This window comes from Ochrobactrum sp. MYb379, from assembly GCF_037479515.1.
Lineage (GTDB): Bacteria > Pseudomonadota > Alphaproteobacteria > Rhizobiales > Rhizobiaceae > Brucella.
Genome location: NZ_JBBGYW010000002.1, coordinates 343,473 through 401,143, shown reverse-complemented (window position 1 = coordinate 401,143; position 57,671 = coordinate 343,473). Strand labels below are relative to the sequence as shown.

Here is a 57,671-nt window from a genome sequence, read left to right as displayed (position 1 = left end):
GGCTACTGTGGAAGATGCCCATGGGACTGTTATAGGGCCTGTCGCAACAGTTAAGAAAGCCATTGAACTTATCGAGAAACAAGATGTTGATGCAGCAATTCTCGACGTCAATTTAGCGGATGGCGACCTTGAACCCATTCTCGAGCGATTGAGGAGCCGCAATATTTTCGTCGTAGTGCATACAGGCGGAGGAATGCCTGCACATGTTGCGGCGCGCTATCCAGAGGTTCCGGTATTTCGCAAGCCAGTGCCGCCCTATGTACTTACGCGGACGCTTGCTCACGCGTTTTCCTCTGAAATGGCAGAGCAGCGCTGATGCGGCATGGTTTTCCGGACTTTGCTACCATCTTGAAGGAAGCTGAAACCGAAAGCGAGCGCGCTGAATATGCACGTCCTTCGCATGTTCACCTCGCTTCGGCAGTCTTCACCGCAGGCTTGAATTCGGCTTCAGCTGACACAGAACAAGCCAGAAGAATATTGCCTCAGTTCGACCTAGAAGAATTTGAAAGCGAAGCAGATACGTTCAATCGCGAAATGCGCGAACTTGCAAAGCGTATGGAAAGCCAGTCACCTTCATCTATTCGCGTTGAGCTCGGTTTACACGCTGGCATGAAACGAAGTGAGCTTCAGCGTCTTCGACGTAGTTTTGCAGCCGAGAACCACCCCGACCGCTTGCCACAAGAGTTTCGTCTGGCTGCAGAACAGCGCATGAAAACAGCCAACGCTCTGCTCGACAGCGCCATGACCTCTGCGCCAAACGAGCCTTAAGAAATTTCATTACGTTTAATTGGCAAAATCTTTTGCATTATATCAATAATGTGTTAGATTATCCGTGTCGGTGCCTGCAATTGCTATTGCACGCCTGAACCTTCCGTGGAATGCAAAGTGCCTTAAAAATAGTGCGCCAGTGCAGTCTCTGGGGCAATTTGCGCTTTGCTCTGCGGAAATGATTCTGGCATACCGGCATCAGCGCATCGGCCTGAAATCGATTTCGATTTCAGAAAAGCACGATGCGCCGATTCAAAGAGTTAGAGCGTCCTTAGTGCGTCCAAAAGGACGCACGGCGCTCTAAAGTTAGAACAGTTCCTAAAAGGTTTGAAAATGCCTCCTTATCGTTCGCGTACTACCACTCACGGCCGCAACATGGCTGGCGCGCGCGGCCTATGGCGCGCCACCGGCATGAAAGATGAGGATTTTGGCAAGCCGATTATTGCTGTGGTGAACTCGTTCACGCAGTTCGTTCCCGGCCATGTACATCTCAAAGACCTCGGCCAGCTCGTCGCGCGTGAAATCGAAAAAGCAGGCGGCGTTGCCAAGGAATTTAACACCATTGCAGTCGATGACGGCATCGCCATGGGCCATGACGGCATGCTTTATTCGCTGCCTTCGCGCGAATTAATCGCCGACTCCGTCGAATATATGGTCAATGCCCATTGCGCCGATGCGATGGTCTGCATTTCCAATTGCGACAAGATCACCCCCGGCATGTTGATGGCATCGCTGCGTCTTAATATTCCAGTCGTGTTTGTCTCCGGCGGCCCGATGGAAGCCGGCAAGGTTATCTGGGACGATCAGGTGAAGAAGCTCGATCTCGTCGATGCTATGGTTGCAGCAGCTGATGACAGCTACACCGACGATCAGGTCAAGGCGATTGAACGCTCCGCCTGCCCGACCTGTGGCTCGTGCTCTGGCATGTTCACAGCCAACTCGATGAACTGCCTGACCGAAGCGCTTGGTCTGTCGTTGCCGGGCAACGGCTCGACGCTCGCGACCCACGCTGACCGTAAGCGCCTTTTTGTCGAAGCTGGCCATCTGATTGTTGATCTTGCCCGCCGTTATTATGAGCAGGACGACGCAAGCGTTTTGCCACGCTCGATTGCGAGCTTTGAAGCGTTTGAAAATGCGATGACGCTCGACATTTCAATGGGCGGCTCGACCAACACGGTTCTACACCTCCTTGCCGCCGCACAGGAAGCTGAAATCGACTTCACCATGGCGGATATTGATCGTCTGTCGCGCGGTGTTCCTGTGCTTTGTAAAGTGGCACCTGCCAACAACACGGTTCACATGGAAGATGTGCATCGCGCAGGTGGCATCATGGGCATTCTCGGCCAGCTCGATAAAGCGGGCCTCATCAACACCGATCTGCCGACCGTGCACAGCGAAACCATGGGCAAGGCGCTCGATACTTGGGACGTGACCCGTACCAAGAGCGAAATGGTACATAAGTTCTTCTCAGCTGCTCCCGGTGGTGTACCGACACAGGTTGCTTTTTCTCAGGAACGCCGCTTTGACAGCGTCGATTCTGACCGCGAAAAGGGCGTTATCCGCTCGAAAGAACACGCTTTCAGTCAAGATGGCGGTCTGGCCGTGCTTTACGGCAATTTGGCCGAAGATGGTTGCATCGTGAAAACGGCAGGCGTGGATGATTCCATCCTTAAATTCTCCGGCCCGGCCCGTATCTTTGAAAGCCAGGACTCGTCGGTTCTTGCTATTCTCAACGGCAAGATCAAAGCTGGCGACATCGTGCTGATCCGCTATGAAGGTCCGCGTGGCGGTCCGGGCATGCAGGAAATGCTCTATCCGACCAGCTATTTGAAATCGAAGGGCTTGGGTAAGGCCTGCGCGCTAATCACGGACGGACGTTTTTCGGGCGGCTCATCGGGTCTTTCGATTGGTCACGTTTCGCCGGAAGCAGCCGAAGGCGGCACAATTGGTCTGGTGCGCGAAGGCGATATTATCGACATCGATATTCCAAACCGCACGATCCATCTCGCTGTTGACGATGCAACGCTGGCACAACGCCGCGCAGAGCAGAATGAAACAGGCTGGAAGCCACTGGAACAGCGTAAGCGCAAGGTTTCAACCGCGCTTAAAGCCTACGCCTCCATGGCAACCAGTGCCGCCAAGGGCGCGGTGCGAAAGCTGCCTGATTGATAGTATGAAAAAAGCAAAAGCCCCGCACATGCGGGGCTTTTTCCATTTTATAGAGTTTATTGCTGAAGCGCCTTCTGTACCGCTGGCATCAGATCATTCTTGACGGATTCTGGCGTAAACGGCCCAACATGCTTGTAGACGATCTTTCCATCGGCATCGACGAGGAAGGTCTCAGGCACGCCGTAGACGCCCCATTCTATGGCTGAGCGGCCGGCACGGTCGGCACCGACTGCGGCAAATGGATTGCCAAGATCGCCCAAGAAACGGCGGGCGTTTTCGGGCTGGTCCTTATAATTAAGGCCAACTACCCGGATGCGCTCATCTTTGGCGATCTCCATCAGCAGCGGATGCTCCTGACGGCATGGGACGCACCATGATCCCCACACATTAACCAGTGTGAGCTTGCCTTTGAAATCTTCGCTGTTGAGGCCCGGGACAGGTGCGCCTTCATGCACAAGACCTTCCACCGGCGCGAGATTGGTTTGTGGAGCATCCTTGCCGATCAGGGCAGACGGAATAGTCGTGTTGTCTTTGCCGGATAAGAGCTGCACAGCAAAGATTGCGGCAAGGCCAACGAAAATCATCAACGGCAGCAGCGCAACCCAGGTTGCGCGTTTCTTTGTAGCTTCAGTCATCGTGCGGAACCAGATGCTTTGTCAGAACGGCGGCGCACGCCCTGCGCATCAAGCCGCTTCAGCTCATTTTTCTGAATGCGCTGATCAATTAAAAGCCAGCCAATGGTGACGGCAAGCGCTGCTGCTGCAATCCCGTAAGACGTCATCACATAAGCAAAGTGACTCATTGTGCGGCCTCCTCTTGCGCGTTAGCACGCTCTCTTTTCAGACGGCTGCGATCTGCGTTACGGGCGGCAAGCTTCTTCATCATTGCCACGCGACGACGCCAGATTTCATTGCGCATCGCCATCATATGTAATGTGAGAAACAACAGCGTGAAGCCAATCGCCATAACAAAAAGCGGGCGCAGCATGGAGCCGTCAATCGTCGGGCCGTCCATGCGGAACACCGAAGCGGGCTGATGTAGCGTGTTCCACCAGTCGACCGAGAATTTGATAATCGGGATGTTGATGAAGCCAACCAGTGTAAGCACTGCCACTGGCTTGGCGCTTTTTGCCGGGTCATCCATGGCGCGCGACAGCGCTATAATGCCAAGATACATCAGGAAAAGCACGAAAACGGATGTCAGGCGCGCGTCCCACACCCACCATGTGCCCCACATCGGCTTGCCCCAGAGCGAGCCGGTTGCAAGTGCCAATGCTGTGAAAACAGCACCCAAAGGTGCAGCTGCACGAATGGAGACATCGGCCAGCGGATGACGCCAGACCAATGTGCCAAGCGCCGAGATTGCCATGATCGAATAACACATCATCGAAAGCCATGCGAAAGGCACATGGATATACATGATGCGGACCGTCAACCCCTGCTGATAATCATCCGGTGACAGGAAAACCATATAAAGCCCTGCGGCCAGAAATAACGCAGAGAGGATTGCCAGCCACGGCAAAACCCGGCCCGCAAAGCCAAGAAAGCGCGTGGGGTTTGCCAGATCAAGCCAGCTTGTGGTTTTCACAATGTCATTCGTCATGGGCTATACTTATACCTGACGCGTTATGGCGTTCAATTGACCGTAATCAACTGCGACACTCTGCCGAACATGATCTGATCCGAAAACCGGTTCCCACTTTTCGGGATCATGCTCAATCCGCCGAGCTTTTCAACGATGCCGCAGCAGCCAATGGCCCCAAAATTGCGAAAAACAAAGTCAGGGCGCAGAGAATAAGAAACGGAGCAAAGAATGGTGCCACCATATCGGTCGCGCCATAAGATGCCGAGACGCCGAAAATGAGCACCGGAATGGTGAGCGGCAGCACAATCACCGAAACAAGCAAACCGCCGCGTGGAAGCGCAACCGCAAGGGCAGCGCCCACAGCGCCGATAAAGGTAATCGCTGGCGTTCCAACCAGAAGTGTGAGTGTGGTAGCAGCCGTTGCCGTCGCATCCATATTCATGAACAGCCCCAACAAAGGTGATGCAATCACCAGCGGCAAAACGCTTGCGACCCAGTGCGCAAAACATTTCACAAAGACTGTGAAAGCCAGCATATGCCGGTCTGCGCCGATCAGCAGCAGATCGAGCGAACCATCATCGCGGTCTGCCTGAAACAGCCGGTCGAGGCCAAGCAGTGTCGCCAGCAAAGCGCCGATCCACAACATGGCCGGACCAATCCGCGACAGCAGGTTAAGATCAGGGCCGACGCCGAACGGCATCACGGAAATGACCGCCAGAAAAAACAAGATGCCGATCAGCGCGCCACCACCGGCACGAAAACTCAGGCGTAAATCTCGCAAAAACAGCGCCAGCATCACACGGCCTCGTGCGAATATTGCGCCATATCGAGCGTTTTGACACCTTCGAGGCCGAGCGGAATATGTGTTGCGGCAATCACCATACCGCCGTCGCGCATATGATCGCGCATCAGTTCTGCAAAGCGCTCTTCCGATGCTTTGTCGAGACCCGCAGTCGGCTCATCGACAATCCAGAGCGGGCGATGACTGATCAACAGTTTTGCGATGGAAACGCGGCGCTTCTGCCCGGTTGAAAGATAGCCGAAAGGCAAATGCTCAACACCCGGCAGATCGACGGCTTCCAGCGCCTCATCAAGTTCAAGCGCTGCTGCGCCATTAAACTTTTGCCAGAACAGTAGATTTTCACGCACGCTCAAAGCAGGCTTCATTGCATTCTGGTGACCGAGATAATGACATGCTGCTTGAACAGGCAGGGTAGTCTCGTCTTCAACCAGCGTAATTTTGCCTTCTTCGGGAGCAAGCAATCCGCAGAGGATGCGCAGCAAAGTGGATTTCCCAGAACCATTCGGGCCCGTGACAATCAGCGCTTCGCCAGATGATAATTCAAATGAGAGGCTTGCGAAGATCGTCTCGCCACCGCGTTCGCCCGCCAGATTTTCGGCCCCAAGCCGCATATTCTCTCCTAGGGTCAAGCTGATCAAGCCGACCGGGATAACGTAACATTTTGCCGCAAGGGATGACGTTCACGATAATCTGTCTGGAATCGTTATAAGAAACTCCCTATATCTGAGTTACCATGCCAGCGGTCGGTGTGGAAACAAATTTTGGCCGATCTCAAACACTTGGCGCTTGCAAGAGCACAGGTTTCGGGACGGACAGCGGAAATGACTGCACCCGCACCTTGGCGCGTCCTTGAAACGCAAGCCTAGGCGTTCGTCCTGGTTTTCCGGCCAGTAGCATGAGGACGAACTAACGTGTCAAACATTGATAGTTTCAAAAGCCGCAAAACGCTTACCGTCAACGGTAAGGATTATATCTATTACAGCCTGACCGAAGCCGAAAAGAACGGTTTGACAGGCATTTCCAAGCTTCCATTTTCCATGAAGGTTCTGCTCGAGAACCTGCTGCGCTTTGAAGACGACCGCTCGGTTAAGAAGTCGGACATTGAAGCAGTTGCTGCGTGGCTTACAGACCGCGGTTCTGCCGGTGCAGAAATCGCTTACCGCCCTGCCCGCGTATTGATGCAGGACTTCACCGGCGTTCCAGCCGTTGTCGATCTTGCAGCCATGCGTGACGGCCTCAAGGCACTTGGTGGCGATCCGGAAAAGATCAATCCGCTGGTTCCTGTCGATCTTGTCATTGACCACTCGGTCATCGTGGATGAATTTGGCAATCCAAATGCGTTCAAGGCCAATGTTGATCTCGAATATGAGCGCAATGGCGAGCGTTACCGCTTTCTTAAGTGGGGCCAGCAGGCATTCAAAAACTTCCGCGTTGTTCCTCCGGGCACAGGCATCTGTCATCAGGTAAACCTTGAATATCTGGCGCAAGCCGTTTGGACCAAGGAAGAAGACGGCGTGACCGTCGCCTATCCTGACACATGCGTCGGCACAGACAGCCACACAACCATGGTCAATGGCCTTGGTGTTCTTGGCTGGGGTGTTGGTGGCATTGAAGCGGAAGCTTCGATGTTGGGTCAGCCTGTTTCCATGTTGTTGCCGGAAGTTATCGGCTTCCGCCTGACCGGGAAGGTTAAGGAAGGCGTGACCGCAACCGATCTGGTGCTTACGGTTACACAGATGCTGCGCAAGAAGGGCGTAGTCGGCAAGTTTGTTGAGTTCTTCGGCGAAGGCCTCGAAAACATGACGCTGGCTGATCGCGCCACTATTGCGAATATGGGCCCGGAATATGGCGCGACTTGCGGCTTCTTCCCGATCGACAAAGAAACGCTCAACTACATGAACACGACCGGTCGCGCAGAAGATCGTCTCGCGCTCGTGGAGGCTTATTCCCGCGCACAGGGCATGTGGCGTGAAGCCGGTTCGGAAGACCCTGTCTTCACCGATATTCTTGAGCTGGACATGAGCGAAGTTGTTCCGTCGATGGCTGGTCCAAAGCGTCCTGAAGGCCGTATTGCGCTAGAAAATATTGGCTCAGGCTTCGCGACCTCGCTTGAAACTGAATATAAAAAGACCACCGGCCAGACCACACGTTATCCGGTTGAAGGTGAAGACTATGATCTTGGTCATGGCGATGTGGCCATTGCCGCTATTACCTCCTGCACCAACACCTCTAACCCAAGCGTGCTGATTGCTGCTGGTCTTCTGGCCCGCAATGCCGTTGCCAAAGGTCTTAAAACCAAGCCTTGGGTTAAGACTTCACTTGCTCCCGGCTCTCAGGTTGTTGCCGCTTATCTTGAATCGGCTGGCCTTCAGAAAGACCTCGATGCGCTCGGTTTCAACCTCGTTGGCTTCGGCTGCACGACCTGTATCGGCAACTCCGGTCCATTGCCTGCACCAATCTCCAAGACCATCAACGAGAAGGGCCTGATCGCTGCTGCCGTACTTTCCGGCAACCGTAACTTTGAAGGCCGCGTCTCGCCGGACGTTCAGGCAAACTATCTGGCCTCGCCTCCGCTCGTTGTGGCTCATGCGCTTGCTGGTACGGTCACCATGGATCTGACCAAAGAGCCGCTTGGCGAAGATCAGAATGGCAATCCGGTATTCCTGCGTGACATCTGGCCTTCATCGGCTGAGATTCAGGATTTCATCGCAAAGAACGTAACCCGCAAAGTCTTCTCCGAAAAATATGCGGACGTGTTCAAGGGCGACGAAAACTGGCAGGCTGTGCAGGTGCCAGCGGGTCAGACCTATGCATGGGACGACAATTCGACCTATGTGCAGAACCCGCCTTACTTCGTGGGCATGGGCAAGTCGGCTGGCACGATTGCAGACGTGAAGGGCGCGCGCGTTCTTGGCCTGTTTGGCGACAAGATCACGACCGACCATATTTCGCCTGCCGGTTCCATCAAGGCACAGTCGCCTGCTGGTAAATATCTCATCGATCATGGCGTCGGCATTGCCGACTTCAACCAGTACGGCACGCGCCGTGGCAATCATGAAGTGATGATGCGTGGCACTTTCGCAAATATCCGTATTCGCAACCACATGCTGGGCGAAAATGGTCGCGAGGGTGGTTACACCATTCACTATCCGTCAAAGGAAGAAACTTCGATCTATGATGCTGCCATGCAGTATAAGGCCGAAGGCGTTCCGCTGGTCATCTTTGCGGGTGTGGAGTATGGCAACGGCTCGTCGCGTGACTGGGCTGCAAAGGGCACCAATCTGCTTGGCGTCAAGGCCGTGATTGCGCAGTCGTTCGAGCGTATTCACCGCTCCAACCTCGTTGGCATGGGCATTGTGCCATTTGTGTTTGAGGAAGGTACAAGCTGGCAGACACTGGGTCTGAAGGGCGACGAAATCGTCTCCATTGAAGGCCTTGCCGATGTACGCCCGCGTCAGAAGGTTGAAGCTTCGATCACCTTTGCAGATGGGACAGTGAAGAAGGTTCCACTGATCTGCCGTATCGATACGCTGGACGAACTCGACTACATGAAGAACGGCGGCATTTTGCAGACCGTTCTGCGCGATCTCGCTGCTTAATCAGCGCGTTCATAAAACAAAAAGGCCGCTGGAGGAATCCGGCGGTTTTTTTCATTTTATAGCCCCGAACGAATCATTTCCCTGATTTTCAAAGCCTTCTCAAAGTGATCCAGCTTATGGGTTTTGATCCACCATTCTGCTGCTTCCATAAGCAGGTCTGGGTCTGAGTTTTTATTGGCAAAGAATGCATAAAAGGAAATGCCGACCGTCTCGCCCTTTTTCGCGATTTTCTCATCGCAAATAGCGATGGCCTTTTCTCTTAAACTCGACCTCATATTCACTCAGTCCCTTACTTATATAAGTGCGCGTGGGCCACACTTATCGCAAGCAAGCTCAAACGTGGGATAAAAGAAACACCCATATGACAAAAACTGCGACAAATCTCACTGCAACGTGACTTCCTATTGATCGTCGCAATTCCTACATAATAGATGTCAGCGTCAATTATAGCAGGATGAAACCAAAGTGACCTTCCACTCCCCTTTTAATGGGACATATACATGGCTTTCCGACGAGTGCGCTCCCGGTCTGCGTTGTGTTTGTGCTGCCTTGGGGATGGCGTTCACTGGTTGCCTGTCAATGAGTGGCGCTGCAAAGGCACAGGACAACAGCACACGCACATCGGTGCTTGAGCTTTATACCAGCCAGGGCTGCAAATCCTGCCCGCAGGCTGATAAGAATTTAGCATCCTATGCGGATGATCCAAACGTTCTGGCGCTGTCGTTTCATGTTAATTACTGGGATTATATGGGATGGCGCGATACGCTTGCCTCTCAGGATAATACCGACCGACAGAATGCCTATCGCAATTCATTCAATGCGAAGATGGTTTATACACCGCAGGCTATCGTCAATGGTGCTGCTGAGATGAACGGCAACGACGCTCAGGTCGTGAAAACGCATCTGACAGACAACAAGCTCAATGTGCCGGTTTCAATCACCAAACTGGATGACGGACGTCTTTCGATTGAGATTGCAGCCGGTGAAAAGCCGGAAAAGCCCGTGCATGTTGTGATGTTTTATCTGCGCGATTCGGTGACGATACCAATCGAAAAAGGCGAAAACGCCGGTCAATCCGTGACTTATCGCAATACGGTAACAGACATCAACACAATCGGCATGTGGGACGGCAAAGCGCTTAAGATTGAACTGCCGGCGTCAGAACTCACGCGCAAAGATGTGAGCGGCTGCGCAGTCGTTTTGCAGGAAAGCAACAGCGAAAAGGCTCTCGGCCCTATTCACGGCGCAGCGATCTTTAAGCAGAAAAATCCGCTGGCTCTTTGAGCCCAAAAGGCGACGTTTCAAGCGTATAAAATTACTTTGTCATTTCGGGAAATCTTGCCGCTGTCTCAACAGCTAACCATCAGAGGTTGGTTCGGTTCGGGCAGTCCTTTGGGCGGGGGGCTTGGGGTCGGACATACCCGGACCGAACCGTCTCAGGCAACGAGCTAATATATGCCACAGAATCGGGCCGGAATGGGGATTTGACAAGGCCAAAATGTGGCCAGCGATCACCATTGAGAACAGCTATTCTCTTTTCGTGATCAGCTAATATACAACTAATTGGGAGTAGTTTTGTATAGACCAATCAGAGAGTGAGCGCTAGCCCTCAAACACAACCTTGCAAAGATTTAATAAAAGCATCACCATAGCACTATGAAGCAAGATATTGCCGCTTGCTCATTCCCTTCACGACCAATTCTGCGATGAAAGGAACACAATGGATATTCCAAGCGCTGCGAATGAAGATCAATCATCGCAACCCATTTCCCCTATATCGGCAACGCCAAAAGTAGTCCCTCTTGGCACATCACGTCCGCAACCCCCAACGGTCAGTTTTGACAGGCACGAGCTGGGAAAAATCCTCAATATTTATGGACGCATGGTCGCAACAGGCGCGTGGCGCGATTACGCCATCGATCATCTTGCCGACAGAGCAGTATTTTCCATCTTTCGGCGCGCCAGCGAGGTGCCGTTGTTTCGGGTTGAGAAAAACCCCAAGCTTGCGAACAAGCAAGGTGCGTATTCGGTTATTGCCGCAAGCGGACTGATAATGAAACGCGGGCATGAGCTTGAACGCGTGCTGCGCGTTTTCGATAAAAGCCTTAAGCTCGTAGACAATTAAAACGCGCATCTTATCCGAAAACCGCTTCGCACTTTTCGGGATGCTGCTCTTTTTGACGCGCATCTTATCCGAAAACCGCTTCGCACTTTTCGGGATGCTGCTCTTTTTGACGCGCATCTTATCCGAAAACCGCTTCGCACTTTTCGGGATGCGCTTTATTAAATCAGCGGCATTGGCCCTGGATCAACCGTACAGCCACCATTGAGCGGCAACTGCATCAACACCGTATCAAGCCAACGCCCATGCTTGAAACCCGATCCCTGAATACGCCCACAATGGACGTAGCCAAGGCTCTCATGCAGCTTTACTGAGCCAATATTGTGCTCGCCGTCACCAACCACTGCCAGCAACTGCCGGAAGCCGAGCGCTGTTGCGCGTTTGATGAGTTCGCCAAGCAGAAGCTTACCGACACCCTTCCCCTTCGCATCGGGTGCGATATAGATCGAATCCTCAGCAAGCCAGCGATAGGCCGGGCGGGTGCGGAAATAGCTGATATAGGCATAGCCAAGAACCAGCCCGTTTTCTTCGGCAACCAGAATTGGAAAGCCCTGTTCGACAAAGTTATCGAAGCGCCGTGCCATGTCTTCAAGCGTCGGCGGCTCGAGATCATAGGAACCTGAGCCGTTTAACACGGCTTCGGTATAGATGGTTGTGATAGCTTCAATGTCGGTGGGATGAAAGTCGCGAATATGGGGCATGTGGGCCGGGACTCAGTTTGAAATTACCCGCTGAGCATGACTCCAGGCATCTCTTTTGAAAAGCAAAAAGGGCAGCGTTTCCGCTGCCCTTTCGCAATAACTCTATTCCAACTTGATTAGTCACGGTTGCCCATGAACTGAAGCAGGAACATGAACATGTTGATGAAGTCGAGGTACAGACGCAGCGCGCCCATAACAACCTTGCGGCCCTGCGATTCAGCAGAATCACCTTCGAAGTACATTTCCTTGATCGACTGTGTGTCGTAAGCGGTCAAACCTGCGAAGATCAGAACGCCAATCACCGAGATTGCAAACTGCAGCGCGGTGGAGCCGAGGAAAATGTTAACAACCGAAGCGATGATCAGGCCGAACAGACCCATCATCAGGAACGAGCCCATCGCCGACAGATCACGCTTAGTGGTGTAGCCGTAAAGCGACAGGGCGCCGAACGAGGCAGCGGTTACGAAGAAGGTGCGAACGATGCTCTGTCCGGTATAAACCAGAAAGATCGACGACAGCGAGAGACCAACGAGCGCTGCATAGCCCCAGAAAACGGCGCTAGCCGTGCCAACCGAAAGGCGCTCGATACGGAAGCTCAGGAAGAATACGGCAGCCAACGGCGCGAGCATAACAACCCAGCGCAGTGGCGATGTGTAGAGTGCTGCACCAAGTGCAGTGAGCATTTTGCCGTTTGCCATCTGTGCAACCGCAGCCGACGGATCGGTTGTGACAGCCAGTGACGAAACAGCCAAAGCAGCAAGGCCGGTAACAACCAGACCAATTGCCATCATATTGTAGACGCCGAGCATATAGCTGCGGAGGCCCTGATCGATGTCGGCTCCAACACGAGCGCCACCTACCGGCCTCTGCTGTGCCTGAATATTGCGAAAGTCAGCCATGACTTAAATCCCTTTGCGTTGTCCCGTCCGGTGTCGAGGTCAGGCTCTTTTCGAGCCGCTCCCAGGCGCCGCTGGCGAGACCCCAGCATGCCTGCGTTTTATTATGGGGATTTTGCCGCTCTCACACAAGTACTACTTGAAAAAAATCGTGATGAGTCTGGTTGAAATACGGATCGCATTATCCATGCGATCCAAAGGCTTAAGCGATTTTAAGCTCTCACATTACAAATGCTTCATAAGGTACGAAGCACATTTGCGGGCTTCTGACCCAGCACCCGCCATGTTCCGGCAAGACCAAAACCGACAGTCAGCACCAGAGCTACACCAACCGTCATCAGTGCAACATCCGGTAGAAACTGTGCTTTGAGCTTCATCACTTCCACAACCACATACCAGCCCGCGACACCGCCAGCGACCAGCGCAAACACGGCGGTTGCCAGACCCAACAGCATATATTCAATGATATAAGCGCTAATCAGCGTGCCACGCGTGGCACCCAGTGTTTTCAGCACCACTGCATCGTGAACACGGGCGCGATTGCCCGCAGCCAGAGCGCCGCCGAGCACCAGAACAGACGCCGCAAGCGCAATAGATGCTGCTGCACGAATTGCTGTTGCAAGCTGGCTGATCAGATCGTTCGCCACATCCAGCGCATCTGTCACGCTGACAGTGGTAACCGCTGGCCATGTTTTTGTAACCTGTCGCAAAACATCGGGTGCGAGATTTTTCTGGCCATCAGGAATGGTCAGCGTCGCAAGCCATGTGGCAGGTGCTCCGGCAAATGTATTGGGCGAGAACACCATGACGAAATTCATCGCCAGCGTTTCCCATTGCAACTGCCGGAAGCTTGCGATTTTGGCATTGATATTGCGGCCAAGCACGTTGACCGTAACCATATCGCCAACTTTCAGACCCAGCTCTTTGCCTTCGCGTTCAGCAAAAGACACAAGCGGTTCGCCGGTGTAATTTTCCGGCCACCATTCGCCTTCAGTTAGGGTCGAGTTTTCAGGAACCTTGTCGGCAAAGGTAATGCCGCGGTCGCCGCGCAGCACCCATGCAGCCTCCGGAGGAATGGTCATGTCACGCACATTGGTGCCGTTGAAAGCAACGATGCGTCCCCGCAGCATTGGTCCGGAAGTCAGTTTGCCATCCGGCACAATGCCGGTGACAAGCTTTGTGAAGTCGCCAATGTCGTTGTTCTGGATATCAACAAAGAAGAAGTCCGGGGCCTGCGCCGGAATATTCTCCGTCACCTGACGACGAAGATTGCCGTCGATCAGCGCTATCGCCACCATCAGCGTGAGACCAAGGCCGAGCGAAAGCACAACGGATGGTGTCAGAGCGCCGGGGCGATAAATATTGCCAATTGCAAGACGAAAGGCGGTCGAGCGTGTACGCGGCGCACGGCGCGCCAGCCAGCGGATACCATCCGCCACAAGGCGCAGAATACCAAAGGCTGCGATCGAGGCCACGATGAATATCGCCGCAATCCGCCTGTCATAAGCGACGTAAAGTGCCAACCCTGCCAGTGCAGCAATCAGCAGAACCGCAAGCGACAGGTATAAAAACGGTGGTAATCCGCGTTGCTCAAAGCCCTGTTCGCGAAACAGTGCAGTCGCCGGAATATTGCGCGCGCGACCAAGTGGTATAATCGCAAATGCAAGGGTTGTGATGAGGCCGAACACGGCTGCCAAAGCGAGTGCATCGGGGAAGAAACCACCACCACCCGCAACTGGCAGATAATTGGCAAGCGCCAAAGCAGCTGCAAATGGGATGATAGCCGCAAGAACCAGTCCGATCGCAATGCCCATCAAACCGATGACCATGATCTGGACCAGATAGACCAGCACGGCAAACCGCGCAGGCGCGCCCAGTGATTTGAAGGTAGCAATCACACCGCGCTTGCCATCAAGATAAGCGCGCACGGCATTGGCCACACCAACACCGCCGACGATCAACGCGGTCAGGCCAACCAGCGTGAGAAACTGCGAAAAACGTTCAATATTGGCGGTTAGTGCTGGCGCGGCATTGTTGCGCGAACGGATATTCCAACCCGCGTCGGAGAAGTCGGCAGTTGCGCGTTCGCGCAATTGCGCGATTGCAGTATCAGGCGCGCCATCAGGCAATGCGACCTTATAAATATGATCGACAAGGCTTCCGGGTTGGATCAGGCCAGATGCGCGAAGACCATCTATTGAGACAAGAAATCGCGGTGCAAAATTAAAGCCAGACGACAGGAGGTCAGGTTCGCTTTCGATCAGCGCGCGCAGTTCAAAAGTCTCGGAACCGAGCAGAACTTTCGTACCGAGCTTCACACCCATCCGGTTGAGGAAATCCTGACTGACAGCAGCACCGTAAGCGCCGTCCTGCTGTTTCGTCATGTCCTCGAACGAAAACTCTGGTGCGACTTTCAATTCGCCATAAAGCGGATAGACAGCATCGACCGCCTTCACTTCGACCAGCGACTGATCAGAGCCATCCGGCAGACGCGCCATCGAGCGCATTGTCGCACTTTCAGCGACCTTGCCTTGGCTGTCTATGAAAGCGCGCTCTTCTACGCTTGCTTCGCGCTGGTTAAGCGCAAAGCTGACATCGCCACCTAGAATGCTCTGCCCTTCTGCGGCAATGCCAGTGCTGACCGAACGGGCAACCGAATTAACGCCGCCAATGGCTGCGACACCCAAAGCGATACAGGCCAGAAAAATATAGAAGCCGGAAAGCCCGCCGCGCATTTCGCGCAGCGCAAAGCGAAGAGCAAGAGAGAAAGAAGCGAGCCTGCTCATGCGCTAGCCGCCGCTGTTTCAAGCGCTGGCTCTTTTCGGGCTGGTTCTTCAATGCGGCCTGAACGAACCGGAATTTCCTGATCACAACGCGCTGCAAGCGATGGATCATGCGTGACAAGCACCATGGTCAGGCCGTTTTCACGCTGTTTGGAAAACAAAAGATCAGCGATTTGTCGACCTGTCGCCGTATCAAGATTGCCTGTCGGCTCATCAGCAATCAGGATTTTCGGGCTTGGCGCAAGCGCACGGGCAATTGCCACACGCTGCTGCTCGCCACCGGAAAGTTCTGAGGGATAATGCGTGAGCCGCTCGCCAAGGCCGACTGCACGCAATTCGCGTTCGGCAACTTCAAACGCATCTCTGCGGCCTGCAAGCTCAAGCGGCACGGCAACATTTTCCAGTGCCGTCATGTTCGGAATGAGATGAAATGACTGGAAGACGATCCCGATATTCGCGCCACGAAATGCGGCAGCCTGATCCTCGGTCATTTGGCTGATGGTTTCGCCTGCGATTTTCACCGTGCCCTGATCGATATGTTCAAGACCAGCCAGCACCATCAACAGTGTGGACTTGCCCGAGCCTGATGGACCGACAATACCCACAGAGCGCCCCTGCGCAATGGAAAGCGAGACGCCTTTAAGCACATGCACGGATGATGCCGCATGTCCCAGAGTCAGATGAACATTATCAAGTTGAATGATCGGCTCTAGCTCGATGATCGGAGCATGATTTAGCGAAGTCACCTGTTCCGTCACGCGTTTTTCTTCCTATATGAATATTAAGAGCCGAAGCGCGTCACAAAAATGATCTTGTTTTGCGCAAGAAGGAATCATGTAGGTGGATCCACCACCAATTAGCTAGATATGGGTTGCTAACGATGCGTTTCAAACACTCGATCACGGTTTGGTTATCGATTTTTGTCGTAGCTGCGTCTTTTATTGCTACCGCTGCGCGTGCGCAGGAAGACCCTACGGGGCTTGAGGACGCATTGCCAACCGAGCAACTGGCACCCGTCAAAATTGTTGGCTTCGGCGATAGTCTGATGGCGGGCTATCTTCTGCCTTCAAATGCCGCCTTCCCGCAGCAACTCGAAAAAGCGCTTGATGATAAGGGTTATGAAGTCAGCATCGAGAATGCTGGCGTGTCGGGCGACACCACCACGGGTGGTCTTGCGCGCATCGACTGGTCTATACCCGATGGCACGGATCTGGTGATCCTAGAACTCGGAGCAAATGATGCGCTACGTGGGATTGCGCCTGATATTACTGAGAAGAACCTTGATGAAATGCTCTCGCGGCTGAAAACACGCGGCATCTCGGTTATTCTCGCAGGTATGATGGCGCCGCCTAACATGGGCAAAGACTATGCCGACAAGTTCAATCCAATTTTTCCGAAGCTAGCGCAAAAATATGGCGTGCCGCTGTATCCATTTTTCCTTGATGGCGTTGCTGCACAAAAGCAGTTGCAACTTGAAGACGGCATGCACCCGAATGAAAAGGGCGTGGAAACGATGGTGAGCAATTTTATGCCAACAATCGAGAAAGCGTTGAAAGCTGAACAAAAGACGGGGACATCAGGCGGCTGACACAAACCGCAGGCATAAACAGCTTGCCCAAGAAGGCGAAGAATGATTCGCTAAGAAATACATCGATTAGGAAAAAGAGATTCGTTTTTCCGATAGTCGATGCACAGGCACTCTAAGTCAGAGCGTCCTCCCGTGGCTAAGCCACACGACGCTCTGGATCAGAACCGTTCGAGGAGGATGCTTAATGCCGCGTCTCTTTACTGCCCTCGAAATCCCGCGCGACGCCGCGCTTTCGCTTTCGTTATTACGGGGCGGACTCCCAGGCGCACGCTGGATTGATGTCGAAAACTACCATATAACTCTGCGTTTTATTGGGGATGTGGAAGGCCATGTGGCCGACGAAGTTGCCAATGCACTGGATCGCGTAAGGCGTCCCGAATTCATGCTCAACCTGTCCGGTGTAGATGCTTTCGGTTCCAAGAAACCGCACAGCATCTATGCGGGTGTATCACCCTCCCCCGAACTCAATGCGTTGCAGAGCGAAATAGAACGCATCTGCCAGCGGCTTCATATTCCGGCTGATCCACGCAAATTCACGCCCCATGTGACTTTGGCACGGCTGAGAAATCCACATATTGCGGATGTCGTGCATTATCTTTCATCACGCGGAAACTTCTCAACAATGCCATTCAAACTGGGCCGCTTCGTGCTGATGTCGTCACGTGATTCTGTTGGCGGTGGACCTTATATTGTCGAAGAAGCCTGGCCTTTGATGGCAGCCTCCCGCCAGAACTGGTCGGCAAGCGCTTTAGAGGATGCGAGCACCATCCGGTAAACCTGCTCGAAATCCCCGATGTTTCCATAATAAGGATCGGGGATTTCAACTGCTTTACCCTCTGCTATTTCGGTGAAAAGCCCGATACGCGCAGTCGTGTTCGCAGGCTGGCGCTGCGCGATCATACGCATATTGTAGCGGTCCATTCCAAGAATGAGATCAAAGCGGGTGAAATCTGTCGCGGTCAACTGGCGGCAAGATTGTTCTGAAATATCAAGGCCATGCTTTGCCGCAACCCGGACTGAGCGCTCATCAGGCTCTTCGCCCGTATGATAGCCGTTTGTTCCTGCCGAATCGATCTTCACATGTTTGATGCCACGCTTGGCCAAAACATATTCCATCACGCCTTCTGCGAGCGGAGAACGGCAGATATTGCCTGCACAGACAAACAGAATACTGGTTGGGGCTTGTTGGGTCACGGAACTCTCGCGGCTATGATAAGTTATCATCAGAACCGCAACATAGGCGAAATGTGATGGCACGCAACAGGCTGACAGAAGAAGAACTCAAACAAGCACTCAGCGACCTTGAAGGCTGGCAGAAGGTCGATGGCCGCGAGGCGATCAGCAAAAGCTTCAAGTTCAAGGACTTCAATGCAGCTTTTGGATTTATGACGCGGGCAGCGCTTTATGCGGAGAAATTCGACCATCACCCGGAATGGTTCAATGTTTATAATCGCGTCGATGTTACGCTTTCAACGCATAGCGAGAACGGCATTACGGAACTAGATATTAAGCTTGCACGCAAAATGAATGCGATTATGTGATTGGTTCAAACTTTTGAAATATAAACGAAAATCGTCTTTTTCTGAAAATTGAAACTGCCGTCACGGTTTCTCGCGATGTATGGCAGTGCTTTGGTCAGATCAACGCGATCACTCCACTGTTGGCCGAGTGCGCCGCCATTAATACTGCGAATAAACACATCTCCTATCGAAACGGCAGAATGGAAAATGTGGCCAGCTCTCACATCGTAAAAGCCGATAGCGCGTCCGTATGGCAGTGAAGAATAACCGTTCCACAATTCCCCAGCCCGGAAGTTTAGCAGCGGTATCCAGTTTTGGCCGGATGTACCACGTAAGGTATGCTCTGAAATACCCGCACCAAGCAGAAAGCGCATATAGGCCGTGATGTCATAGCAAATGCCGTCTTTCACATCGATATTGACCTGATCGCCAACATCCTGCGCGGCTGCGAGTTGATGGCCGCGATAGAACTGGCTCGACCGGTCACTGCGCACAAAGTTTTCGCCATAACCAGTTAAATGCATTGAATAGCTCCACTCCCTCAGATCTTGTTCAGCCCTAAAAAGGCAAAATCCATAATCCGGTGATTTGGGATGCGCGGTGAAGCTGATGGTTCTGGCAGGGTCTGCCAGTGTCTCATCGGGTAGAAAACTTGAAAATGACGAAAAATAATCCCATCTTCTTTTGGTGCAGCCCTCTATCTGGCTGACAGGAGTTAAACTGACTATGGATCGCACCAAGATTGATGACATCCTCGAACCCGGAAGCGAGCGCGACCACGAGAAGCGCAGCGAACGGGTGAAACAGGGCTTCTGGAAGACTGCACGTCGTGCTGGTCGTATGGTCCCGTTCATGGACGAAGTCGTAGCGGCTTATTATTGCGCGCTCGATGAAAAGACCCCGACCCGCGTGCGCATGACACTGATGGCGGCCCTCGCCTATTTCGTGCTTCCGTTCGACATTATTCCCGACATGCTGGTGGGCATTGGCTTTACCGACGATATTGCCGTACTGATGGCTGCATTGACCGCTGTACGCACACATATAACGCCAGCGCACAGAATCGCAGCGCGTGAGGCTATGCGCGATGAGGGCGAAGCCGCTTAAGCTCTGTTTCACAGATTTGTGACGGTGGAATACATCGCTCATAGCGAATTGACGCGATATGACAAACTCTTGCCGCTTTCTTTTCATTGAAGTTGGCAACGGGATCGTGGTGGGCTTTTCCCACTCGTTCAAGTTTTCTTTCAAAACTTCACCGTTTGGTAACCCAGATTAAGGCACATTAAGGGTCATCAAACGGGGCGGCGTGTTGAACGGCGACATCCCGATATTCGACTTTGAAGCAAACGAAAGAGAACCGGTAAAAAATCATGCTTGGAAAATCGATCGTCGCGGCTTCGGTGTTCACGATTGCAATGGCAGGCTCAGCACTCGCCCAGACACCGACCCAGATTAAGCAGTTCGACGCCTGGGGCGCATATAGCTACCAGTCTGCCAATGGCAAGGTTTGCTATGTCCTGTCCGTTCCGACGGTTAAAGCGCCCGCCAATGTTGATCATGGCGATAACTTTTTCCTCGTGAGCAAGAAGCCAGGACAGAACGTTAACCTCGAGCCGCAGTTTATGGCTGGCTACGAGCTGAACGCCAATGCGAATGCCAAGGTTATTGTCACCGTGGGAGCTCGCAATTTTACGATGTTCGTGAATGGTAAGTCGGGCTGGATGGAAAATGCAGCCGAAGAGCCGCAGCTGATTGCAGCGATGCGCGGCGGTGCGGACATGAAGGTGCAGGCACAGTCCAAGCGCGGCACAAAGACCAATTATACCTATTCGCTCAAGGGCATTTCGGCAGCGCTCGCAGCCATTCAGAATTGCAAATAGTTCATTTGGTCCAAGCTAAAACTATAAGCCGGGGCTTCGCTCCGGCTTTTCTTTTCGACACTGCATCCTCACTTATGCATGTCTGCCGCGACAGACTGCGGGATGACGGATGCAATATTGTGTGCTAAGAGCGCGCGCAACAGGCTCGCATTTCAGATGAACGAGCCCATATATCCATGCAATCGACAAAATTACCGGCGCGCTTTATGCGGTCGCCCCCAACAGTTGAAAAAAGATGTCCATTTCGTTCGACCTGACCATTGATGATACGCGTGACCAGCTTGCCCGCCATGTGCGCGCAAATATGGAGCAAAAGCCGTCGCTCATCGGCATGTCGCGTGAGGAAATGGCTGATGAGCTGATTAAGATTGGCGTGTTGCCAAAGCAGGTCAAGATGCGCATTGCGCAGCTCTGGCACTGGCTTTATGTCCGCGGCGTTTCCGATTTTGCCGATATGCGCAATATCTCGAAGGATCTGCGCGCCCTTCTGGCGCAGCATTTCACCATTGCGCGCCCGGAAGTGGTTGAAGAACAGATTTCGCAGGATGGCACGCGCAAATGGCTGTTCCGCTTTCCGCCACGCGGTGCTGGACGTCCGGTTGAAATCGAATGCGTCTATATTCCTGAAGAAGGTCGCGGCACGCTGTGTATTTCCTCTCAGGTTGGCTGCACACTGACGTGCACTTTCTGCCATACCGGCACGCAGAAGCTGGTGCGCAATCTGACCTCTGAAGAAATTCTGGCTCAGTTGATGACCGCGCGTGATCGTCTGGGCGACTTCCCGGAAACGGACACACCAGACGGTGCGATCGTGCCAGCTGAAGGCCGCAAGGTCACCAACATCGTTATGATGGGCATGGGCGAACCGCTTTATAACTTCGATGAAGTGAAAAAAGCTCTGCTGATTGCGTCTGATGGCGATGGTCTGGCACTTTCCAAGCGCCGCATCACGCTTTCGACCTCTGGCGTCGTGCCTGAAATCTATCGCACCGGCGAAGAAATCGGCGTGATGCTGGCGATTTCGCTGCATGCCGTGCGCGATGAATTGCGCGATCTTCTGGTGCCAATCAATAAGAAATATCCACTGGAACAGCTTCTCAAAGCGTGCCGCGAATATCCGGGCCTGTCGAACGCCAAGCGCATTACATTTGAATATGTGATGCTCAAGGACGTCAATGACAGCATGGAAGACGCCAAACTGCTCGTAAAGCTTTTGCGCGGCATTCCAGCCAAGATCAATCTGATCCCGTTCAACCCATGGCCCGGCACGAATTATCAGTGCTCGGACTGGGAGCATATTGAACGCTTTGCCGATTATGTGAACGCTGCCGGTTATGCTTCGCCGATCCGTACACCACGCGGTCGCGATATTCTGGCTGCCTGCGGTCAGTTGAAGTCGGAATCAGAACGTATGCGCAAAAGCGAGCGTCTGGCGCTTGAAGCTATGATGATTGCCGGGCACGGTGAATAATTCAGGGGGACTAAGCGCCTTTGACCGATACGTTTGATTATATCACGCGCTTTGTCGTTATCGTTTTCGGCTATTGCTTAGCCGTTCTGGCCGCTGGGTTTTTTCTGGCGGCTATTTTGTATAGCCAGATCGATGTGCTGGGCTATGCAATGTCAGACCCATTCTTTGAGGATGTTTTCAGGGAAATCCGCAACAGCTGGGATACGACCGGCTTTTATGCTGCGGTTCTCGTTGGTGGCCCGGTTCTGGCATTCATGGCAGGCGGTTTCAGCTTCTTCCCAGCGCTGCTGCTGATTGTCATCAGTGAAGCGCGCGGATGGAAGTCATCCCTGCCTTATTGCATCGGTGGCATGGTCATTGGCCTGCTTGGAATGGGTACGGGGTCGCTTTTCGCGGTGACGGATCAGAATATCGCCGCAGGTCTTGCGCTTATGACAGGCGCTTTCGCCGGTTCAGGTGTCGTCGGCGGCTTCGTCTATTGGCTGATAGCTGGCCGCAATGCCGGGCGGTTTTTGGGCCACCCGGCTAAATAACTTTACTTCGCCTGCGCAGTGATAATTTTCAGCGCGAAAGCTGAGAAAATACCTGCAAAAAGCCAGTCCACAATCCGCGTCACTGTCGGATTCTTCTTGAGAAGACCCGCGAACTTGTCGGCTGCAACCACCATTGGAATGGTGAAAGGCAGTGCCAGTGGAATGAAGGACAGGCCGAGGAAGAACAGTTTTCCCATCGCATGCGGATCACTGGCTGAGACGAATTGCGGCAGGAAGGTCATATTGAACAGGATGATCTTCGGATTGAGCAAATTGATGCCGAGGCCCGTTGCCCAATTCTGAAACAATGTATGCTTTTTGCCGCCATTCTTTTCCGGCGAGAATGCAGACCCCTTGCGGATTGCTTGCACTGCGAGCCAGACAAGATAGATCGCACCAACAGCTTTGAGTGCTGTGAAAGCGGCGGGAGACGCGAGGATCAGCGCGGACAAGCCAAGCGCCACCATGCTCGTGTGAATGACGATGCCAGTGCTGGCACCCGCCATACAGGCAAAGCCCGCAGCCTTGCCCTCAGACAACGCACGACCAACGAACAGCGTCATATCCGGGCCGGGGGTGATCGACAGGATTGCAGTAGCAATCACGAACTGGACGAAGATGGTCCATTCGGGGATGAAGGTCAGGTTTGTCAGAAAAGACATTGAAAAGCACTCCGGGAATTCGCGGCAAGCTAACGCGAATCCATGTCCTCCGCCATCGAATTTTTTAGCCGTCTTAGCGACCCGTGATTACGCGTAGGCAACCCATCCGCGATAGGTGAAAGACGCATAAAAAAGGCTCAGATTCTTAAAGCCCGCACCGCGTATCAGTGCTTCATCCTGATGCGGCGTAAAGATATGCAAACGCTCATTGATCGCTGTGCTGGCTTTGATTGCATTTGCCAGATCAACGCCAGAATCATTCAAAAAGGCAGCATAGCGCGACAACCACAAAGCCCGCTCATCGGCGTTGCTCTGCTCAAAGCTAAAATGCGCCATGATGAACGGCGCACCGGGTTTCAATCGGCGATGTACATCTGCAAGCGTTTGTCTGCGCGTTTCCGTATCCAGAAAATGCATGGTCAATAAGCAGACAGCGCCATCGAACGGTCCCATTGCTGCAGTGTCGATATAACCATTATGGAAATTCACACGCTCCCCATTGGTGCCTAGATTTTGCCGCGCCAGTTGCAGCATTTCGGTGGAGGGATCAACTGCTTCAAAAGTCCAACGCGGGTGTTTTTCAGCAAAGAGGGTGAGTTCAAGCCCACCACCCGCGCCAAGCACGAGAATGCGCGCATCATCAGCAACCTGTTCAGCAAGCAGCAAACGCGTCATGCGCTGCATGTCTCGAAAGCCCGGCACAGCTTTCGGCGGCCCCTCACAATAACGAGCAACCAACTGCGGATCAGAAAATGGATTGGGTTGATTATTCACGTAACTTTTATAGTTACAAATCAAGATGACAGTCAACACTGTCCAAAATGGAAGATAAAGCTTTCTTTTCGACCACAACGCACCATCCGGCTTGCACGCTGCTTAGCAACTGATAAAAGAGCTGCAACATCCTGTTCTACGGCCCTTCAGGCCACCATCGCATCTCAGACGGAAGTGAACTATGAGCAAGCTGAAAGACGTCAAAAAAGTCGTTCTGGCCTATTCGGGCGGTCTCGACACCTCGATTATCCTGAAATGGTTGCAGACTGAGCTTAACGCAGAAGTCGTTACCTTTACCGCCGATCTCGGCCAGGGCGAAGAACTTGAACCAGCACGCAAAAAGGCGGAAATGCTGGGCATCAAGGAAATCTTCGTTGAGGATGTGCGCGAAGAATTCGTGCGCGATTTCGTCTTCCCGATGTTCCGCGCCAATGCCGTCTATGAAGGCGTCTATCTGCTCGGCACCTCGATTGCCCGTCCGCTGATTTCCAAGCACCTCATCGAAATCGCCAAGAAGACCGGCGCTGACGCGATTGCGCATGGCGCGACCGGCAAGGGCAATGATCAGGTTCGCTTTGAGCTTTCCGCTTATGCGCTGAACCCGGACATCAAGATCATCGCTCCATGGCGCGACTGGACCTTCAAGAGCCGTACGCATCTGCTTGAATTTGCTGAACAGCACCAGATCCCTGTTGCGAAAGACAAGAAGGGCGAAGCGCCGTTCTCGGTTGACGCAAACCTGCTGCACTCCTCGTCCGAAGGCAAGGTTCTGGAAGATCCGGCAATCGAAGCGCCTGAATATGTGCATATGCGCACGATTTCGCCAGAATCAGCACCAGACACACCGACCATCATCAAGGTTGGCTTTGAAAAGGGTGATGCCGTTTCGATCAATGGCGAACGTCTGTCGCCTGCAACACTGCTTGCCAAGCTCAATGATTATGGCCGCGACAACGGTATTGGTCGTCTTGACCTCGTTGAAAACCGCTTCGTTGGCATGAAGTCCCGCGGCGTTTATGAAACACCGGGCGGCACGATCCTGTTGGCTGCACACCGCGCTATCGAATCGATCACGCTCGACCGTGGTGCAGCACATCTCAAGGATGAGCTGATGCCACGCTATGCAGAACTCATTTACTATGGCTTCTGGTTCTCGCCAGAACGTGAAATGTTGCAGGCTGCAATCGACCTCAGCCAGCGTCATGTTGAAGGTGAAGTCACACTCAAGCTCTATAAGGGCAATGTGATCGTCACTGGCCGCGAATCGGACAAGTCACTCTATTCCGACAAGCTCGTGACGTTTGAAGATGATCAGGGCGCTTATGACCAGAAGGACGCAGCAGGCTTCATCAAGCTCAATGCGCTTCGTCTTCGCACCCTGGCTGCTCGCGACCGTCGATAAGCGGTTCACATCAATAAAAAAGCCCGCCTCCCGGCGGGCTTTTTCTTTTCAGGAACTAAACGGAGCGTGAGCCGTGTTTCTCTATCTTGCGATGCCTCTTTGCATTCTGCTCGGCATTTATCTGCTGGTCCGGTGCATTTCCATTCTGTGGGGCATCATCATGCCAGCGGTCCGTCATCGCTTTAAAGCAGACAGCCAGCCACACGTGTTTTACTTGCCAAACACCGGACGATATACTGTGAGCATCGTGTTTCCGCCGCTAACGATTGTTACAGGAACCGCTTATTTCTCAACGCAATTTGCAATCAAGTCGCTGCCAAGCGGCGCAACTGTCGCCTATCGCTCAACAAGCCGTTCGCTGCTCGGCGTCAGACGCACAGATATGAGCGGCTACGCTTCGCATGCTTTAGGAAACTTTGAATGCTCAGCAGCGGGCGAATACGAGATAACCTGTCTTACGCCAGAGAAAATCCGGTCAAATTTTCAGCTGGAAATATCGCCCTATGTTTCATTCCTAAAACTCGTGCCTGTCATTTTGGGAACCATTCTGGCAAGCGGAATGAGCATCGCCGGAACGATAATATTCATCCTATTACTGGCTGGTAAAATCGGGTGATCATCATACCGCGTGACTGATAGAGCCAAGCATCTTTTCTTCGCCGGGACGTAAGGTCAGCACCCGAACGCCATTCGACGTAACAGCCACCGTATGCTCAAATTGGGCTGACAATTTTCCGTCACGCGTCACCACCGTCCAGCCATCTTTTTCGGTCTTTACCTTGGCTGTGCCCTGATTGAGCATAGGCTCAATGGTGAACACCATGCCTTCGCGCAATCGAGCACCAGTGCCCGGCTTTCCGAAATGCAGAACCTGCGGCTCTTCATGCATTTCACGGCCAATACCATGACCGCAATATTCACGCACGACGCTGTAATCATGACGCTTTGCGTGACGCTCGATGGCATAGCCAATGTCGCCCAGCGTTGCACCGGGGCGCACGGCAGCAATGCCCTTCCATAGCGCTTCATAGGTTACACGCACCAGACGTGAGGCGAAGGGAGCAACTTCACCAATCATATAGGTCTTGCTGGAATCAGCGATATAGTCGTCTTTTTCAAGGGTAATGTCGAAATTAATGATCTCACCATTTGCGATGATTTCATCATGAGACGGCATACCGTGACAAACGACTTCATTCCTTGAGGCATTGAGCACATAAGGAAAATCATATTGCCCCTTGCTGGCCGGACGCGCCTGCAATTCGCGGGTGATATAATCCTCGACCAGATCATTGACCTGCATTGTACTCATGCCAACAAGCGACGTGTTGTCGAGAAGCGTGAAGACAGAAGCCAACAGCGCGCCCGAAGCCGCCATCTTTTCCACTTCAGCCGGTGTCTTGATCATGATGACTGAACCGCCAGAACCGGAATTTCGACATGGGCGGCGCGTAACTGCATCTGCACAATTTCATTGAACGACAGTTCGGGGTGAGCCTGTGCCAGCATGCCGATCTTCATCCAATATTCTGCCTGCGCATTGATTGAGCGGCACATAACATCGCTTGCCTTGCGCAGTTCTTCATGCAGTTCGTCGCTAATTTTTACGATACCCATAATTGCGATCCATCGTTTAATATATAAAACATATATAAATCGTATATTACACTCAATCAAGGCCAGCTAGTCGCCATCTATCTTTAATCCTCTTGCATTTAGTACGGCACCTTACTATACGTCGCCGTATGGAAATTATAGAGCAGAAGCATCACGCCCTTTTGGGCGAACTGGAACGCCGCAACACTCCCTCAACCGGCGCGTTGAAGGCCTGTTTTGAAATCCTGTCGCTGGCAGCAGCGATTGATCGAGACTGCGCGAACAGGCTTAGCCCTCACAAGCTTTCCGAAGGCAAGTTTGTGCTGCTGTTTTTGTTGCAAAATGCAGCTGACGGCCTGTCGCCGCATGAGCTGTCGGAACGCGCTGGCGTCACACGCGCCACCATTACCGGCCTTCTCGACGGGCTGGAACGTGACGGCTTTCTGACGCGCCATGCAGATACGCAGGATCGCCGCAAGCTCACAGTAAGGCTAACACCCGAAGGCGCACGTTTGGCACAAGAGCTTTTCGATCAGCATACGGCCTGGATCGCGGGCCTGATGAGCGATCTTTCAACCGGCGAGCAACAACTGCTGAGTACCCTATTGCGCCGCATCTGGAGCCGAACTGATGCGGGCCATTCCTTCAAAATTAGTGAAACCCTAAGGGACTTATAATGACCTATTACCTCGCCGAGCTTTACTCACCCAAAGCAAGCTGGCTTGAACTTGATGCACAAGGCAGACAGGCTTTCTTTGAAAAAGTAGGCGCTGGCATGGGCGGTCTGGCAGCACTCGGAGTTGAAGCTTTGGCTTTGGGTCCGGTCGATTCCACAAAGCCTTATGCACCAGAGCAGAGCTTCTTTGCCATCTGGCGTTTCCCGGATGAAGCCGCTCTCGACATGCTAATTGCCGGAATCACTTCAACCGGCTGGCATGATTATTTTGACACCATCAATGCATCAGGTGCTGGCACTGACCTTGGTGGTCATCTCGCACAACTGGCAGGCGTATCTTTTAAAGAAGCCGCCTGAACTGAAAGAAAAATGCTCCCTATCGAGGAGCATTTTTCTTATCCACACCAACCCACAGATGATCTTGCTTGACTCTTCGCTGACTCGATTCAATACTAGAACATAAAGTGAACAACAATAGGTTTCAAACGTGAGCGGCATCGACATCGCGGCGTTGCGGCGCATGGTTACGGCCATTGAAGGCAACGACGCACAAGGCAGTTTTAGCAGTGAAGCGGTCGCGGGTTTCGGGCGTGCGCGTAGTTTCACGCTGGGTCTTGCTCACGCTGATGATGCTTTCCCGCATGGTTTGGCAGGCGATGCTTTGCATGAGGTTTTTGCAGAAAATCCGGGTGCGCATATGGCAGCAACAGGCTTTGCACTGGCGCTTGCCTTGCGGGCATCGCCTGCAAAAAAGCCGATTATCTGGATTGAGGAGGAAAGCACTTCAACTGAATATGGCGGGCTGTATCCACCGGGACTTCATGCCTTTGGTATTGATCCGGCGCGGCTGCTGATCGTGCGCTGCCCCACCGCGCAGGATGTGCTCAAAGCATCTAATGATGCGCTTGAGGCGGGAAGTGGTGGCAAGGCTTCGCATCTTATCTCCGGCGTGGTTGCTTCAATGACTGGCCAGCCAAAGTGCCTCGACCTGACAGCGTCGCGTCGTCTGCTGCTGGCAACGGAGACTGCGCAACTACCAGTTTTCCTGCTCAGGAGCCACCGAACGGGCATTCAGAGTGCAGCCGTCAGCCGCTGGCGGGTAGCCCCTGCGCCCTCGCGCTCCAGCGGAGCGAATGCCCCCGGAAAGCCTGCCTTTTCTGCTGTACTTGAACGCAACCGGCACGGCACATGTGGGCAATGGATCATGGAATGGAACAATGAAAGCCTTGAATTTGGAGCAGCAAAACGGAGCGCCAGAACGGGTGTTCCTCGCCCTGTGGTTTCCGTTTCTGCCGACCGACCGGCTTCGCCGCTCCGCTCCGCATGAGGGCAAACAGCAACTGCCACTTGTTGTCACCGAGCGCACGGCCAATGCACTGCGACTGACGGCAGTGGATATTGAGGCCGCAAAGCTGGGCCTTTTTCCCGGCATGGCCCTGACCGATGCGCGTGCGCGGGTAGAAAAGCTGGACGTGGCAACCGCAGCACCTCAGCGCGACGCAGCGCTGCTCAGACGGCTTGCGCATTGGTGCGAGCGCTATACGCCGCTTGTCGCTCTCGATCAGCCCTATGGGCTGATGCTCGACATCACCGGATGCGCGCATCTTTTTGGCGGGCTTTCTGCCCTGCGAGAGGACGCGATCATGCGGATTGAACGGGCTGGGCTCAGCATACAGGCAGCGATTGCCGATGGCAGCTTTGCCGCACGGCTTCTGGCGCGTGGCACCAGAGGCGGCGTTTTCAGCAAGGCTGGTGCCGACCATTTTTTGCCGCGTCTGCCGATCAGCTCTCTTGAACTGAATGAAGCTGCTGAGACGGGTCTTAAACGTGCCGGGCTGAAGCATATCGGCGATGTGATGGCACTCCCACGTGCAACGCTGACCGCACGTTTCGGAACTGACCTTGCCACGAAGCTTGAACGACTGGCGCGGCAGGAACGGGCACCGATTTCACCCTTGCGCATCGTGCCGCTCAGCATAGCTGAACGCCGTCTTTCAGAGCCGGTCACGGTGATGGCGCTTGTTGAGCAAATTTTGCAGGAACTGGCGCAGGAATTATTCGCCCTGCTTGAGACCGAAGGCAAAGGCGCACTGCTGATCGAAGCTTCGTTTTTCCGGGTCGATGGCGAGGTGCGTCATATCCGCATTGAAACCGGCCAGCCTTTGCGTGAAGACCGGGTTTTTCTGAGGCTTGCGCGTGAGCGGCTCAATGCGCTGACCGATCCGCTTGATGCCGGTTTTGGCTTTGACATGATACGGCTTGCGGCACTGCGCTCTGCTGCCATTGCCCAGCGCCAGACCGGACTGGACCAGAACGAGGAAGATCAGGCCGGTTTCAGCCAGCTGATTGACCGGCTTGCAGCCCGGCTTGGTGCAAACCGGGTGCTCATCCCGTTTGCGCGCAACACGCATATGCCAGAGCGGGCTTTCAGCCTACATTCAGCAATGCAGACAGGTCGTAAGAATGACGCGGATTATGAAAGCAGTCGGACGCTTCCCGGCGACCCGCCCGCGCGACCGATAAAACTGTTTCATCCGCCGCAGCCAATCGAATCGATTGCTGAAGTGCCTGACAGTCCGCCATCGTTTTTCCTATGGCGGCGCGTACGCCATCATGTGCGCCTTGCCGAAGGGCCGGAGCGGATCGAACCGGAATGGTGGCTTTCTATCGGCCATAATGTGCCGCAGCTGCGCGACTATTACCGGGTGGAGGATGATAACGGCCAGCGTTTCTGGATTTTTCGTGAGGGGCTTTATGACGGCTCTAATCATCCGCGCTGGTTCTTGCATGGGTTGTTCGCGTGATGGACCGCTATTTTGAAATGGCTGTGGCCAGCAATTTTTCCTTCCTGAGTGGCGCATCGCACCCGCATGAGCTTGTCTTGCAAGCCCATGCCTTGGGGCTTTCCGGCATTGGTATTGCTGATCGTAACACGCTCGCAGGTGTGGTGCGTGCGCATGCGGCATGGAAGGATATTCGCGAGACATGCGATTTCCGGCTTTTCATCGGTTGCCGTCTTTCCTTCATTGATGGCACGCCGGATATGGTCGTCTATCCGCGTGATCGTGCTGCCTATGGGCAATTGTGTCGCCTGCTGACAGAGGGAAAACAACGCGCTGCCACCAAAGGCAAATGCCATCTTGAATGGGGCGATCTGCTATTCCGTGCACGACAGTTCCAGATTGCCGTCTTTGCCCCCGACGAAGACCAACCTTATTTTATTGACCGTCTGACAGAGATTGCAAAAGCCGCACCGGGCTCTGTCTGGCTGGCGCTGACCATGCCACATCAGGGCCATGATGGACGCCGTGCAGAACGCATAGCACATTTTTCGGCAGAGGCGAATGTGCCGCTACTCGCCACCAATGACGTGCTTTATCATCATACAGACCGGCGCGCTTTGCAGGACGTGCTTACAGCAACGTGCCATTACACAACAGTTTTTGCCGCCGGGCGAATACTTGAAAAGAACGCCGAGCGTCATCTCAAGCCGCCGCATGAAATGGTGCGTCTGTTTCGCAATTATCCCAGCGCAATTGAAGCGACTGCCGATTTCGTGGCGCCTATCAATTTCCAGCTTGATGAGCTGAAATATGACTATCCCGACGAGCCAGTGCCGCCCGGCAAGACACCACAGCAGCATCTGCATGATCTCGCATGGGACGGCGCTGCCCGGTATTATGGTGCAGATACAGTTCCGCTTAAGGTTCAAAAGCTGATCAACAAGGAACTAGCGCTGATCGAACAGCTGCAATATGCGGCCTATTTTCTCACTGTTCATGACATTGTGAGCTATGCGCGCAGGAAAGACATTCTGTGTCAGGGGCGCGGTTCAGCCGCCAATTCCGTTGTCTGTTTCTGCCTTGGCATAACGGGCGTCGATCCGACAGAAGTGGATCTTCTGTTTGAGCGCTTCCTATCCGTCGAGCGCAAAGAGCCGCCAGACATCGACGTCGATTTCGAGCATGAGCGGCGCGAAGAGGTGATGCAATATGTCTATGAGCGCTACACGAGAGACCGTGCGGCGATTGTTGCGACCGTCATCAGCTATCGTTCCCGCAGCGCTATCCGCGATGTTGGTAAGGCGCTTGGGCTAACAGAAGATGTGACTGCAGCACTCGCCAACACCGTCTGGGGCATATCAGGCGGCGGCATCGACAAAGAGCATATCAGACAGGCGGGGCTTGATCCTGATAATCCCATCATTCGGCGAGCGGTTGAACTGGCGCTGGAGCTGATCGGCTTTCCAAGGCATCTATCGCAGCATGTCGGAGGCTTTGTGCTGACCCGAGATCGTCTGGATGAGACAGTACCAATTGGTCCGGCGGCGATGGACAAACGCTCTTTCATCGAATGGGACAAGGACGACATTGACGAAGTAGGCCTGATGAAAGTGGACGTGCTGTCTCTCGGCATGCTCACCTGTATCCGCAAGGCGTTCGACCTCATTCACGCTCATAAACCGCAGCTTTATCACGGCAAAAAACTAACGCTCGCCACTTTGGAGCGTGAGGACAAAACCGTTTACGATATGCTTTGCAAAGGCGATTCAGTCGGTGTGTTTCAGGTTGAAAGCCGTGCGCAGATGAACATGCTGCCGCGTTTGCGCCCTCAAAAGTATTATGATCTTGTCATTCAGGTGGCCATCGTCCGCCCAGGTCCTATTCAGGGCGATATGGTGCATCCATATCTGAGGAACAGGAAAAATCCGGAGAATGTAATCTATCCCGCTCCCTCACCTGAGCATGGTGAGCCGGATGAGTTGAAAAACATTCTGGAAAAGACCAAAGGCGTGCCGCTGTTTCAGGAGCAAGCCATGCGCATTGCCATTGAAGCTGCACATTTTTCGCCTGATGAAGCCAATCTACTGCGTCGCGCCATGGCGACATTCCGGAAAATGGGCACCATCCACACCATGGAAACCAAGATGATCGATGGCATGGTCAACCGTGGCTATGACCGGACTTTTGCAGAAAACTGCTTCAACCAGATCAGAGGCTTTGGTGAATATGGCTTTCCGGAAAGCCATGCGGCGAGCTTTGCACATCTCGTTTATATTTCCGCATGGATCAAATGCCACCACCCGGAAGTGTTTGCAGCGGCTCTGCTCAACTCACAGCCGATGGGGTTTTATGCGCCAGCACAGATCGTGCGTGATGCGCATGAACATGGTGTGTGCGTGCTGCCAATCGATGTGAACTTCAGCCATTGGGACAATACTCTGGAAAACAGATCCAATATGCAACCAGCGCTTCGACTTGGTTTTCGCCAGATTGATGGATTTTCAAAGGATGCTGCAAAGCTGCTGATTGCCGGTCAGCATGAACCCTATCGCAGCATTGAGGATATGCATCGCCGCCTGCGGCTCGACCGGCGTGCTTTCACGCTTCTTGCCGATGCCGATGCTTTTGGCTCGCTTAACATTGACCGGCGTGCTGCTTTATGGGCTGTGCGCCGCCTGCCCAATGATGAAACCCTGCCGCTGTTCATGGCTGCCCAAACCAGCGAACTCGCGGAAGAGCCACACACAAAACTGCCTGAAATGGCGGCTTCTGAGCATGTCATTGCTGACTATGAGACAACCCGGCTCTCGCTCAAAGGTCATCCAGTGGAATACCTGCGTGAAAGGCTCGCGGCAGAAGGTGTTTCCACCTGCAAATCCGTACAGCAAGCAACACAGAGCCGCCGCATGAAAGTGGCGGGTGTTGTCACTGTTCGTCAGCGCCCCGGTAGTGCCAAAGGCGTGGTGTTTCTCACGATTGAAGATGAAACCGGCATCGCCAATATTGTTGTGTGGCCGAAAATCATGAAAATATTTCGCCGCGAGGTGATGGGCGCACGGCTCATTCTCATTGATGGGCAGGTTCAGCGCAGCCCGGAGGGCGTCGTGCATCTGGTTGCATCAAAGCTGGAAGATCGTTCAGCCGCGCTCATTGAAATGAGTGGGCGCGAGCCAAACCGCCTTATCGCGCCATCACAGACCACAGCGCGCCATCCGCGCAATGTGAAGATCATGCCGAACTCACGTGACTTTCATTAGGATTAGACTTCTAGCGGCCTGCAAATGGCGTTTTTTCTCCGCTTCCGGTGCTCATGTACCTTAAAGTACACTTCGCTCTGGTTCTCGCAAACCCCATTTTCGGCACGCCATAAGCCCAATCCGGCGCATCGCAATTATCCTCAACTTCACGTTCCGACGACGAAAACTGCGCAATAATGCAGTGCTGCGCCAACCACGACAAAGCCGTGCCAGATTGCATTCTGAAATCGCAACCGCTCCCAGACATGGAAAATTACGCCGAGCGAGTAAACCATGCCACCCGCGGCAATCAGCCAGAACACAGCCGGCGGCAGCGATTGCACCATGGTGTCATAGACCATCACGCCACTCCAGCCGAGCGCCAGATAAAGCAGGATCGACAACCGGTCGAAACGACCCGGCATGAAGAGTTTGAGCATAATGCCGACAAAAGCCACGCTCCAGACAAAGAGAAGCAGCGGCAAAGCCCGATCACCCATATGGACTGCGAAAGGCGTGTAGGTGCCAGCAATCAGCAGGTAAATCGCTGAGTGATCGAAGCGGCGCAAAAACCATTTGGTCGGCGAAACTGGCCAGATATTATAGACGGCAGAAATTCCAAGCGCTGCCAGCAGGCTTGCAAGATAGACACCCGAAGCGATGGACGTCGTTACCGTCATATTGGGTAGAAAATAGAAAAGCATGGCAATCGCGCCGCCAAGTGCCAGCGAAACACCCAATATATGGATGACGCCATCTGCCCAAAGTTCGGCACGATCATACTTCCATTTAATAGGATATGGGAGTTTTATATCCATCACGCTTTTCCATATTCACAAACGAAGCTTGTGATGACATTGGATTGCAGCGTCAAGATGACAGAGTGTCGTTTGGCTTCTTACTGCGCAGCAGGTGCGAAAGACGCCTGAATGGGTGCAACGCCCGGCAATGGAACAGCGTCACCTTGCGGAAGAACTGCTGGCTCAACTGAAGTTGCGGCTGCTTCAACAGTCGGACCATTGCGCTTAAGGCTTCCGTCGAGACCAGTTTCCTGCAACAGACCCTTACGCTTGGCATCGTAATAATAGCCACGCGCATAAAAACGGACTGCCTGACTTTCATCACCGCCTGCGACCTTATAGGCACCCGACAAATAACGAACGGCATATTTCAGGTTCGTCTCGGCATCGAGCAGACCCTTGGGGTTGCCCTTATAACCCATGCCGCGCGCGGTCGGATGGCTGATCTGCATCAGACCCCAGTAAGGGCCGTTGCGCGCACCGGGATTAAAGCGGCTTTCGCGATGCACGACGCGACGCACCAGACGTTCCGGCACATCATAGGCAACTGAATATTTGGTGATCAGGTCGTCGAGACCTTCCGGTGCATGGTCCGGCGTTTCAAACGCCATATTGGTGGCAAGAGACGCGGGCGAAGCTGCGGCCTGTGCGCCAGCAAAGGCAAGCATCGGCTCGGACTGTCCGCGCACACCCGGAATTGGCACAACCGATGGAAGCACAGGATTTTCAAGAGATGCAACAGTCTCCGTGCCCGGAGCGGCATTTGCATCCGCAACAGCGGTAGTACCCGCGGCTGGCGTTATAGCGTCGCCGGTTGCGGTTGTTGCAGCAACAGTCGTAGCCGTAGCGGAATTTTCAGTTGGTGTGATCAGTGCAGTTTTTGCAGGCTTACCATCGCTCGTCGTGTTGCAGGCACTCAATGCAAAAGCGCAACCAAACAGCAGCGCGCCTTTAAATAGTGGAAGAACGAATGGCTTTGAAAAAGACTGAAATCGCATGATCAACCGATCCTATGAATCGAAATCTTGTTCGATGCGTTTTTCGAGTTCAACCAGATCTTCTGGCAGAGGCATACCTGTTGCTTTAAGCGTATTGAGCTTTTCGCGAACGATTTCACGAACTTCGTGAACGTCCTGCGGCTGGTTTACCATCTGCTCAAACAGCAGAGCGATCTCTGCCTTGATGTCCTCGAATGCCATAAGATCCTCTTGGCTTAACAGGCGCAAATGCGGCCCGGTTCAGTCAATATTCTTTCAATCGATGACAGTGATGTACCACGCTAAATGAGCAAAGCGGAAGCCCTGAAAATCATAGAGGCGTCAAAATGAATATTTCAACGCGTAACAGAGCCGTTTTCCGGATCATAAAATCCGGGGCAACATTGTGTCTATCGCATTGAATTCATGCGCAAAAATTCCAAGATCCTCGAAGTCAATGCTGCCATCGGGATTGAACAGATAAATGCTCATCCAGATCAGTGCTACAGTCAGCACAATCGCCAGAATCGTCAGAAGTAACAGGCGGCGACCGAGAGCGGCCTTATGGCGCGCTCCCTCAGGTGGAATCTTATTCATCATCAATCGTCATTTGTGGCGTTCAATTCTTCAGGCGGTGTACCATGTTCTGGCTCAGCTGCAAGATAACCTTGATGCACAAGTGCTTTTCGCAGAATCAGAATAATTGCCTCGGTCTGATTGATGCCCGGATGCGTCTCGTTGATGAAGCGCTCAAGGGCATCATGAACGTCAGTCGGAAGATATGTGCTCATTGTTCCTCCAGAGTTTAAGCGTCTTTCAAATAAATCAGACGACCTTGACGGAAATGGAGCCGACACCGTCCACATTACCCTCCAGCACATCACCACGCTGAACCGCGCCAACACCGGCTGGTGTGCCAGTGTAGATAAGATCACCGGGTTGCAGCGCAAACAGCGACGAAAGATAGGAAACCGTCTCGGCAATCTTCCAGATCATCTGATTGAGATTACCCGACTGGCGGGTCTCACCGTTGATTTTGAGCGAAATCTCAGCCGATTCGGGATGGCCGATTTCCGATACCAGCACGATGGCCGAGCATGGTGCGGAGTGTTCAAACGCTTTTGCCACTTCCCACGGACGACCGGCTTTTTTGGCCACGGCCTGCAAATCGCGACGCGTCATGTCGATGCCAACTGCATAGCCAAAGACATGATCGAGCGCTGTTTCAACCGCAATATCCTTGCCGCCCGTTTTCAATGCGACCACCAGTTCAATCTCGTGATGCACATCTTCGGTCTTGGGCGGATAAGGAAAATCACCACTATCAATCACCAGATTATCCGGGTTTTTCTGGAAGAAAAATGGCGGATTGCGAGTAGGATCACCACCCATTTCAATAGCGTGATCAGCATAGTTTTGACCGACACAGTAAATGCGGTGCACAGGAAAACGCGCTTCTGTTCCCTTAACCGGCACGTAAGGCTGCGGCGAAGGCTGAAAAACATAATTTGTCATAAAAAGCTGATCCCGTGAGATATGTATGAGGTTTTTATCATGCAGGCAGGAATCACCACCTGCAAGTCTTGCCCGTGCAATTTTCCGTCATGCACTATGCCGTTTTGACAACGTAATTAGCATCGCGTGAAGATGAGACTACAAGTTCGGCGTTAGGAATATCGTTGGAAAGTGCGCGTTCGCGTGCGGCATCGGGCGTATGCCCATGCTCAAGCCAGCGCTGAATAAGCCGACGTTCAAGCTCGTCCAAAGGAACATCGAGAAAGATCGTCATATCGAAAAATGGCGCGAGCCTTGTCCATGGCTCCTGATTGAGAAGCAGATAATTGCCCTCGACCAGCAATATGCGATGATCGTCATGCACGACAGACGCACCGGCACGTGCAAGATCAAGCGTGCGGTCGAAAACCGGAATAACTACATCCTCCGATGTATTTTTGAGACGCTCAAGAAGTGTGGCAAAGCCTGCGCAATCAAACGTCGGTGGAGATCCTTTGCGGCTACGTAGGCCGCGCTCATCAAGAATCGCATTATCGAGATGAAAGCCATCCATCGGCACGATGACAGCTGGTCCTGACTCGCCCTGATTGATCGCATCGCGGAGATATTCCGAGATGGTGGATTTGCCAGCACCGGGCGGACCCGCAATTGCAACGATCAATCGACCATCCATATGAGAAAGCTTTGAAAGAATTTCGGCGGGCAGGCTTTCCGCTTGGAAAGGCTTCATATGAGGTCATCCGGAATGAAAAACAGAACTGTTTCTGCACAACAGCACACAGTTTGTTATTTTCAAACAATAAGTTTGATCTATCTTGTCTTGCAATGAGCGCAAAGACTGATCACTGCTACACCAAATCATTGAATCGAACGGGAAAAATATGACCGTCAAGACAGTTGCCACCACGCCCTTTCAGGATCAGCAGCCCGGCACATCAGGCTTGCGCAAGAAAGTGCCGGTTTTCCAGCAGCCCAATTATGCCGAAAACTTCATCCAGTCGGTTTTCGATGTGCTGGACGGTTTCGGGGGTAAGACCCTCGTGGTGGGCGGCGACGGACGTTTCTATAATCGCGAAGTAATCCAGAAGGTCATCAAGATCGCAGCCGCCAATGGCTTTGGTCGCATCATGGTTGGTCAGGGTGGCATTCTGTCCACGCCTGCCGCTTCCAACATGATCCGGAAGTACAAAGCTTTCGGTGGCCTCATCCTGTCAGCAAGCCACAATCCTGGTGGTCCGACCGAAGATTTTGGCATCAAGTATAATATCGGGAATGGTGGCCCGGCACCTGAAAAGATTACCGAGGCAATCTATGCGCGCTCCAAGGTGATTGATCAGTACAAGATTATTGAGGCTGCGGATGTTGACCTCAACACGCTCGGAACCGCCAAGATTGACGACACCGAAATTGTGATTTTTGATCCGGTAGCAGACTATACTGAGTTGATGGAAAGCCTGTTCGATTTCGAAGCGATCCGCGCCATGATCAGCCAAGGCTTTGCGCTAAAATTTGATGCTATGCATGCCGTTACCGGCCCTTATGCCAAAGAAATTTTTGAACGCCGTCTGGGTGCGCCGGAAGGCAGCGTGATGAATTTTGTGCCGCTGCCAGATTTTGGCGGGCATCATCCCGACCCGAACCTCGTTTATGCCAAAGAGCTCTATGATCTGCTGATGTCAGATAATGCGCCAGATTTTGGAGCGGCGTCAGACGGTGATGGCGACCGAAATCTCATTATCGGACGCGGCATTTTCGTAACTCCATCCGATTCGCTCGCCATGCTTGCCGCCAATGCGCATCTGGCACCCGGCTATAAGGACGGCATTAAGGGCATCGCCCGCTCCATGCCAACCAGTGCCGCAGCCGACCGCGTCGCAGAGAAGCTTGGCATCGGCATGTATGAGACGCCGACCGGCTGGAAGTTCTTCGGAAATCTGCTCGATCATGGCAAGGTTACGATCTGCGGCGAAGAAAGCTCCGGCACCGGCTCCGACCATGTGCGTGAAAAAGATGGATTGTGGGCTGTTCTACTCTGGCTCAACATTCTCGCGGTGCGCAAAGAAAGCGTGAAGGACATTGTCGAAGAACATTGGGCGCGCTTTGGTCGTAACTATTACACCCGCCACGATTATGAAGCGGTTGATTCCGACATTGCAAAGAAGCTCGTTGCTGATTTACGCGGTAAGCTTGCAAGTCTGCCGGGCACCAGCGTCAATGGTTTGAAAATCGAAAAGGCCGATGATTTTGCTTATCATGATCCGATTGATCATTCGGTGAGCGAACATCAGGGCATCCGCATCTATTTTGAAGGCAGTGCGCGCGTGGTTCTGCGTCTGTCCGGAACAGGTACATCTGGCGCGACGATCCGCATTTATATCGAGCGTTATGAAGCAGATCAGGCCAAGCATAATCTCGATACGCAGGAAACGTTGGCAGCGCTGATTGATGCTGCCGAGCAAATTTCTGAGGTCAAAAAGCGCAGCGGACGAACTGAGCCAAGCGTCATCACATAATGAAATGGGCCCTCACGGGCCCTTTTCTTTTTTAAACTACTCGAAAACAATAGCCGGAGCCGGTTTTCCCGCGCCTGCGCCAGACTTCATGTTTTCCCAAACCTTAGCGGCAATATCGCGATAGATTTTCGCGTGTTCGCTATCCGGTTCGACCGCGGTAATCGGCGTTCCGTTGTCTGAATGCGCGCGCACATCCATATGCAGCGGCACTTCGCCTAGGAACGGCACATTGAGACGCTCCGCTTCCTTGCGTGCGCCACCATGACCAAAAATATCATAGCGTTTGCCGGTATCGGGCGCGATGAAATAGCTCATGTTTTCGACAATGCCCAAAAGTGGCACATCGACCTTGCGGAACATATTGAGGCCCTTGCGCGCATCAATCAGCGCCAGATCCTGCGGCGTTGAAACGACCACAGCACCCGCGAGTGGCACCTGCTGCGCCATGGTGAGCTGCGCGTCACCCGTACCGGGAGGCATATCGACAACCAGAACATCAAGATTGCCCCATGCCACTTCGCGCAGCATCTGTGTCAGCGCAGAAATCACCATCGGGCCGCGCCAGATCATCGGCGTGTCTTCTTCAACCATGAAGCCCATGGACATGACCTTAACGCCATAATTTTCCATCGGCTTCAAGGTGCGTCCTTCCACCGTTTCCGGGCGGCCAGAAAGACCAAGCAAGCGCGGCATCGATGGGCCATAAATATCGGCATCAAGGATACCGACCTTCAGGCCATTCGCCACCATACCGAGCGCCAGATTAACCGCCGTCGTGGATTTGCCGACGCCACCCTTCCCCGATGCAACTGCAATGATTGCGCCGACGCCCGGAACCCCCGGTTTCGCAGCCGGACGCGGTTGTGGTGCCGCAGCCTGTGCAGGGCGCGGCTGTGGCTTTGGCGGGGGCGGGGCGTCGTCACTTGTGCGACCGCCTTTCTTCTCAGCAGTCAGTGTGACCAGCGCGCCGGACACGCCCGGTATTTCCTTAACCGCTTTTTCCGCAGCCAGCCGCATCGGCTCAAGCCCGTTTGCGCGATCCGCAGGAACCGTGATGGAAAAGAAAACCTTGCCGTCGGCAATGAAAATATCCGACACCAGACCGAGCGACACGACATCGCTTTCGAAATCTGGTCCTGTTACGGCCTTCAGCCGCTCCAGAACCTGTTCACGCGTTACGCCTGACATTATTCCAACCTCGTCTGCGGCAAGCCCTCGTCTGCAACACGCATTGCGCTTGCCCGCTTTGCATGTCTTGAGATAAGCCAGTTTTAGCCAAAAGGCCAATAGAACCAAGCAAAGAGTTTTATAGAGACAGGTGACATAATGGCCAAAGCCATCCACACGATGATACGCGTTCTTGATGAGGAGCGTTCCGTTTCCTTCTACGGCCATGCTTTTGGTTTGAAAATTGCTGAACGCATCGACTTTGAAAGCTTTACGCTTGTTTATTTGCGCAATGACGAAGCGGACTTCGAAGTTGAGTTGACCGTGAACAAAGGTCGCACCGATCCTTATAATCTTGGCGATGGCTACGGTCACCTGGCTTTCGTGGTTGATGATCTGGGCGCCGAACATGCCCGCTTCAGTGAGCTCGGCTTTAAGGTCGGCAAGCTGGTAGACTTCAAAAATGGTGACGCGCTGGTCGCGCGCTTCTTCTTTGTCGAAGATCCAGATGGCTACAAGATCGAAGTCATTCAGCGCGGCGGACGCTATCAGTAAGGCACATCAGGCGAGCAGTTTATCAAATCGCCGCTCGCCTACTAACAAATCAGCTTCTATTTGACGCTTGGCAAAGACGGTTGCCTTGGAATAGATAAGGTCAATCCTGAAGGAGCACTCGGATTGAATAGGCGCACAGTCCAGTTACGGGCAACATTGGCAATACGCATCTTGAGCGTATTGGCGTTGATGCTTGTCGCGTTCGGACACAAGCCAGTCGCGCTCGCTTCTCCAGAACAATTTCTGCTCGCACAATATGTGTTGCCTGATGGCAGCTATCCCGTGCTTTGTATCACCGATCATGCAGTCGATATTGACGGTCATGAGGATGATCAGCATTTGCACAACAACACTGTTTGCGATGCCTGCCGCATTTCATCAGCGTTTCTGTGTCCTGCGCCTGCTCCATCGACAGGAGCCACAATCAATATTGCAACGGCTGATATTATCACGCCATCAGAACCAGTTCTGAGGCAGCAGACTTATCCGCCTCAAGCGCCGCCACAAGCGCCGCCTTTCGCCTGAAATCAGTCTTTTCCTGCACGCGCTTAGAAAAGCTGCGTCCCGACACATGATTATTCAGGTTCTTTACAATGAAAAATGCTCGTCTTTTGACATCTGCCATTTCGCTCTTTGCCCTTTGCGCTTCCGCAGGCATGGCAAACGCCCACTCATCGCTTGACCGGAGCGAAGCCACGGCAGGGAGCCGCTATAAAGCTGTTGTGCGCATTCCGCATGGTTGCGACGGCAAAGCCACGACTTCGGTAAAAATTGAACTTCCAGAAGGCTTTATCGCGGCCCAGCCACAGGCAAAAGCCGGTTGGAAAATAGAAACCGCCAAGGGTGATTACGCACAGAGCTACAAAGTCCATGGCAAAGATGTGACCTCCGGCGTCAAGCAAGTCACGTTCAGCGAAGGCGAATTGCCAAGCGATTTCTATGATGAATTCGTGGTCGTTGGTCAGCTTGCCAAGTTTGACAAGGACACAACGCTGTCCTTCCCGGTGACCCAATATTGCGGCACGGATGATTCCGTTGCATGGACTGAAATTGCAGCGGACGGCCAGAACCCACACGACCTGAAAAGCCCTGCCCCGCAGCTTCGCGTTCTCGTGGCTGCCGCGTCAGATGATCACTCCGGACATGGCTCGCATGGCAATCACGCCATGGCTCCAACCAAAGCGGGCGATCTGAGCATCAGCGGCCCTTCCATCCGTGCAATGGTTCCGGGTGCCAAGGTTGCTGGCGGTTTCCTTACGATCAAGAACGACGGCAAAGCAGCTGACAAGCTGGTCAGCGTCACAACGACTGGCGTTAAGCGCGTTGAAATCCATGAAATGACCATGGACAATCAGGTCATGAAGATGCGCAAGCTTGAAAATGGTCTGGATATTCCTGCCGGTGAAACTGTTGAGCTAAAATCCGGTGGCTACCACCTGATGTTCATCCAGCCAGACCATCCGTACAAGGAAGGCGACAAGGTTTCCGCTACGCTGGAGTTCGAGAAGGCTGGAAAAGTTGATCTGGAATTCCCTGTGACCCCGCAAAGCGGTAAGTCGGAAGATCATTCCAACCATTAATGTTAGGGTAAAGGGCGCTAACGCGTTTCTCTCCTTACAGCATTATGCGCCCGTTTGCCGCAACCGCTACCCCGTTGTAGCGGTTGCGTTCTTCGTTTATAGCTATAAACATGAATGTAATAGTATAGAATAATTCTAATTTATTGAAATAATTCTGCTTTTTAAAAGCTGACTAATTGACTCCAGATCAATTTGCAGCTTTTATGAAGCGTAATTATTTTACTTAACCTTTGATGTTTGGGCCTTGAACCCGTTCGATTGGAGGACCAGATGATCGGTCTCAGTGAGTGCCGGTCCGCAAATGTTGATGGATTGCCGTGGCAGTTGCATCTTTTGCCGACCGGATATTGTAATGCGCGAGGGGAAACAGAACGCCTCGTGAAATCAAAGCAGCAAGACTGCGCACGTGTTCGCACCTCTGAATGGAGGCGCACATGAATATGCGTATTTCTGAGCTGAATGGCACCAACAGCGTCGGCTATTATGACCGCCTGCCTGAGAAGCTGGTGCTTGAAGGCTATCGCCGCTGGACCGCCGGTTTTGAGACCGGATCGATCATTCCCTGGGAAATGACCTGGGGCCTCTATTCGGAATTGCTTGGCGCATCAGAAGCAAAGCGGGCCGTGGGCGAACTGTCCCAGTTCATTCGTGTGCTGCACCATTGCGCGAGCTGCCAGCTGCGCGCCTTTCCATTCGATTCACACCATGTCTGCCGCGAAGAGTGTCTGACGCTCGGTCTGATATCCGGCATCCAGAATCAGGATGGCTTGTTGCTCGATACCTGTCTTGAGGCGATTGCATGTAAGCGTCGCAGCCATGATGTGGCCGATGCTGCACGTAGTTTCGCCGAGACATTGGCGGATTTCGGACAGACTTTGCTGCCAATACCCATCCATGCAATCGACAGTGCTTTGAACATATCCCGTCGCGCGACTTTTCACTGAGCTGAAAACGCAGCACGAAAACCAATTCAGATTGAGGCCGCGAAAAGCGGCACGAGGAGAACGAAAATGCAGGCCAGAACAGAACGACGCCTCGGCTTTGTAGCAGCGATTGCACTCACCGCATCAGCCTTTGCAATGCCAGCAGTATCGACCCAGATGGCACAGGATGCCACTGCACCTGCTACGCTTCATGCATCAGTGGACAGCATGAAACTTGAGCTATCCCGCCTTGTCGCTTTTGCTGACAATGCGGCTAAACCAGTTCACTACGAATAAATTCTTTAGCTATTAGCCGGCCGAAACGCCTCCAGTCAGTCCGGTAAAAACAAGAGCGCGTGCATTACGAAATGCACGCGCTCTTTTTGTTTAGGCCGATGGGCGAACCGATCATCCAACGATGATCGGCGCCTGTCCCTGAACACGATTATAGAGATCAATAATGTCCTGATTCATCAGGCGGATACAGCCCGACGACATCGACTGCCCAATCGACCACCACTCCGGTGAGCCGTGAATACGATAACCCGTGTCGCGACCATTCTGGAAAATATAGAGCGCACGCGCACCCAGCGGGTTCTGCGGACCCGGTTCCTGACCGTTGCGGTATTTTTCAAGATCAGGTCGGCGCTGGATCATTTCCGGCGGAGGCGTCCAGCGCGGCCATTGCTTCTTATACTGCACATTCGCACGGCCCTGCCATTCAAAGCCCGCCTTGCCGATGCCCACGCCATAGCGCAGCGCTTCACCGCCCGGCAGGACATAATAAAGGAAATGGTCTTTTGTGCTGACAACGATTGTTCCAGGTGCCTGCCCTGTCGGATCTGGCACGATCTGACGGCGGAACTCTTTCGGCACCTTTTGATACGGAATGGCAGGCAGCGCATATTGGCCTTCCTGCACCGCAGCATACATAACATCCGGCGTCGTGATATTCTTATCGACGCTGATTTGCGGACGCATCGGCGTAATGCCACCCGTCGACATCGGGTCCAGATTCATCTGAAACGCCGACATGTCCATGGTTTGCGAACAGCCCGCAACGCCGCCCAGCATAGCGGCACCTGTGCCAAGCAGAAAATGGCGGCGGCTTAATTTCTCAGTCAACTTAGACATACAAATCGCCTAACTCAAAACAACTGGCAAAATGCCTTCTGATCATTTTGACAATTTGCGTCCTTATGGTTGAGGAAGCGTTAAATAGCTCGCGCAAACGTTAAGAAAATTGGTTACCGTGCCATAGATAAAACAAAGGCCGGGATTGCCCCGGCCTTTCAAATTTCAACTGAATGATGGATCAATAGTCTTTTTCGTAGAAGATACCGGCACTGGAATCCCCATCTGATCCAACCGCACCCTTAATCTTCAGGTTTCGCGAAATATCGAGATTGACAGTGCCTTTCGTCGCGCCAGCTGCACCGGCTTCAACGCCGAGATAAATATTATCCCGAATATAGCGCCCTGCCCTCACACTGGTCTGGCCCTTGCTGTCTGTTACGACATCAATGTCATCCAGCCCCGTTCCCTGACGTAATTTGCTCATGAGCGAATTGTTGGAGCCGCCAGCAAGCTCCGCAGCGGCTGCTGCAAGCTGCGCGATCTGGAAGGCTGACAATTCGCCAATGGAGCGCTTGAAGATCAACTGCGCAAGCACTTCGTCCTGTGGAAGTTCCGGCGATGATGAGAAAACGATATTGAGATTATCGACCGTTCCCGTCACCGTCACAATTGCAGTGATATTGTCACCTTCACTGCGGGCCACGAAATTGATCTGCGGGTTGAGATCGCCAACAAGCGTGACACTGCCTTCGTCAAAGGTAATACGCTGACCAAGGATGCTGATGCGGCCACGGATCAGGTCAAACGAACCAACCGGCTGGATATTGGTGACAGGGCCGGTGAGACGCACACGCCCGCCCAATTCCGTATCAAGACCACGACCACGCACAAAAATCTGGTTCGGCGCATTAACAAGAATATCAAGGCGCGGAACGGTTGGACGCGAGGTTGGCGTCGGCACTTTGCCCCTGCGCGTTTCGACCTTGGCGCGTTCAAGTGTTGTCAGCACATTTTTTGGCGTATGGATATGCGTTACCGGAACATAGGTCGCGCCACCGCCCAGATTTTCCGGAACAGTGATTTCCGCACGTTCGACATCAATACGACCAGCAATCAACGGATCACGCATGAGCGGGCCGGTGATGGAAATGCCACCATTGACGGTTGCTGCTACCAGTTTGCCATCTGCATAGCGCGCATTATCGAGCTTGATATCGATATTCGCGGGAAAATTGGCAGCCGCATTGGTCGATATCGTGCCAGTCGCGGAAACAGAACCGCCGCCCCCCAACGCTGCATTGACTTGACGCAACGTGATGGTTTCACCCTCCATCGCGCCCATGACATTGATATTGTTCAGGCGAAGGTTTGTTTCAGGATCAATGAACTGTGCACCCGACGTCGAGAACATGCCACGCAGCTGCGGCTTGTCGAAACCACCTGAAACGCTTGCGGTCAGCGACAGCGTGCCGCTTGCCTGTGAACCACGATCAGCAAGGAAGCGGTTGGCGAGAGCCAGCGGAACACTGCCCGAAACATTCACACCAAGGCCCTGCCCCGAAAGCGGAACTTTGCCATTTGCCGTGACATTGAGACCCTGTGGACCTTCAAGCGTCAGCGACGAAATATCGACAGTCTTTGCTGCGTAATTGCCAGCCGTTTGCAAGCTTATTGGCGCAAGGCCGTTGTCACGCAGAGGCTTGGCAGCAAGACCTGTTCCACGCAGATTAAACTGCGCAGCTGGATTGGTCAGCGGGCCAGTCACACGCGCAGTACCAGTGACATTTCCGGCCAGATCCTGACCTTTGACCGCGCCGTTCAATGCAGTCAGTGGCAGATTGGCGAGGTTAACATCAACGGCCAGATCGCCTTTACCAAGCGGAACAGCCCCCTTGGCGCTCACATCAATACCGCCACCACCGGTAACACGCGCATCGACATTGAGACGATTGTTATCCGAGGTACCTTTGGCATCCGCATCAAGCGGCGCAATGCCCTGATTTTTCAGTTCGGCAGCAGTCACGCCACGCGCAGTGATGTCAAATGCCGCGTTCGGATTATCTTTGGTGCCTGTAACGCGTGCCGTACCGTTGAGCGTGCCGCCAAGCCCGAGCTCAGGCTTGAACGTATTGGCAAGTGCCAGCGGCAGATTGGAGAGTGCGACCGAAAGATCGAGCCTATCGCCAACCGCACCATTGACCTTCACCTGTCCGTCACCCGTATTGACAATAATATCGCCAAAGGAAATGTCGCTGCCTTTCATGGCAATGGTTGCAGGTGCGGCAAGCGTTGCCGCGAGGTTTCCTTGCTTCACGTCTGCAGATGCAAGTGCCAGTTCAAAGCCACCATCTTTTGGCTCAAGCGAACCGGAAGCATTGGCAAGCGTACCAATCTTGAGTTTGGTGCTGGCCGTAAAATCGGTCTTTGTACCAGTTGCATTGGCTTTGGCGTCAAAATTATCAATGCCGAACGTGCCAACCAGAATGTCGCGCGCACTCGCCGTACCATCGACAACCGGCACGCCGAACAGATCCTGCGCGGTGAGCGCAATATCAGCCGATGTAATATGATTGCCGTTGATTTTAAGGCTATTGGCCTTGGCATTGACGGTTGCGTTCTGGCGCTCGCCATTGGCATCAAGCGCAATATCGGCATTTGCAGAACCAGTCGCATCAGCAAGGAAGAGCGCTGCGGCTGTGGAAATATCTGGTGCATCGACCTTCAACTGGCCTGCCAGCAAGCCTTTTGCATTCTGCGTAACATTGCCAGAAAGATGCGCACCGCCTGCGTTGAACACTAAGTCGGTCAGACGTTTCTCATCATTGACGATGTCAATCAGCGTAGCAAGATCGATCTTCTGGCCATTGAGGAATGCGTTACCGGCAAGCTTGCCCGACAAAGACGCGCCCGTTGTGGCATTCCCATCAAGCAGCGCGTTAAAATCAAGCGCGCCTTCTGTGAGCTTGCGATCCGCCAGCGTTCCCTGTGGTGCATCAGCACGCAATGCCAGGGCAATCAGCTTATCATCACCACGCGCACTTCCCTTGATCGTCATGCGGCCCGAAGCTTTTTCGGACAATAGCTTGAGATCAGAAAGCATCACACCGAAATCAAAGTCAGCCTTGTCGGATGCAAAAGAACCATTGGCGGTGATTTCGCTCAGCTCATTGCCAATGCGGAAATTACGCGCTGCGAAACCTTGCGCGCTACGGGCAATCCCACCGCTTAGCTTCACATCGCCATTCAGAATATTATCGACCGCTTCCGTGCCGGTGCGCATATTCTGCGCATTGCCGTCGAGATTGAGATCGAACGCACCGCTGATCGGGCTGACAGTGCCAGATGCCTTCACATCGATGCTACCTGCAAGATCGCGGTCAGCGAGCGCTGCATAAGGCGCAAGGCTTGCGACCTTGGCTGCGATATCGCCATTGAATGTGAAATCATCAATCTTGCCAGCGAGTTCAAGGCTCAGGCCGTTGCCTTCAATTGCAGCCTTTGTAAGATCGACAGCAGTGCCAGCACGCCAGCCGCCCGCAATCGCGAGATCAATTTTATCGCCCAGCGCTTCAGCAACTTTAGCATCGGTCGCATCGATTCCGGTGACACCGCCCTTAACATCGAATGTTACGCGGCGGTTGGCCGCGTCGTTCAGGTTTTCAGCAACGCCGCCCATGTCGAGCGCAATGCTGGAAGCCGAAATAGTCGCATTCTTAAATCCAGTTACAGCAAGCTTGCCGGTCCAGTCATTGGTCGGGCGGTCGCCGTAAGCGATTTGCAATGTGGCGTTGTTGATGGCTGTTTCAGCGCCTTTAACCGGCAGAAGCACTTGCCCCTTGCTGTCATCCTGAATGGTTGCGTCTACGCGCAGCTTGTTCAAAAACCCGTCATTGCCAGATTCAGCCGACGCTTTAACGTTGAGCGCAGCACTCTTGAGTGCCAGATCATCGAGACGGAAACCACCGCCATCTTTGAGCAAACCATTGGCGGAAAGGGCCGTTTCAGCGCCAAAGAAATCGCGGAATGCTGGCGGCACCAGAACAGCAATAGGACCATTGATCTGGGTCGCAAACACGCGTCCATCGGCCTGACGCAGCAGTGTAAAGCCACCCGTCAGTGTGCGACTACCATTGGTATCGAGCGCCAGATCGATCTTAAGATCATCCAACGTGCCCTTGCCAGTCAGTGTCAGATCAACCGGCGGGCGACCATCAATATTGAGCACATTGGCAACAATACCATTGGCAGGCTCAGCGACTTTCAAATCAAGATCGAGCTTCTGATCGGCATTGGCATAGGCCGCACGCAGCGAAAAATTACCGCCCGGACCATCAAGACGTTTAATGTCAAAAGCAGAAGTCAGCGATCCATCGGCAAGCGACAAGTTACCCGTGAGCGACACTTCCGATGGAAGGCCAAAAATATCAGGGCCGAATTTGAGACGTGCCACATCAAGGCTATCGATATTGATCGACAGCGGCAGTTCCGGCAGGCTGAAACTCGACGATTCAGGCGATGGCAGACCTGTATCCGGCAAAGGCTTGCGGATAAAATCAATGCGCTCAGCAACGAGCGACTGAATGCTCAGACGACCCGTGAACAGCGCCGTACGGCTCCAGTTCAGCTTGGCATTTTCAATGCGCAGCCACACGCCTTCACGATCAGCAATGGTAATCTGGCCAACACTTGCCTCAGACGACAGAAGCCCGCTCAGGCCTGAAAACTGGATACGACGGTTTGGCGCGGAAAGTTTGCTTTCCACGAAGGAGATGAAATACGACTTTTCTTCTTCCTGCTGTTGCTCTTGGGCGACGGCAGGTACTGCGAAAAGGATGAAGGCGAGAAGTGCGAGAAATCTGGTCAAAACGCCTGTCCTATGCCTACGTAGAATGCATAGCTCGGATCGCCCGAGCGGCGGTTAAGCGGAAGAGCGACATCGAGACGGATCGGCCCAAGCCCCGTCAGATAACGCAGACCAAGGCCCGCGCCGACACGCATTTCTTCCGAAAAGTCAGGATAGGATTGTTCGCCGACATAGCCAGCATCGACAAAGCCCACAACGCCGATGGAATCGGTGACGCGTGTACGAACTTCGCCCGATGTTTCAACCAGCGAGCGCCCGCCAATCGTGTCTCCGGTCGATGTTTCGACACCGATACTGCGGTAGGAATAGCCACGGATCGACCCGCCGCCACCTGCAAGGAACAGTTGGTTCGGAGGAAGGTCAGCAATATCCGCACCCACCACGGAACCGAGTTTCACGCGGCCTGCGAGAACGACGCGATCCGTTGCGCCAAAGCCGTAATAAGCACGACCTTCTGCGGTGAAGCGTGTTGCGAAGTTGCCGCGCTGAAATTCGTAGAAAGGCTGAACATTGCCTTCTGCATAAAGACCCGAAGTTGGATCAGGTTTGTTATTACGGCCATCATAAAGAAGATTGCCTTCAAGTCCGCCAGTCGTGAACTCGCGCTTTCCAAAAAAGTCATCTTCAAAGCGGCCATGGCTTGCCTTGGCATAAAGCGCACCGGACAGTTCATCGCTGAAAATCTGTGTGAAGCCAGTCTTCGCATTGATCGAAGTTTCGGTATAGGCGTCGAGCACTTCGCGCTTCGCATCTAGCGCTGCCACAAAGTCCGTATCCGGCGTATAAACGCCCGGCTTCGCAAAGCTCGTGCCAAGCGTATAGGTGAAATTTGTCGGGTCGAAGGAATTATCCTGCGATCCGCCGACACCACTAACCTTGGCATCAAAACGCAGACGTTCGCCTCGGCCAAACAGGTTTCGATGCATCCAGTAACCCGTCACACCGAAACCGTCGAGCGTCGAATATTCCGCACCAAAGCCAAAGCGACGGGGCTTTCGCTCCTGCACATTGAGCGTCATCGGCAAGCTGCCATCCGGCCCAATTTGATCGGCTTCCTCAAAGTTCATCGCACGGAAAACTTCCATGCGGCCAAGACGCTTCTTGGCGTCTTCAATATCTTTGGGACTGTATTGCTCGCCTTGCTTAAGGCCGGTCATCCAGGCCACAAATTGCGGGTCCATGCGCGCGGTGCCAACGACGCTGACCGGCCCATAAAATGCCTTGCGACCCGGATCGAGCGAGACATCAGCGGCAACTGTATCGCCATCATGGTTGGCAACAATGTCTTCGCCAGTGATTTTCGCTTTCGCATAACCTTGCTGACGCCATGCCTCAACCGCTAGTCGCTCAGCCTTCAGGATTGTGGTTGATCGGGCAACCTCACCCGGCGCAAAACCAGCTTCTTCCGGCGTTTGAATTTTGTTGCGTTTATCCGCATATGGCGGCGCGATATTTGAAATAGCCGTGCGGGAGAACAGGAACTGCGGACCCGGATCGACCGAAATATCAACCTTAGCATTATTTGGAATGTCGGTATCGGCAGGAATGTCCGCTGCCTCCCGCCCATTGACCTTAATGGATATCGTGCCACCGTATCGGCCATCACCATAAAGAGCGGCCAAAATCCGACGATAATCACCGCGTGCTTTTGCCAAAAGGCCAGCTGAACCGGATGCAGGCGTTTCTTCATCTGAGACGAGACCAGACGCGCCATCAATTACAGATTTCAGATCAGCATCGCTACCGTCGGCATTTTTTCGGGTGCCAGAAGTAGTGACTTCGACGGTGTAGCTTTTGGGATCAATAATGTCGGGATCAGTTTCTTTCTTCTGACCCCAAAGGTGAATCCCAAAAATCTCAAACGCCAAAGCAGGCGAAACCGTCATCGAAGCAAATTGCACCGCCAAAGCGAGCACAATCAAACTTCTTCCCTGTATCGTCCTGTTACGCCTAGTCATACACAATACTGTCCGGTTGCAATTTCACGACCGCTTGGGCAGTGCCTCGTCCTCCCCCGAAATCCCAGGACGATTCAGGGATTAACATAGTGCGGTAGGAAGACCAAGCTTCAACCCGATGCGTTTTGACATTTCAGGCCCGGATGCCGTGCTTTGCGAGCAATGACCAGCTTTAACAAAAGCCCTCACAGCGAACCCAAACAGCGATCCAAGCCCTAAAGTCAAATATGCCCTATTTTGAATAGATTGAGTCAATGGAGCGTTAATAAGCGGACAAGATTAAACTAAAATTTATTCGCAATATGAATGCGGCCCACCAGAGGGAGGGACTCTGGCAGGCCGCGGCTCAGGTCATGATTGTGCGGGGAGGATATGACCTGAAGACAAAAAAATCTCAGAAACGTTAGAACGTAAGGCTCGTCTCGCTTTCGTCTTGCTATTCATGTTCGTAATTCTGCGGTTGCGTCTAAGCGGAATGGCCAAGCCCAAGCCGATCAGTCTGCATTTAATCAGGCGACCTCATGGGCCTCACACCTCCACCAATAGGAGGAACTGTTGAAGGACCGGAATCACGATAAGGATCGTATCCCGGTGCGGGATCCGGTTGATAAGGGTCATAACCAGGACGAGCGGGTGGGCGCCGTCTAATCTCCACACCATCGCCAATAGGAACCCTAGCGCCACGCGACATTGAATAGTTTGGCGCAGGAGAATAACGACTGAAGCTTAAAAAGCGTGACGATATCCAGCCTCTATAGAAGCTAGTACGAACTTGACACCAACTACCGCGACATGGGCCAGCATCAACTCCCATACCCGCCGGTAGCGACGCTAGCCGCTCGTAATTACTCCCGGGACCAGTTTTTAAATTCGCGTTCGCAGTTACCGTTGCAGGTGCTGCAAAGACGGTACTCGGCATCAGGAATAGGGATACAAAAACTAAAGCGCCGAAAAATCTATTGCTCGTAAATAAATCAGATAAATACATTAACATTTCTCCAAATACGCAATTTAAAATATACGATTTAAGAAGTTAATGCGCGTATCTTTATACCAAATATCCAAAAAATGCAAATACACATTAAAATCGTGCTTAATAAGGATAAGCAATACATCGTATTACACGTGATTTATGTCAAACAATTTCACTTATTAACATTTTTAAAAAATTTTAATTAAATTTACTGCTAAATTTATTCATCACTATATCAAAATAAAAGCGCCCTGGAGGGAACCAGGGCGCCACGCGACTTTTAAGGGGGAGAGGGAGGAAAAAAGTCGCGCAACCGGGCCGTCAGACCTGGTTTCAGGCGATCAGAAGGCCAGCCGGAACCAGCCTTCTGAAATTCAATTATGGCAGATTACGCGCATCATCCGGTGTCATATACATCGGCATCATATTGGTATCGAGGTGATGCATGACCCAGATGGAGCCAGCAAGCACGATAGCCAGAATAATGACCGTGAAAATGAGCGCCAGAATGTTCCAGCCATTTTCCGACTTCGGATCAAGGTGCAGGAAGTAAACCAGATGCACCACGATCTGAACAGCAGCCATACCGATAACAATCGCTGCGGTCGTTGCTGGTGTGAAGTAACCATTCATCGCCAGCATAAACGGAACGATGGTGAGAACGATCGCGAGAGCCAGACCAATCAGGTAGGACTTCAGGCTGCCATGTGCGGCTTGATCATGTGTTTCGTGTCCAGAGCTCATCACAATACACCCAGCAGATAGACAAGGGTAAAGACGCCAATCCAGATGATGTCCAGGAAGTGCCAGAAGAGGCTCAAGCACATCACGCGCGTCCGGTTCTTTTCAGTCAGGCCATCACGCAGAAGCTGGGCGGAGAGCACCAGAATCCAGATCAGACCCGAAGTAATATGCAGACCGTGGGTTCCGACCAGCGCAAAGAAGGCCGAAAGGAATGCACTTCGGCTTGGACCTGCGCCTTCAACGATCAGGTGATGGAACTCATAGATTTCCATAACAAGAAACGCTGCGCCGAGCAGGAACGTCACGCCCAGCCACAACAAAACGCCTGCGCGGTTGTTGCGGTACATCGACAACGTGGCCAGACCGTAGGTCAGCGACGATGCCAGCAGGATCATGGTTTCTGTCAGAACGAACGACAGATCAAACAGTTCACGGCCGGTTGGGCCACCCGCAAACTGATGCGCCAGAACGGCATAGGTTGCAAAAAGGCCCGAGAAGAGAACGCAGTCGCTCATCAGGTAGATCCAGAAGCCGACCAGTGTGGTCGACCCTGCATCGTGATGGTCTTCGTGAGCCGGATGCTCGTTGCCACCTGTGAAAGGGGCAGATTTATAACCCATAGCGCTCATGGATCAGGCCTCCTGAGCATTCAGTTGCCGAGTGCGTTCGTCTTCGACGCGCTGCACTTCTTCGGCCGAGACATAATAGTCTCTGTCATTGTTGAAAGAATGGGCGATAGCGACAGCAAGCACACCAACCGCTGCGCCAATTGCCAGCCACCAGATATGCCATATCAGAGCAAAACCTAGTGGAATGGTCAGCATACCGATGATGAAGCCAGTACCCGTGTTGCGCGGCATGTGAATGCGGGCAAACTTTTCTGTACGACGAACATAACCGTTCTGCTTCATATCCCACCAGCTGTCTGGATCACGGACATGCGGCACTTCAGCAAAGTTATAGAATGGCGGAGGCGAAGACAGCGACCATTCCAGCGTACGGCCATTACCCCATGAGTCACCATTGAGGTCACGCAGCTTTTCACGATCACGGATCGAAATCATGATCTGGAGAACCTGGAAGACGATACCGCAAAGGATAATCGCAACACCGATGGCAGCAACGATCAGGTAGATGTGCCAGGCTGGGTTTTCAGTGTGGTTCAGACGACGGGTCATACCCATCAGGCCAAGCACGTAGAGCGGCATGAACGCAAGGATGAAGCCAACGAGCCAGCACCAGAATGCCTTACGGCCAAGTCCTTCGTGCAGCTTGAAGCCGAATGCCTTTGGCCACCAGTAGATGAGACCGGCGAAGCAACCAAACAGCACGCCCGAGATGATCACGTTATGGAAGTGGGCGATCAGGAACACCGAGTTGTGCAGTACGAAATCCGCAGGTGGAACAGCAAGCAGAACGCCTGTCATACCGCCGACAACGAAGGTGCACATGAAACCGATGGTCCAGTACATAGGTGTCGTGAACTGGATGCGCCCCTTATACATGGTGAACAGCCAGTTGAAGACCTTAGCCCCTGTCGGGATCGAGATGATCATCGTTGCAACACCAAAGAAGGCGTTGACGCTTGCACCGCCACCCATGGTGAAGAAGTGGTGCACCCAGACGAGGAACGACAGAACAGTAATCGCAACAGTTGCGTAAACCATCGACGTATAGCCGAAGAGACGCTTGCCAGTGAAGGTCGAGACGACTTCAGAGAACACACCAAATGCAGGCAGAACCAGAATATAGACTTCCGGGTGACCCCAGATCCAGATCAGATTTACATACATCATCGGATTGCCACCACTGTCATTGGTGAAGAAGTGGAAATCCAAATAACGGTCAAGCGAAAGCAGAGCGAGGGTAACGGTCAGGATCGGGAACGCAGCCACGATCAGAACGTTCGAGCAAAGCGCGGTCCATGTGAAGACAGGAACCTGCATCATGCCCATGCCCGGCGCACGCATCTTAATGATGGTGGTGATCAGGTTGACGCCCGAAAGAAGCGTACCCATGCCGGAAATCTGCAATGCCCAGATATAATAATCGACGCCGACATCCGGACTGAACTCGATGCCAGACAGCGGCGGATAAGCCAGCCAGCCGGTCTTTGCGAATTCACCGATACCCAGCGACAAATTGATCAGGATTGCACCAGCAACGGTCAACCAGAAGCTCAACGAGTTGAGGTATGGGAAGGCCACGTCGCGCGCACCGATCTGAAGCGGAACGGCAAAGTTCATAAGACCGACGATGAAAGGCATTGCCACGAAGAAGATCATGATCACGCCATGCGCCGTGAAAACCTGATCGTAGTGATGTGGCGGCAAGAAGCCTTCATTCGCACCAGAGGCAATCGCCTGCTGAGCGCGCATCATCACAGCATCCGAGAAGCCGCGGAACAGCATCACGAAAGCCAGAATGATGTACATAATGCCGATGCGCTTGTGATCGACAGATGTGAGCCAGCCATGCCAGAGATCTTCCCACTTTTTATAGTAGGTGATGGCTGCGAGAATAGCGAGCGCCCCACCAGCCACCGCGGTCAGTGTGACCATGATGATAGGCTCGTGATAGGGTATCGCTTCGAGCGTAAGTTTTCCGAACATTTCTATTCTTACTTCGATTGGAGTGCGATCAACAGTTTAAGCCCCGGGGAATACATCCGGGGCTCAAGCTGCATCGGCATATCAGTTTTCAAGCTGCGTCATACGCTGCGGCTGAGTGAGGCATAGAATGTCATTTGCCCACTGGCTGAAATCGACGGGCGAAGACTTGCGCAGGTCCGAACGTGCTTCACGCACCATCTGTTCCTGATGCATCTGATCATCGATACAGACGGACTTTCCATCCCAGCAACGATTGACGATGTTATGAAACAGCGCCTTATCATTATAGGCAAAGTGCTGAACAGGCGCCTTTTCGCTTGGCTGAACCAGCGAAGCATAACGCTCACGCGACAGTTCCTGACCCGAAGCCTTGGCATCGGCAACCCACTTGTCAAAGTCAGCCTGGTTGAGCGAATGCGCTTTGAAACGCATCTGAGCAAAACCCTGACCGCTATAATTCGCGGAGATACCGTCAAACACGCCTTCATGATTGGCAATCAGGTGAAGCTTGGTCTGCATGCTTGGCATGGAATAGACCTGGCTACCGAGCGCAGGAATGAAGAACGAGTTCATAATGCTGCTGGATGTCAGCTTGAAGTTCACAGGAACATCAACCGGCATCGCCATTTCATTGACAGACGCAACACCCAGATCAGGATAGATGAACAGCCACTTCCAGTCGAGCGCAACAACTTCAACGTTGATCGGCTTCGCATCAGACACCAGCGGACGATACGGATCAAGCTTATGCGTTGTGATCCACGTCACCGTGCCAAGCACGACGATAATGACCACAGGGATCAGCCAAACCGCAGCTTCGATCTTGTTGGAATGGTGCCAGTCTGGCAGATATTCTGCCTTTTCATTGGTCGCGCGATACTTCCAAGCGAAGTAAAGCGTCATACCAATGACCGGGATCACGACGAGCAGCATAAGGCCCGTCGCAAAGAAAATTAGATCGCGCTCTGCCACACCGACCTCTCCTTTCGGAGAGAGCAGGACCTGGTTCTCGCAGCCGGCGAGGAACGCCGTGAGGGCCAAGACGGCGAACGAAACGATCGTCCGGGGGGTGCCGTGTTTCATTTGTCTTTCCATCCTGCACGCAAAGCGTCAGCTCTGGTGCATGCGTCATTTTCTAGATTTCGGTAAATTCTGAAAATTTCAAAAGTACCGATATAACGAATAATCCCGTTTGTCACGCGCCAGACCAAAAATGTATTGGATCGAAATGTCGCGGCTGCATGGGTTTGAAGAGTCATAATCGACCCATTCGGAATCATATTGGACAAGCCAATTGCGATTGGCGGTTCTCTACAAGTTCAAATCAAAATTTTCAAGACGATATTCAGTGGTAAACTGGCTGTGATTAATGGCAAAGATGAAACTTGCTAATAAGAATACATTAAGTCTAATGAATGCCATCCATGCTTATTTTGTATTTTGCAAATTAATCATATTAAAACACAAGACATACAATACCATATATATATCGATACAACAAATAATTCTATGGAATCCATCGCAAATTGGACTCAGAACGATTCCAGTCTGCGTTGAGATGCTGTAGTTTCAACTTGCAGAAACTGAAACCAACGAGACATGCATGATTTTTGGTAATTGGCCAATCGAAGAAACTGAGGGAGCAGTACTTGGCTATGCAATTGCCACAGGCACTCACAATTTTCGCAAAGGCACGCTGCTTACGTCGGATCATGTTGCGGTTCTGAAGCATCACGGCCTCACGCATATTTTCGCAGCTCGTCTCGAAAACGATGACATTAGCGAGAATGACGCGGCGCTTGCAGTTGGGAAATTGCTAATTTCAGCAAATCTCCAGGCAGGCCCGCCCATTGCAGGACGCGTCA

At 53.0% G+C, this 57,671-nt stretch carries 59 protein-coding genes (2 of these 59 cut by a window edge); 27 read left to right on the top strand and 32 right to left on the bottom strand.

The genetic code is table 11. The features are described 5' to 3' along the window. The 3 genes from WH356_RS06035 to ilvD all read left to right on the top strand — a co-directional run. On the top strand, positions 1-316 hold the 3' portion of the coding sequence (locus WH356_RS06035) for a response regulator (protein ID WP_339509285.1). Its footprint begins 68 nt before the window's first position; 316 of the gene's 384 nt are visible here — the last part of the coding sequence; its start codon lies beyond the left edge, outside the window; its stop codon occupies positions 314-316. After that, positions 316-768, top strand: a complete 453-nt coding sequence (locus WH356_RS06030) for a hypothetical protein (RefSeq protein WP_339509284.1) — start codon at positions 316-318, stop codon at positions 766-768. Before WH356_RS06035 ends, WH356_RS06030 begins: the two co-directional genes overlap by 1 nt. A 333-nt stretch (positions 769-1,101) precedes the next feature. Then, a complete protein-coding gene (gene ilvD, locus WH356_RS06025; protein ID WP_339509283.1) occupies positions 1,102-2,937 on the top strand; it encodes a dihydroxy-acid dehydratase in 1,836 nt (611 codons plus the stop codon). Between the two features lie 56 nt (positions 2,938-2,993). Here the strand turns inward: ilvD and WH356_RS06020 are convergent, their stop codons facing one another. From WH356_RS06020 to ccmA, 5 genes are all read right to left on the bottom strand, one after another. Next, positions 2,994-3,572 carry a DsbE family thiol:disulfide interchange protein gene (locus WH356_RS06020; RefSeq protein ID WP_339509282.1) on the bottom strand — a complete coding sequence of 193 codons (579 nt, stop codon included), beginning with the start codon at positions 3,570-3,572 and terminating at the stop codon, positions 2,994-2,996. Next, positions 3,569-3,739 (bottom strand): heme exporter protein CcmD, encoded by a 171-nt coding sequence (ccmD, locus tag WH356_RS06015; RefSeq protein ID WP_339509281.1) that lies wholly within the window; start codon positions 3,737-3,739, stop codon positions 3,569-3,571. Before ccmD ends, WH356_RS06020 begins: the two co-directional genes overlap by 4 nt. Next, complete coding sequence (locus WH356_RS06010; protein ID WP_339509280.1) at positions 3,736-4,539, bottom strand: heme ABC transporter permease; 804 nt, start codon at positions 4,537-4,539, stop codon at positions 3,736-3,738. The genes ccmD and WH356_RS06010 overlap by 4 nt, the downstream gene beginning before the upstream one ends. 112 nt (positions 4,540-4,651) lie before the next feature. Next, positions 4,652-5,317: a heme exporter protein CcmB gene (gene ccmB / locus WH356_RS06005; protein WP_339509279.1), complete on the bottom strand. Its 666-nt coding sequence runs from the start codon at positions 5,315-5,317 to the stop codon at positions 4,652-4,654. Then, entirely contained in the window at positions 5,317-5,934 is a 618-nt protein-coding gene (gene ccmA, locus WH356_RS06000; RefSeq protein ID WP_339509278.1) for a heme ABC exporter ATP-binding protein CcmA, read from the bottom strand. The genes ccmB and ccmA overlap by 1 nt, the downstream gene beginning before the upstream one ends. A 300-nt stretch (positions 5,935-6,234) precedes the next feature. On the opposite strand from ccmA, the gene acnA reads away from it, so the two are divergent. Beyond that, positions 6,235-8,922 (top strand): aconitate hydratase AcnA, encoded by a 2,688-nt coding sequence (gene acnA / locus WH356_RS05995; RefSeq protein ID WP_339509277.1) that lies wholly within the window; start codon positions 6,235-6,237, stop codon positions 8,920-8,922. A gap of 56 nt (positions 8,923-8,978) precedes the next feature. On the opposite strand, the gene WH356_RS05990 is transcribed toward acnA, so the two are convergent. Beyond that, positions 8,979-9,197 carry a DUF6500 family protein gene (locus WH356_RS05990; protein ID WP_339509276.1) on the bottom strand — a complete coding sequence of 73 codons (219 nt, stop codon included), beginning with the start codon at positions 9,195-9,197 and terminating at the stop codon, positions 8,979-8,981. A 274-nt stretch (positions 9,198-9,471) separates the two neighbouring features. Between WH356_RS05990 and WH356_RS05985 the strand changes: the two genes are divergently transcribed. Further along, positions 9,472-10,206, top strand: a complete 735-nt coding sequence (locus WH356_RS05985; protein WP_339509519.1) for a DUF1223 domain-containing protein — start codon at positions 9,472-9,474, stop codon at positions 10,204-10,206. Positions 10,207-10,642: 436 nt separating this feature from the next. Continuing rightward, positions 10,643-11,047, top strand: coding sequence for a DUF2794 domain-containing protein (locus WH356_RS05980; RefSeq protein ID WP_339509275.1), 405 nt, complete (start codon positions 10,643-10,645; stop codon positions 11,045-11,047). Positions 11,048-11,205: 158 nt separating this feature from the next. On the opposite strand, the gene WH356_RS05975 is transcribed toward WH356_RS05980, so the two are convergent. From WH356_RS05975 to WH356_RS05960, 4 genes are all read right to left on the bottom strand, one after another. Beyond that, positions 11,206-11,745, bottom strand: a complete 540-nt coding sequence (locus WH356_RS05975; protein ID WP_339509274.1) for a GNAT family N-acetyltransferase — start codon at positions 11,743-11,745, stop codon at positions 11,206-11,208. Positions 11,746-11,861: 116 nt separating this feature from the next. After that, complete coding sequence (locus WH356_RS05970; RefSeq protein ID WP_339509273.1) at positions 11,862-12,644, bottom strand: Bax inhibitor-1/YccA family protein; 783 nt, start codon at positions 12,642-12,644, stop codon at positions 11,862-11,864. Positions 12,645-12,877: 233 nt separating this feature from the next. Next, the gene (locus WH356_RS05965; protein WP_339509272.1) at positions 12,878-15,427 is read right to left on the bottom strand and encodes an ABC transporter permease; all 2,550 of its coding nucleotides are present in this window, start codon (positions 15,425-15,427) and stop codon (positions 12,878-12,880) included. Continuing rightward, the gene (locus WH356_RS05960; protein ID WP_339509518.1) at positions 15,424-16,146 is read right to left on the bottom strand and encodes an ABC transporter ATP-binding protein; all 723 of its coding nucleotides are present in this window, start codon (positions 16,144-16,146) and stop codon (positions 15,424-15,426) included. The genes WH356_RS05965 and WH356_RS05960 overlap by 4 nt, the downstream gene beginning before the upstream one ends. Positions 16,147-16,304: 158 nt before the next feature. Between WH356_RS05960 and WH356_RS05955 the strand changes: the two genes are divergently transcribed. Both WH356_RS05955 and thpR read left to right on the top strand, forming a co-directional pair. Then, positions 16,305-17,012, top strand: a complete 708-nt coding sequence (locus WH356_RS05955) for an arylesterase (RefSeq protein WP_339509271.1) — start codon at positions 16,305-16,307, stop codon at positions 17,010-17,012. A 184-nt stretch (positions 17,013-17,196) separates the two neighbouring features. Continuing rightward, positions 17,197-17,787, top strand: a complete 591-nt coding sequence (thpR, locus tag WH356_RS05950) for an RNA 2',3'-cyclic phosphodiesterase (RefSeq protein ID WP_339509270.1) — start codon at positions 17,197-17,199, stop codon at positions 17,785-17,787. Here the strand turns inward: thpR and WH356_RS05945 are convergent. Further along, on the bottom strand, positions 17,697-18,236 hold the full coding sequence (locus WH356_RS05945) for a low molecular weight protein-tyrosine-phosphatase (RefSeq protein ID WP_339509269.1): 540 nt from the start codon (positions 18,234-18,236) through the stop codon (positions 17,697-17,699). The genes thpR and WH356_RS05945 overlap by 91 nt on opposite strands. Positions 18,237-18,262: 26 nt before the next feature. Here WH356_RS05945 and WH356_RS05940 point away from each other — a divergent pair, with 26 nt between their 5' ends. After that, positions 18,263-18,553, top strand: coding sequence for a 4a-hydroxytetrahydrobiopterin dehydratase (locus tag WH356_RS05940; RefSeq protein WP_339509268.1), 291 nt, complete (start codon positions 18,263-18,265; stop codon positions 18,551-18,553). A gap of 5 nt (positions 18,554-18,558) precedes the next feature. Here WH356_RS05940 and WH356_RS05935 read toward each other — a convergent pair whose 3' ends face one another. Continuing rightward, the gene (locus WH356_RS05935) at positions 18,559-19,056 is read right to left on the bottom strand and encodes a hypothetical protein (RefSeq protein WP_339509267.1); all 498 of its coding nucleotides are present in this window, start codon (positions 19,054-19,056) and stop codon (positions 18,559-18,561) included. 202 nt (positions 19,057-19,258) lie between these two features. Here WH356_RS05935 and WH356_RS05930 point away from each other — a divergent pair, with 202 nt between their 5' ends. The 4 genes from WH356_RS05930 (at position 19,259) to WH356_RS05915 (ending at position 22,419) form a co-directional block, all read left to right on the top strand. Continuing rightward, a complete protein-coding gene (locus WH356_RS05930; RefSeq protein WP_339509266.1) occupies positions 19,259-19,639 on the top strand; it encodes a YkvA family protein in 381 nt (126 codons plus the stop codon). A 266-nt stretch (positions 19,640-19,905) separates the two neighbouring features. Then, positions 19,906-20,415 (top strand): invasion associated locus B family protein, encoded by a 510-nt coding sequence (locus tag WH356_RS05925; RefSeq protein WP_339509265.1) that lies wholly within the window; start codon positions 19,906-19,908, stop codon positions 20,413-20,415. Between the two features lie 235 nt (positions 20,416-20,650). After that, the gene (gene rlmN / locus WH356_RS05920; protein ID WP_339509264.1) at positions 20,651-21,886 is read left to right on the top strand and encodes a 23S rRNA (adenine(2503)-C(2))-methyltransferase RlmN; all 1,236 of its coding nucleotides are present in this window, start codon (positions 20,651-20,653) and stop codon (positions 21,884-21,886) included. A 20-nt stretch (positions 21,887-21,906) separates the two neighbouring features. Then, positions 21,907-22,419 carry a hypothetical protein gene (locus tag WH356_RS05915; RefSeq protein ID WP_339509263.1) on the top strand — a complete coding sequence of 171 codons (513 nt, stop codon included), beginning with the start codon at positions 21,907-21,909 and terminating at the stop codon, positions 22,417-22,419. A 2-nt stretch (positions 22,420-22,421) separates the two neighbouring features. Here WH356_RS05915 and WH356_RS05910 read toward each other — a convergent pair whose 3' ends face one another. Beyond that, positions 22,422-23,081 (bottom strand): LysE family translocator, encoded by a 660-nt coding sequence (locus WH356_RS05910; protein ID WP_310012649.1) that lies wholly within the window; start codon positions 23,079-23,081, stop codon positions 22,422-22,424. An 87-nt stretch (positions 23,082-23,168) separates the two neighbouring features. Next, a complete protein-coding gene (locus tag WH356_RS05905) occupies positions 23,169-23,855 on the bottom strand; it encodes a class I SAM-dependent methyltransferase (RefSeq protein WP_339509262.1) in 687 nt (228 codons plus the stop codon). A 181-nt stretch (positions 23,856-24,036) separates the two neighbouring features. Here WH356_RS05905 and WH356_RS05900 point away from each other — a divergent pair, with 181 nt between their 5' ends. Next, a complete protein-coding gene (locus tag WH356_RS05900; RefSeq protein ID WP_339509261.1) occupies positions 24,037-25,257 on the top strand; it encodes an argininosuccinate synthase in 1,221 nt (406 codons plus the stop codon). A gap of 73 nt (positions 25,258-25,330) precedes the next feature. Beyond that, the gene (locus WH356_RS05895) at positions 25,331-25,873 is read left to right on the top strand and encodes a hypothetical protein (protein ID WP_339509260.1); all 543 of its coding nucleotides are present in this window, start codon (positions 25,331-25,333) and stop codon (positions 25,871-25,873) included. A 3-nt stretch (positions 25,874-25,876) separates the two neighbouring features. Here WH356_RS05895 and map read toward each other — a convergent pair whose 3' ends face one another. Together map and WH356_RS05885 are read right to left on the bottom strand one after the other, a co-directional pair. Beyond that, positions 25,877-26,665: a type I methionyl aminopeptidase gene (gene map, locus WH356_RS05890; RefSeq protein WP_339509259.1), complete on the bottom strand. Its 789-nt coding sequence runs from the start codon at positions 26,663-26,665 to the stop codon at positions 25,877-25,879. Further along, positions 26,662-26,874: a ParD-like family protein gene (locus WH356_RS05885; RefSeq protein ID WP_339509258.1), complete on the bottom strand. Its 213-nt coding sequence runs from the start codon at positions 26,872-26,874 to the stop codon at positions 26,662-26,664. The genes map and WH356_RS05885 overlap by 4 nt, the downstream gene beginning before the upstream one ends. A gap of 128 nt (positions 26,875-27,002) precedes the next feature. Here WH356_RS05885 and WH356_RS05880 point away from each other — a divergent pair, with 128 nt between their 5' ends. The 5 genes from WH356_RS05880 to WH356_RS05860 all read left to right on the top strand — a co-directional run bounded on the left by WH356_RS05880 (position 27,003) and on the right by WH356_RS05860 (position 33,569). Then, on the top strand, positions 27,003-27,530 hold the full coding sequence (locus WH356_RS05880) for a MarR family winged helix-turn-helix transcriptional regulator (protein ID WP_339509256.1): 528 nt from the start codon (positions 27,003-27,005) through the stop codon (positions 27,528-27,530). Continuing rightward, complete coding sequence (locus tag WH356_RS05875) at positions 27,530-27,886, top strand: DUF6616 family protein (RefSeq protein ID WP_339509254.1); 357 nt, start codon at positions 27,530-27,532, stop codon at positions 27,884-27,886. Before WH356_RS05880 ends, WH356_RS05875 begins: the two co-directional genes overlap by 1 nt. A gap of 130 nt (positions 27,887-28,016) precedes the next feature. Continuing rightward, entirely contained in the window at positions 28,017-28,856 is an 840-nt protein-coding gene (locus tag WH356_RS05870) for an ImuA family protein (protein WP_339509252.1), read from the top strand. After that, entirely contained in the window at positions 28,792-30,333 is a 1,542-nt protein-coding gene (locus WH356_RS05865) for a Y-family DNA polymerase (RefSeq protein ID WP_339509517.1), read from the top strand. Before WH356_RS05870 ends, WH356_RS05865 begins: the two co-directional genes overlap by 65 nt. Beyond that, entirely contained in the window at positions 30,333-33,569 is a 3,237-nt protein-coding gene (locus WH356_RS05860; RefSeq protein ID WP_339509250.1) for an error-prone DNA polymerase, read from the top strand. Before WH356_RS05865 ends, WH356_RS05860 begins: the two co-directional genes overlap by 1 nt. 146 nt (positions 33,570-33,715) lie before the next feature. On the opposite strand, the gene trhA is transcribed toward WH356_RS05860, so the two are convergent. The 7 genes from trhA to WH356_RS05825 all read right to left on the bottom strand — a co-directional run bounded on the left by trhA (position 33,716) and on the right by WH356_RS05825 (position 37,570). Further along, complete coding sequence (gene trhA / locus WH356_RS05855) at positions 33,716-34,366, bottom strand: PAQR family membrane homeostasis protein TrhA (protein ID WP_339509249.1); 651 nt, start codon at positions 34,364-34,366, stop codon at positions 33,716-33,718. Between the two features lie 80 nt (positions 34,367-34,446). Continuing rightward, complete coding sequence (locus WH356_RS05850; RefSeq protein WP_339509248.1) at positions 34,447-35,346, bottom strand: lytic transglycosylase domain-containing protein; 900 nt, start codon at positions 35,344-35,346, stop codon at positions 34,447-34,449. A gap of 12 nt (positions 35,347-35,358) precedes the next feature. Then, a complete protein-coding gene (locus WH356_RS05845) occupies positions 35,359-35,547 on the bottom strand; it encodes a hypothetical protein (RefSeq protein ID WP_187543572.1) in 189 nt (62 codons plus the stop codon). Positions 35,548-35,709: 162 nt separating this feature from the next. Beyond that, the gene (locus WH356_RS05840) at positions 35,710-35,922 is read right to left on the bottom strand and encodes a hypothetical protein (protein ID WP_339509516.1); all 213 of its coding nucleotides are present in this window, start codon (positions 35,920-35,922) and stop codon (positions 35,710-35,712) included. A gap of 2 nt (positions 35,923-35,924) precedes the next feature. Then, positions 35,925-36,116 (bottom strand): hypothetical protein, encoded by a 192-nt coding sequence (locus WH356_RS05835; protein WP_339509247.1) that lies wholly within the window; start codon positions 36,114-36,116, stop codon positions 35,925-35,927. Between the two features lie 34 nt (positions 36,117-36,150). Next, positions 36,151-36,840 (bottom strand): fumarylacetoacetate hydrolase family protein, encoded by a 690-nt coding sequence (locus WH356_RS05830; RefSeq protein WP_339509245.1) that lies wholly within the window; start codon positions 36,838-36,840, stop codon positions 36,151-36,153. A 94-nt stretch (positions 36,841-36,934) separates the two neighbouring features. Next, positions 36,935-37,570, bottom strand: coding sequence for a nucleoside/nucleotide kinase family protein (locus WH356_RS05825; protein WP_339509243.1), 636 nt, complete (start codon positions 37,568-37,570; stop codon positions 36,935-36,937). 151 nt (positions 37,571-37,721) lie between these two features. On the opposite strand from WH356_RS05825, the gene WH356_RS05820 reads away from it, so the two are divergent. After that, positions 37,722-39,353 (top strand): alpha-D-glucose phosphate-specific phosphoglucomutase, encoded by a 1,632-nt coding sequence (locus WH356_RS05820; RefSeq protein WP_339509242.1) that lies wholly within the window; start codon positions 37,722-37,724, stop codon positions 39,351-39,353. Between the two features lie 36 nt (positions 39,354-39,389). On the opposite strand, the gene WH356_RS05815 is transcribed toward WH356_RS05820, so the two are convergent. Continuing rightward, positions 39,390-40,541, bottom strand: coding sequence for an Mrp/NBP35 family ATP-binding protein (locus tag WH356_RS05815; RefSeq protein ID WP_339509240.1), 1,152 nt, complete (start codon positions 40,539-40,541; stop codon positions 39,390-39,392). Between the two features lie 138 nt (positions 40,542-40,679). Between WH356_RS05815 and WH356_RS05810 the strand changes: the two genes are divergently transcribed. The 5 genes from WH356_RS05810 (at position 40,680) to WH356_RS05790 (ending at position 43,875) form a co-directional block, all read left to right on the top strand. Further along, a complete protein-coding gene (locus tag WH356_RS05810) occupies positions 40,680-41,075 on the top strand; it encodes a VOC family protein (RefSeq protein WP_339509239.1) in 396 nt (131 codons plus the stop codon). A 189-nt stretch (positions 41,076-41,264) separates the two neighbouring features. Continuing rightward, positions 41,265-41,600, top strand: coding sequence for a hypothetical protein (locus tag WH356_RS05805; RefSeq protein WP_339509515.1), 336 nt, complete (start codon positions 41,265-41,267; stop codon positions 41,598-41,600). Positions 41,601-41,668: 68 nt separating this feature from the next. Next, the gene (locus WH356_RS05800; protein ID WP_339509238.1) at positions 41,669-42,655 is read left to right on the top strand and encodes a DUF1775 domain-containing protein; all 987 of its coding nucleotides are present in this window, start codon (positions 41,669-41,671) and stop codon (positions 42,653-42,655) included. Between the two features lie 434 nt (positions 42,656-43,089). After that, the gene (locus WH356_RS05795) at positions 43,090-43,599 is read left to right on the top strand and encodes a hypothetical protein (RefSeq protein ID WP_339509237.1); all 510 of its coding nucleotides are present in this window, start codon (positions 43,090-43,092) and stop codon (positions 43,597-43,599) included. A 66-nt stretch (positions 43,600-43,665) separates the two neighbouring features. After that, positions 43,666-43,875 carry a hypothetical protein gene (locus tag WH356_RS05790; protein ID WP_339509236.1) on the top strand — a complete coding sequence of 70 codons (210 nt, stop codon included), beginning with the start codon at positions 43,666-43,668 and terminating at the stop codon, positions 43,873-43,875. Positions 43,876-43,986: 111 nt separating this feature from the next. Here the strand turns inward: WH356_RS05790 and WH356_RS05785 are convergent, their stop codons facing one another. The 8 genes from WH356_RS05785 to cyoA form a co-directional block, all read right to left on the bottom strand. Continuing rightward, positions 43,987-44,712: a L,D-transpeptidase gene (locus WH356_RS05785; protein ID WP_310012691.1), complete on the bottom strand. Its 726-nt coding sequence runs from the start codon at positions 44,710-44,712 to the stop codon at positions 43,987-43,989. Positions 44,713-44,893: 181 nt separating this feature from the next. Next, positions 44,894-49,519, bottom strand: a complete 4,626-nt coding sequence (locus WH356_RS05780) for a translocation/assembly module TamB domain-containing protein (RefSeq protein WP_339509235.1) — start codon at positions 49,517-49,519, stop codon at positions 44,894-44,896. Then, a complete protein-coding gene (locus tag WH356_RS05775) occupies positions 49,516-51,477 on the bottom strand; it encodes an autotransporter assembly complex protein TamA (RefSeq protein ID WP_445253628.1) in 1,962 nt (653 codons plus the stop codon). Before WH356_RS05775 ends, WH356_RS05780 begins: the two co-directional genes overlap by 4 nt. 505 nt (positions 51,478-51,982) lie before the next feature. Then, positions 51,983-52,396, bottom strand: a complete 414-nt coding sequence (locus WH356_RS24025; RefSeq protein ID WP_445253643.1) for an SH3 domain-containing protein — start codon at positions 52,394-52,396, stop codon at positions 51,983-51,985. A gap of 432 nt (positions 52,397-52,828) precedes the next feature. After that, a complete protein-coding gene (gene cyoD / locus WH356_RS05770; protein ID WP_310012700.1) occupies positions 52,829-53,194 on the bottom strand; it encodes a cytochrome o ubiquinol oxidase subunit IV in 366 nt (121 codons plus the stop codon). Beyond that, complete coding sequence (gene cyoC / locus WH356_RS05765) at positions 53,194-53,814, bottom strand: cytochrome o ubiquinol oxidase subunit III (protein WP_421565396.1); 621 nt, start codon at positions 53,812-53,814, stop codon at positions 53,194-53,196. Before cyoC ends, cyoD begins: the two co-directional genes overlap by 1 nt. 12 nt (positions 53,815-53,826) lie before the next feature. After that, a complete protein-coding gene (gene cyoB / locus WH356_RS05760) occupies positions 53,827-55,806 on the bottom strand; it encodes a cytochrome o ubiquinol oxidase subunit I (protein ID WP_339509233.1) in 1,980 nt (659 codons plus the stop codon). An 81-nt stretch (positions 55,807-55,887) separates the two neighbouring features. Then, complete coding sequence (gene cyoA / locus WH356_RS05755) at positions 55,888-56,889, bottom strand: ubiquinol oxidase subunit II (protein WP_339509232.1); 1,002 nt, start codon at positions 56,887-56,889, stop codon at positions 55,888-55,890. 520 nt (positions 56,890-57,409) lie between these two features. Between cyoA and WH356_RS05750 the strand changes: the two genes are divergently transcribed. Continuing rightward, a protein-coding gene (locus WH356_RS05750; protein ID WP_339509230.1) for a molybdopterin-binding protein crosses the window boundary here: on the top strand, positions 57,410-57,671 show its 5' end (the start). 698 nt of this gene lie beyond the right edge of the window; only the first 262 of its 960 coding nucleotides appear in the window; its start codon is at positions 57,410-57,412; its stop codon lies off the right edge, out of view.

Coding starts and splice junctions, on each gene's coding strand:
- WH356_RS06030 (WP_339509284.1), top strand. CDS start 316: ATGCGGCATGGTTTTCCGGACTTTGCTACCATCTTGAAGGAAGCTGAA.
- ilvD (WP_339509283.1), top strand. CDS start 1,102: ATGCCTCCTTATCGTTCGCGTACTACCACTCACGGCCGCAACATGGCT.
- WH356_RS06020 (WP_339509282.1), bottom strand. CDS start 3,572: ATGACTGAAGCTACAAAGAAACGCGCAACCTGGGTTGCGCTGCTGCCG.
- ccmD (WP_339509281.1), bottom strand. CDS start 3,739: ATGAGTCACTTTGCTTATGTGATGACGTCTTACGGGATTGCAGCAGCA.
- WH356_RS06010 (WP_339509280.1), bottom strand. CDS start 4,539: ATGACGAATGACATTGTGAAAACCACAAGCTGGCTTGATCTGGCAAAC.
- ccmB (WP_339509279.1), bottom strand. CDS start 5,317: ATGCTGGCGCTGTTTTTGCGAGATTTACGCCTGAGTTTTCGTGCCGGT.
- ccmA (WP_339509278.1), bottom strand. CDS start 5,934: ATGCGGCTTGGGGCCGAAAATCTGGCGGGCGAACGCGGTGGCGAGACG.
- WH356_RS05990 (WP_339509276.1), bottom strand. CDS start 9,197: ATGAGGTCGAGTTTAAGAGAAAAGGCCATCGCTATTTGCGATGAGAAA.
- WH356_RS05980 (WP_339509275.1), top strand. CDS start 10,643: ATGGATATTCCAAGCGCTGCGAATGAAGATCAATCATCGCAACCCATT.
- WH356_RS05975 (WP_339509274.1), bottom strand. CDS start 11,745: ATGCCCCATATTCGCGACTTTCATCCCACCGACATTGAAGCTATCACA.
- WH356_RS05970 (WP_339509273.1), bottom strand. CDS start 12,644: ATGGCTGACTTTCGCAATATTCAGGCACAGCAGAGGCCGGTAGGTGGC.
- WH356_RS05965 (WP_339509272.1), bottom strand. CDS start 15,427: ATGAGCAGGCTCGCTTCTTTCTCTCTTGCTCTTCGCTTTGCGCTGCGC.
- WH356_RS05955 (WP_339509271.1), top strand. CDS start 16,305: ATGCGTTTCAAACACTCGATCACGGTTTGGTTATCGATTTTTGTCGTA.
- thpR (WP_339509270.1), top strand. CDS start 17,197: ATGCCGCGTCTCTTTACTGCCCTCGAAATCCCGCGCGACGCCGCGCTT.
- WH356_RS05945 (WP_339509269.1), bottom strand. CDS start 18,236: ATGATAACTTATCATAGCCGCGAGAGTTCCGTGACCCAACAAGCCCCA.
- WH356_RS05940 (WP_339509268.1), top strand. CDS start 18,263: ATGGCACGCAACAGGCTGACAGAAGAAGAACTCAAACAAGCACTCAGC.
- WH356_RS05935 (WP_339509267.1), bottom strand. CDS start 19,056: ATGCATTTAACTGGTTATGGCGAAAACTTTGTGCGCAGTGACCGGTCG.
- WH356_RS05930 (WP_339509266.1), top strand. CDS start 19,259: ATGGATCGCACCAAGATTGATGACATCCTCGAACCCGGAAGCGAGCGC.
- WH356_RS05925 (WP_339509265.1), top strand. CDS start 19,906: ATGCTTGGAAAATCGATCGTCGCGGCTTCGGTGTTCACGATTGCAATG.
- rlmN (WP_339509264.1), top strand. CDS start 20,651: ATGTCCATTTCGTTCGACCTGACCATTGATGATACGCGTGACCAGCTT.
- WH356_RS05910 (WP_310012649.1), bottom strand. CDS start 23,081: ATGTCTTTTCTGACAAACCTGACCTTCATCCCCGAATGGACCATCTTC.
- WH356_RS05900 (WP_339509261.1), top strand. CDS start 24,037: ATGAGCAAGCTGAAAGACGTCAAAAAAGTCGTTCTGGCCTATTCGGGC.
- map (WP_339509259.1), bottom strand. CDS start 26,665: ATGATCAAGACACCGGCTGAAGTGGAAAAGATGGCGGCTTCGGGCGCG.
- WH356_RS05885 (WP_339509258.1), bottom strand. CDS start 26,874: ATGGGTATCGTAAAAATTAGCGACGAACTGCATGAAGAACTGCGCAAG.
- WH356_RS05880 (WP_339509256.1), top strand. CDS start 27,003: ATGGAAATTATAGAGCAGAAGCATCACGCCCTTTTGGGCGAACTGGAA.
- WH356_RS05875 (WP_339509254.1), top strand. CDS start 27,530: ATGACCTATTACCTCGCCGAGCTTTACTCACCCAAAGCAAGCTGGCTT.
- WH356_RS05860 (WP_339509250.1), top strand. CDS start 30,333: ATGGACCGCTATTTTGAAATGGCTGTGGCCAGCAATTTTTCCTTCCTG.
- trhA (WP_339509249.1), bottom strand. CDS start 34,366: ATGGATATAAAACTCCCATATCCTATTAAATGGAAGTATGATCGTGCC.
- WH356_RS05850 (WP_339509248.1), bottom strand. CDS start 35,346: ATGCGATTTCAGTCTTTTTCAAAGCCATTCGTTCTTCCACTATTTAAA.
- WH356_RS05845 (WP_187543572.1), bottom strand. CDS start 35,547: ATGGCATTCGAGGACATCAAGGCAGAGATCGCTCTGCTGTTTGAGCAG.
- WH356_RS05840 (WP_339509516.1), bottom strand. CDS start 35,922: ATGAATAAGATTCCACCTGAGGGAGCGCGCCATAAGGCCGCTCTCGGT.
- WH356_RS05835 (WP_339509247.1), bottom strand. CDS start 36,116: ATGAGCACATATCTTCCGACTGACGTTCATGATGCCCTTGAGCGCTTC.
- WH356_RS05830 (WP_339509245.1), bottom strand. CDS start 36,840: ATGACAAATTATGTTTTTCAGCCTTCGCCGCAGCCTTACGTGCCGGTT.
- WH356_RS05825 (WP_339509243.1), bottom strand. CDS start 37,570: ATGAAGCCTTTCCAAGCGGAAAGCCTGCCCGCCGAAATTCTTTCAAAG.
- WH356_RS05820 (WP_339509242.1), top strand. CDS start 37,722: ATGACCGTCAAGACAGTTGCCACCACGCCCTTTCAGGATCAGCAGCCC.
- WH356_RS05815 (WP_339509240.1), bottom strand. CDS start 40,541: ATGTCAGGCGTAACGCGTGAACAGGTTCTGGAGCGGCTGAAGGCCGTA.
- WH356_RS05810 (WP_339509239.1), top strand. CDS start 40,680: ATGGCCAAAGCCATCCACACGATGATACGCGTTCTTGATGAGGAGCGT.
- WH356_RS05805 (WP_339509515.1), top strand. CDS start 41,265: ATGCTTGTCGCGTTCGGACACAAGCCAGTCGCGCTCGCTTCTCCAGAA.
- WH356_RS05800 (WP_339509238.1), top strand. CDS start 41,669: ATGAAAAATGCTCGTCTTTTGACATCTGCCATTTCGCTCTTTGCCCTT.
- WH356_RS05795 (WP_339509237.1), top strand. CDS start 43,090: ATGAATATGCGTATTTCTGAGCTGAATGGCACCAACAGCGTCGGCTAT.
- WH356_RS05790 (WP_339509236.1), top strand. CDS start 43,666: ATGCAGGCCAGAACAGAACGACGCCTCGGCTTTGTAGCAGCGATTGCA.
- WH356_RS05785 (WP_310012691.1), bottom strand. CDS start 44,712: ATGTCTAAGTTGACTGAGAAATTAAGCCGCCGCCATTTTCTGCTTGGC.
- WH356_RS05775 (WP_445253628.1), bottom strand. CDS start 51,477: ATGACTAGGCGTAACAGGACGATACAGGGAAGAAGTTTGATTGTGCTC.
- WH356_RS24025 (WP_445253643.1), bottom strand. CDS start 52,396: ATGCCGAGTACCGTCTTTGCAGCACCTGCAACGGTAACTGCGAACGCG.
- cyoD (WP_310012700.1), bottom strand. CDS start 53,194: ATGAGCTCTGGACACGAAACACATGATCAAGCCGCACATGGCAGCCTG.
- cyoC (WP_421565396.1), bottom strand. CDS start 53,814: ATGGGTTATAAATCTGCCCCTTTCACAGGTGGCAACGAGCATCCGGCT.
- cyoB (WP_339509233.1), bottom strand. CDS start 55,806: ATGTTCGGAAAACTTACGCTCGAAGCGATACCCTATCACGAGCCTATC.
- cyoA (WP_339509232.1), bottom strand. CDS start 56,889: ATGAAACACGGCACCCCCCGGACGATCGTTTCGTTCGCCGTCTTGGCC.